Annotated in this window: 52 protein-coding genes and 1 tRNA gene (1 of these 53 only partly in view); 22 read left to right on the forward strand and 31 right to left on the reverse strand. The window is 67.8% G+C overall.

Annotation, left to right across the window (positions count from 1 at the left end):
- Positions 1-420: 420 nt before the first annotated feature.
- Entirely contained in the window at positions 421-705 is a 285-nt protein-coding gene (locus GI374_RS18865; protein ID WP_195759879.1) for a hypothetical protein, read from the reverse strand.
- 389 nt (positions 706-1,094) lie between these two features.
- Here GI374_RS18865 and GI374_RS08170 point away from each other — a divergent pair, with 389 nt between their 5' ends.
- Positions 1,095-2,156 (forward strand): alpha/beta fold hydrolase, encoded by a 1,062-nt coding sequence (locus GI374_RS08170; RefSeq protein ID WP_195759880.1) that lies wholly within the window; start codon positions 1,095-1,097, stop codon positions 2,154-2,156.
- An 89-nt stretch (positions 2,157-2,245) separates the two neighbouring features.
- On the opposite strand, the gene GI374_RS08175 is transcribed toward GI374_RS08170, so the two are convergent.
- Genes GI374_RS08175 through GI374_RS08200 form a run of 6 tightly spaced genes read right to left on the reverse strand, consistent with a single transcriptional unit; the run spans position 2,246 to position 9,574 of the window.
- The gene (locus tag GI374_RS08175; protein ID WP_154336540.1) at positions 2,246-3,850 is read right to left on the reverse strand and encodes an ABC transporter ATP-binding protein; all 1,605 of its coding nucleotides are present in this window, start codon (positions 3,848-3,850) and stop codon (positions 2,246-2,248) included.
- Positions 3,851-3,854: 4 nt separating this feature from the next.
- Positions 3,855-4,700, reverse strand: coding sequence for an ABC transporter permease (locus GI374_RS08180; RefSeq protein ID WP_229582954.1), 846 nt, complete (start codon positions 4,698-4,700; stop codon positions 3,855-3,857).
- 7 nt (positions 4,701-4,707) lie between these two features.
- Entirely contained in the window at positions 4,708-5,679 is a 972-nt protein-coding gene (locus GI374_RS08185) for an ABC transporter permease (protein ID WP_154336541.1), read from the reverse strand.
- A complete protein-coding gene (locus GI374_RS08190; protein WP_370515251.1) occupies positions 5,676-7,115 on the reverse strand; it encodes a carnitine 3-dehydrogenase in 1,440 nt (479 codons plus the stop codon). Before GI374_RS08190 ends, GI374_RS08185 begins: the two co-directional genes overlap by 4 nt.
- Positions 7,112-8,656 carry an ABC transporter substrate-binding protein gene (locus tag GI374_RS08195; protein WP_229582956.1) on the reverse strand — a complete coding sequence of 515 codons (1,545 nt, stop codon included), beginning with the start codon at positions 8,654-8,656 and terminating at the stop codon, positions 7,112-7,114. Before GI374_RS08195 ends, GI374_RS08190 begins: the two co-directional genes overlap by 4 nt.
- Before the next feature lie 30 nt (positions 8,657-8,686).
- On the reverse strand, positions 8,687-9,574 hold the full coding sequence (locus GI374_RS08200; RefSeq protein ID WP_154336542.1) for a 3-keto-5-aminohexanoate cleavage protein: 888 nt from the start codon (positions 9,572-9,574) through the stop codon (positions 8,687-8,689).
- Between the two features lie 89 nt (positions 9,575-9,663).
- Here GI374_RS08200 and GI374_RS08205 point away from each other — a divergent pair, with 89 nt between their 5' ends.
- Both GI374_RS08205 and tnpB read left to right on the forward strand, forming a co-directional pair.
- Positions 9,664-10,674 carry a GlxA family transcriptional regulator gene (locus GI374_RS08205; RefSeq protein ID WP_154336543.1) on the forward strand — a complete coding sequence of 337 codons (1,011 nt, stop codon included), beginning with the start codon at positions 9,664-9,666 and terminating at the stop codon, positions 10,672-10,674.
- Between the two features lie 16 nt (positions 10,675-10,690).
- Positions 10,691-10,969, forward strand: a complete 279-nt coding sequence (tnpB, locus tag GI374_RS08210; RefSeq protein WP_154336812.1) for an IS66 family insertion sequence element accessory protein TnpB — start codon at positions 10,691-10,693, stop codon at positions 10,967-10,969.
- A gap of 235 nt (positions 10,970-11,204) precedes the next feature.
- Here tnpB and GI374_RS19785 read toward each other — a convergent pair whose 3' ends face one another.
- Together GI374_RS19785 and GI374_RS19145 are read right to left on the reverse strand one after the other, a co-directional pair.
- Positions 11,205-11,468, reverse strand: a complete 264-nt coding sequence (locus GI374_RS19785) for a transposase (protein ID WP_370515231.1) — start codon at positions 11,466-11,468, stop codon at positions 11,205-11,207.
- 21 nt (positions 11,469-11,489) lie between these two features.
- Positions 11,490-11,810, reverse strand: a complete 321-nt coding sequence (locus tag GI374_RS19145) for a hypothetical protein (protein WP_229582959.1) — start codon at positions 11,808-11,810, stop codon at positions 11,490-11,492.
- Between the two features lie 23 nt (positions 11,811-11,833).
- Here GI374_RS19145 and GI374_RS08220 point away from each other — a divergent pair, with 23 nt between their 5' ends.
- A complete protein-coding gene (locus GI374_RS08220) occupies positions 11,834-12,112 on the forward strand; it encodes an amidohydrolase family protein (RefSeq protein ID WP_154336544.1) in 279 nt (92 codons plus the stop codon).
- 288 nt (positions 12,113-12,400) lie between these two features.
- Here the strand turns inward: GI374_RS08220 and GI374_RS08225 are convergent, their stop codons facing one another.
- Both GI374_RS08225 and GI374_RS08230 read right to left on the reverse strand, forming a co-directional pair.
- On the reverse strand, positions 12,401-12,946 hold the full coding sequence (locus tag GI374_RS08225) for a carboxymuconolactone decarboxylase family protein (RefSeq protein ID WP_154336545.1): 546 nt from the start codon (positions 12,944-12,946) through the stop codon (positions 12,401-12,403).
- Between the two features lie 130 nt (positions 12,947-13,076).
- A complete protein-coding gene (locus tag GI374_RS08230) occupies positions 13,077-13,967 on the reverse strand; it encodes a LysR substrate-binding domain-containing protein (protein WP_154336546.1) in 891 nt (296 codons plus the stop codon).
- A 335-nt stretch (positions 13,968-14,302) separates the two neighbouring features.
- Here GI374_RS08230 and GI374_RS08235 point away from each other — a divergent pair, with 335 nt between their 5' ends.
- From GI374_RS08235 to GI374_RS08255, 5 genes are all read left to right on the forward strand, one after another.
- Positions 14,303-15,052 carry an ABC transporter ATP-binding protein gene (locus GI374_RS08235; RefSeq protein ID WP_195759881.1) on the forward strand — a complete coding sequence of 250 codons (750 nt, stop codon included), beginning with the start codon at positions 14,303-14,305 and terminating at the stop codon, positions 15,050-15,052.
- Between the two features lie 41 nt (positions 15,053-15,093).
- Positions 15,094-16,089 carry an ABC transporter substrate-binding protein gene (locus tag GI374_RS08240; RefSeq protein ID WP_154336548.1) on the forward strand — a complete coding sequence of 332 codons (996 nt, stop codon included), beginning with the start codon at positions 15,094-15,096 and terminating at the stop codon, positions 16,087-16,089.
- Positions 16,086-16,898, forward strand: coding sequence for an ABC transporter permease subunit (locus tag GI374_RS08245; RefSeq protein ID WP_154336549.1), 813 nt, complete (start codon positions 16,086-16,088; stop codon positions 16,896-16,898). Before GI374_RS08240 ends, GI374_RS08245 begins: the two co-directional genes overlap by 4 nt.
- On the forward strand, positions 16,891-17,667 hold the full coding sequence (locus GI374_RS08250) for an ABC transporter permease subunit (protein ID WP_154336550.1): 777 nt from the start codon (positions 16,891-16,893) through the stop codon (positions 17,665-17,667). The genes GI374_RS08245 and GI374_RS08250 overlap by 8 nt, the downstream gene beginning before the upstream one ends.
- A gap of 82 nt (positions 17,668-17,749) precedes the next feature.
- The gene (locus GI374_RS08255) at positions 17,750-19,381 is read left to right on the forward strand and encodes an amidohydrolase (protein ID WP_154336551.1); all 1,632 of its coding nucleotides are present in this window, start codon (positions 17,750-17,752) and stop codon (positions 19,379-19,381) included.
- Between the two features lie 729 nt (positions 19,382-20,110).
- On the opposite strand, the gene GI374_RS08260 is transcribed toward GI374_RS08255, so the two are convergent.
- The 11 genes from GI374_RS08260 to GI374_RS08305 form a co-directional block, all read right to left on the reverse strand.
- On the reverse strand, positions 20,111-21,256 hold the full coding sequence (locus GI374_RS08260; protein ID WP_154336552.1) for a DUF3644 domain-containing protein: 1,146 nt from the start codon (positions 21,254-21,256) through the stop codon (positions 20,111-20,113).
- Between the two features lie 490 nt (positions 21,257-21,746).
- Positions 21,747-25,754 carry a type ISP restriction/modification enzyme gene (locus GI374_RS19640; RefSeq protein WP_255453681.1) on the reverse strand — a complete coding sequence of 1,336 codons (4,008 nt, stop codon included), beginning with the start codon at positions 25,752-25,754 and terminating at the stop codon, positions 21,747-21,749.
- On the reverse strand, positions 25,751-26,635 hold the full coding sequence (locus GI374_RS19645; RefSeq protein ID WP_255453682.1) for a DEAD/DEAH box helicase family protein: 885 nt from the start codon (positions 26,633-26,635) through the stop codon (positions 25,751-25,753). Before GI374_RS19645 ends, GI374_RS19640 begins: the two co-directional genes overlap by 4 nt.
- A gap of 213 nt (positions 26,636-26,848) precedes the next feature.
- Positions 26,849-27,751, reverse strand: a complete 903-nt coding sequence (locus GI374_RS08270) for a recombinase family protein (protein WP_154336553.1) — start codon at positions 27,749-27,751, stop codon at positions 26,849-26,851.
- Between the two features lie 155 nt (positions 27,752-27,906).
- The gene (locus GI374_RS08275) at positions 27,907-29,217 is read right to left on the reverse strand and encodes an aspartate aminotransferase family protein (RefSeq protein WP_370515232.1); all 1,311 of its coding nucleotides are present in this window, start codon (positions 29,215-29,217) and stop codon (positions 27,907-27,909) included.
- Positions 29,214-29,891 (reverse strand): cysteine hydrolase family protein, encoded by a 678-nt coding sequence (locus GI374_RS08280; RefSeq protein ID WP_154336554.1) that lies wholly within the window; start codon positions 29,889-29,891, stop codon positions 29,214-29,216. Before GI374_RS08280 ends, GI374_RS08275 begins: the two co-directional genes overlap by 4 nt.
- Entirely contained in the window at positions 29,888-30,940 is a 1,053-nt protein-coding gene (locus GI374_RS08285; protein WP_229582961.1) for a branched-chain amino acid ABC transporter permease, read from the reverse strand. Before GI374_RS08285 ends, GI374_RS08280 begins: the two co-directional genes overlap by 4 nt.
- The gene (locus GI374_RS08290; RefSeq protein ID WP_154336555.1) at positions 30,940-31,830 is read right to left on the reverse strand and encodes a branched-chain amino acid ABC transporter permease; all 891 of its coding nucleotides are present in this window, start codon (positions 31,828-31,830) and stop codon (positions 30,940-30,942) included. Before GI374_RS08290 ends, GI374_RS08285 begins: the two co-directional genes overlap by 1 nt.
- A gap of 3 nt (positions 31,831-31,833) precedes the next feature.
- On the reverse strand, positions 31,834-32,553 hold the full coding sequence (locus tag GI374_RS08295; protein ID WP_229582963.1) for an ABC transporter ATP-binding protein: 720 nt from the start codon (positions 32,551-32,553) through the stop codon (positions 31,834-31,836).
- A complete protein-coding gene (locus GI374_RS08300) occupies positions 32,546-33,274 on the reverse strand; it encodes an ABC transporter ATP-binding protein (RefSeq protein WP_154336556.1) in 729 nt (242 codons plus the stop codon). Before GI374_RS08300 ends, GI374_RS08295 begins: the two co-directional genes overlap by 8 nt.
- 53 nt (positions 33,275-33,327) lie before the next feature.
- Positions 33,328-34,473 (reverse strand): ABC transporter substrate-binding protein, encoded by a 1,146-nt coding sequence (locus tag GI374_RS08305; RefSeq protein WP_370515233.1) that lies wholly within the window; start codon positions 34,471-34,473, stop codon positions 33,328-33,330.
- Between the two features lie 490 nt (positions 34,474-34,963).
- On the opposite strand from GI374_RS08305, the gene GI374_RS08310 reads away from it, so the two are divergent.
- Together GI374_RS08310 and GI374_RS08315 are read left to right on the forward strand one after the other, a co-directional pair.
- Positions 34,964-35,368 carry a helix-turn-helix transcriptional regulator gene (locus GI374_RS08310; RefSeq protein ID WP_154336558.1) on the forward strand — a complete coding sequence of 135 codons (405 nt, stop codon included), beginning with the start codon at positions 34,964-34,966 and terminating at the stop codon, positions 35,366-35,368.
- A 312-nt stretch (positions 35,369-35,680) separates the two neighbouring features.
- On the forward strand, positions 35,681-37,018 hold the full coding sequence (locus GI374_RS08315) for a DUF3987 domain-containing protein (RefSeq protein WP_154336560.1): 1,338 nt from the start codon (positions 35,681-35,683) through the stop codon (positions 37,016-37,018).
- A gap of 123 nt (positions 37,019-37,141) precedes the next feature.
- On the opposite strand, the gene GI374_RS19160 is transcribed toward GI374_RS08315, so the two are convergent.
- From GI374_RS19160 to GI374_RS08325, 3 genes are all read right to left on the reverse strand, one after another.
- Positions 37,142-38,095 carry a hypothetical protein gene (locus GI374_RS19160; protein WP_229582967.1) on the reverse strand — a complete coding sequence of 318 codons (954 nt, stop codon included), beginning with the start codon at positions 38,093-38,095 and terminating at the stop codon, positions 37,142-37,144.
- Between the two features lie 56 nt (positions 38,096-38,151).
- Positions 38,152-38,739 carry a DUF6538 domain-containing protein gene (locus GI374_RS19165; RefSeq protein WP_229582969.1) on the reverse strand — a complete coding sequence of 196 codons (588 nt, stop codon included), beginning with the start codon at positions 38,737-38,739 and terminating at the stop codon, positions 38,152-38,154.
- A 90-nt stretch (positions 38,740-38,829) separates the two neighbouring features.
- Positions 38,830-38,904: transfer RNA gene (locus GI374_RS08325), tRNA-Thr, on the reverse strand.
- Positions 38,905-39,016: 112 nt separating this feature from the next.
- Between GI374_RS08325 and GI374_RS18870 the strand changes: the two genes are divergently transcribed.
- The 7 genes from GI374_RS18870 to GI374_RS08355 all read left to right on the forward strand — a co-directional run bounded on the left by GI374_RS18870 (position 39,017) and on the right by GI374_RS08355 (position 45,027).
- On the forward strand, positions 39,017-39,187 hold the full coding sequence (locus GI374_RS18870) for a hypothetical protein (RefSeq protein ID WP_195759883.1): 171 nt from the start codon (positions 39,017-39,019) through the stop codon (positions 39,185-39,187).
- The gene (gene murA / locus GI374_RS08330; RefSeq protein ID WP_154336561.1) at positions 39,187-40,473 is read left to right on the forward strand and encodes a UDP-N-acetylglucosamine 1-carboxyvinyltransferase; all 1,287 of its coding nucleotides are present in this window, start codon (positions 39,187-39,189) and stop codon (positions 40,471-40,473) included. Before GI374_RS18870 ends, murA begins: the two co-directional genes overlap by 1 nt.
- Positions 40,466-40,942, forward strand: coding sequence for a DUF2948 family protein (locus GI374_RS08335; protein ID WP_154336562.1), 477 nt, complete (start codon positions 40,466-40,468; stop codon positions 40,940-40,942). Before murA ends, GI374_RS08335 begins: the two co-directional genes overlap by 8 nt.
- A gap of 58 nt (positions 40,943-41,000) precedes the next feature.
- On the forward strand, positions 41,001-42,308 hold the full coding sequence (gene hisD / locus GI374_RS08340; protein WP_154336563.1) for a histidinol dehydrogenase: 1,308 nt from the start codon (positions 41,001-41,003) through the stop codon (positions 42,306-42,308).
- Complete coding sequence (locus tag GI374_RS08345) at positions 42,305-42,787, forward strand: UPF0262 family protein (RefSeq protein ID WP_154336564.1); 483 nt, start codon at positions 42,305-42,307, stop codon at positions 42,785-42,787. Before hisD ends, GI374_RS08345 begins: the two co-directional genes overlap by 4 nt.
- The gene (locus GI374_RS08350; protein WP_154336565.1) at positions 42,787-43,263 is read left to right on the forward strand and encodes a low molecular weight phosphatase family protein; all 477 of its coding nucleotides are present in this window, start codon (positions 42,787-42,789) and stop codon (positions 43,261-43,263) included. Before GI374_RS08345 ends, GI374_RS08350 begins: the two co-directional genes overlap by 1 nt.
- Positions 43,264-43,326: 63 nt before the next feature.
- Entirely contained in the window at positions 43,327-45,027 is a 1,701-nt protein-coding gene (locus GI374_RS08355; protein ID WP_154336566.1) for a methyl-accepting chemotaxis protein, read from the forward strand.
- 41 nt (positions 45,028-45,068) lie between these two features.
- Here the strand turns inward: GI374_RS08355 and GI374_RS08360 are convergent, their stop codons facing one another.
- From GI374_RS08360 to GI374_RS08370, 3 genes are read right to left on the reverse strand one after another with little or no spacing between them, the layout of a single operon-like run.
- Positions 45,069-46,550: a carboxypeptidase M32 gene (locus tag GI374_RS08360; protein ID WP_154336568.1), complete on the reverse strand. Its 1,482-nt coding sequence runs from the start codon at positions 46,548-46,550 to the stop codon at positions 45,069-45,071.
- On the reverse strand, positions 46,547-47,698 hold the full coding sequence (gene ctaA, locus GI374_RS08365) for a heme A synthase (protein WP_154336569.1): 1,152 nt from the start codon (positions 47,696-47,698) through the stop codon (positions 46,547-46,549). The genes GI374_RS08360 and ctaA overlap by 4 nt, the downstream gene beginning before the upstream one ends.
- Before the next feature lie 51 nt (positions 47,699-47,749).
- Positions 47,750-48,511, reverse strand: a complete 762-nt coding sequence (locus GI374_RS08370; RefSeq protein ID WP_154336570.1) for an RNA methyltransferase — start codon at positions 48,509-48,511, stop codon at positions 47,750-47,752.
- An 80-nt stretch (positions 48,512-48,591) separates the two neighbouring features.
- Between GI374_RS08370 and GI374_RS08375 the strand changes: the two genes are divergently transcribed.
- Genes GI374_RS08375 through recR form a run of 3 tightly spaced genes read left to right on the forward strand, consistent with a single transcriptional unit; the run spans position 48,592 to position 51,372 of the window.
- Positions 48,592-50,421 (forward strand): DNA polymerase III subunit gamma/tau, encoded by a 1,830-nt coding sequence (locus GI374_RS08375; protein WP_154336571.1) that lies wholly within the window; start codon positions 48,592-48,594, stop codon positions 50,419-50,421.
- Positions 50,422-50,425: 4 nt separating this feature from the next.
- Positions 50,426-50,767 (forward strand): YbaB/EbfC family nucleoid-associated protein, encoded by a 342-nt coding sequence (locus tag GI374_RS08380; protein WP_154336572.1) that lies wholly within the window; start codon positions 50,426-50,428, stop codon positions 50,765-50,767.
- Between the two features lie 2 nt (positions 50,768-50,769).
- Entirely contained in the window at positions 50,770-51,372 is a 603-nt protein-coding gene (gene recR, locus GI374_RS08385; protein WP_154336573.1) for a recombination mediator RecR, read from the forward strand.
- 12 nt (positions 51,373-51,384) lie between these two features.
- Here recR and GI374_RS08390 read toward each other — a convergent pair whose 3' ends face one another.
- Positions 51,385-52,668: a D-amino acid dehydrogenase gene (locus tag GI374_RS08390; protein WP_154336575.1), complete on the reverse strand. Its 1,284-nt coding sequence runs from the start codon at positions 52,666-52,668 to the stop codon at positions 51,385-51,387.
- Positions 52,669-52,797: 129 nt separating this feature from the next.
- Between GI374_RS08390 and GI374_RS08395 the strand changes: the two genes are divergently transcribed.
- A complete protein-coding gene (locus GI374_RS08395) occupies positions 52,798-53,238 on the forward strand; it encodes an Lrp/AsnC family transcriptional regulator (protein ID WP_154336577.1) in 441 nt (146 codons plus the stop codon).
- A 1-nt stretch (position 53,239) separates the two neighbouring features.
- On the opposite strand, the gene GI374_RS08400 is transcribed toward GI374_RS08395, so the two are convergent.
- Together GI374_RS08400 and GI374_RS08405 are read right to left on the reverse strand one after the other, a co-directional pair.
- Positions 53,240-54,550, reverse strand: a complete 1,311-nt coding sequence (locus GI374_RS08400; protein WP_154336578.1) for an FAD-binding oxidoreductase — start codon at positions 54,548-54,550, stop codon at positions 53,240-53,242.
- A protein-coding gene (locus GI374_RS08405) for an ABC transporter ATP-binding protein (RefSeq protein WP_154336580.1) crosses the window boundary here: on the reverse strand, positions 54,547-56,022 show its 3' portion. The gene runs 177 nt beyond the window's last position; 1,476 of the gene's 1,653 nt are visible here — the last part of the coding sequence; the start codon falls outside the window, past its right edge; it ends in the stop codon at positions 54,547-54,549. The genes GI374_RS08400 and GI374_RS08405 overlap by 4 nt, the downstream gene beginning before the upstream one ends.

Below are 56,022 nucleotides of genomic sequence, written 5' to 3' on the forward strand. Positions count from 1 at the left end.
ACGCGCTACGATCCGAACAAGGCTTCCCTCTCGGCGTCTGAGCTTGCTCCAATACGGACGTCCTGTTCGCGGGGAGGTTGCGGCGCCAGAAGGCACCTCCATCGGCGCCCGCGCGATCTTCTAGGACGTCGACGTAGCTGAATGAGTCCTCGCTCGTGGTCCCAGTTCGCTCGACCTAAGCGCCATGGCTGGGCGGGACCTGCGGAAGGTCAGCCATTCCTGATCGGAACTCGTCGCTCGCCAGAGTGACCGGTCCTTGGAAACGCCTTGTAGCGGCGGACTTGCGGGAAGTCAGCCATTCCTAAGAGAGAGGCAAGTTCGTCTGCCGCCCAGATAATCTCTTTCAAAGGCTGTCAGTCGCGGGCGATCCAGATCTGCGGCGTGATCTCGCATATATACTCGCTGGCAGTCTCTAGGATGCTAGGATGTGGGCGCACTCGCAGCCGAGACGGGCTCGTGTCGAGATCCGGACAGCGGCGAAACACGCAGCGCCTCGGCCACCTCGGCGTCGAGCGGCGTCTCGTAGGTCATCAGGATGAAGCCGAGGACCGAGTAAAAGCCTACAGTGGCGATCAGGTCGAAGACCGCATCGCGCCCAAGTTCCGCCGCAAGTGCCGTCTCTGTCTCGCGGCCCAGCCAGCGGACCGTGAAGAGCTCGCCCGCGGCCTGCGCGATCAGCGCGTCCTCGCCGAAAGCGGCTGGCACGGGCTCGAGACGGGGCCGGTGCGGCGGGGTCGACCATGCCCAGTTGCCGCGCGCGGTAGACGTGGTGCGACCAGTCGTAGGACGAGCTCATTCGATGCGCCGCGCGCAGGATCACTACCTCGGAGCGAACCGGACCGAGCGCGCTCTCCTTCACCACAAATTGGCGCAGCGGCGATTGAACCTGTGATCTGGGCCACCCTGACGCAGCTCCGGAAGGTCCCGGGTCGCGGCGGTCAACGTGCTCAGCCGGTCCCCGATCCCGGACGCTCTGGTCGCCGTCGTGCGGCTGGGTTGATCGTGCCCTCGATCTGCGCCAGCCTGCCACTCGTCCGGCGCCTGCCGAGATCGTTCGCGACATGCGTCCAAAGTCAGACAAGGAGGCACGATCTGTGTCGAATCCCCTTCTCCTCGCCGTCTCAGCGCTTGCCATCCTCGCCTCGGCCAATGCGCTGTCCGCACAGACCGAACCCGCCGCACCGACGCGCGACCATGTCGAAATTGCGCTGACCAGCGGCTTCGATCACATCGGCGCCGAGGTCCACAGCGTCGAGGTCGACGGCCGCACCTCTTACTACATCGACGACGGCGATCGGGAGGGGCGGCCCGTGGTGTTCCTCGGTGGGCAGGGCACCAGCCTCGCCGCCTTCCAGCTGACCGAGTTCAACCGCTCGACTCGGCTCGCCCTCGGCCTGCGCATGATCTCGGTCGAGCGCAACGGCTTCGGCGAGTCCCCTCTCGACCCTGAACGTGGCTATGCCGACTACGTGCAGGAGGTGCTGGGCGTCCTGAACCACCTCGGGGTGGACCGCTTCGCTATCGTCGCGATCTCAGGCGGTGGGGCCTATGCCGCTCATCTGGCAGCGGCCGAGCCCGAGCGGGTGCTGTCGCTGCATGCTGCCGCCGCGGTCTCCCGCACGCTGCCCAGCCGCGACACGCCCGATTGCAGCGTTACGCTGGAGCAGAAAGCCGAGGAACTGACCAAATACACGCACCACCCGAAGGACTGGTGGGGCGTCCCGGGCTCGCCGGTGCTGATCATCCCCGGCTGGCAGGCCGAGGCCTATGCGGACGCGACGCGGTCCTTCTACGTCAACGGCCAGATGGGCGATTCCGCGGCGCTCGCGGTCGAATACCTGCTGCCGTGCTCGGAGGATGCGGTGGTGGATGCCAGCCGCATCGCCGCGCCGACCTATCTCTACTGGGGCGAGGAGGACACGGCGGTGCCCCCCGCCCAGATGGAGGACTGGCAGGAGGCAATCCCGAACGTGGTCCGCGCGACCTCATATCCGGGACAGGGGCATACGGTGCAGTATCGCCACTGGGATCAGGTTCTGGCCGACATTGCCGGCTTCGGCGAGCACCGCGTGGTCTGCCGTGACGGCGAGACGCTGCTGGTGCCTGAGGGCGAGGTGTCGGAGGATGAACTGCTCGGCAACTGCGCCTGGCACTGACCCGACAGGCGGTGCGCGTGTGATCTGCACATGCGCGCCGACCGTCAGGCGCCAGTTGGCTGACGACCAAAGCCGCATCTCGCCGGGGACTATCCCGCGCCTTCGGCGATGCGCCGCGTCAGCCAATCGGGATCGGCCTCGGGAACCGAGGCCAGAAGCTCGGCGGTATAAGGATGCCGCGGCCTGTCTAGCACCTCCGACGTCGTTCCGCTATCCACCACCCGTCCGTGCTGCATCACCACCACGCGGTCCGCGATGGCGCGCACAGTGGCGAGATCGTGGGTGATGAACATGTAGGACACACCCGTCTCGTCCTGCAAACGGCTCAGGAGGCGCAGGATGCCTTCGGCGACGAGTTGGTCGAGCGCGCTCGTCACCTCGTCGCAGATGATGAAGTCGGGCTCGGCCGCGAGCGCGCGGGCGATGCCGATGCGCTGCTTCTGTCCGCCCGACAGCTCTCCCGGAAGGCGGCCGAGGAAGAGGTTCGGCTCGAGCTCGATCTGCTCCATCAACTGGCGCAGCCGCGCTTCGCGGGCCTTGCCGGAGAGGCGGCGGTAGAAGGAGAGCGGGCGCGACAGGATCTGGCGGATGGTCTGGCGTGGGTTCAGTGCCGTGTCGGCCATCTGGTAGATCATCTGCACCGAACGCAGCTGCTCCCGCGTGCGGTCGGCGAGGCGCGGCGGCAGGAGCTGGCCGTTCAGCGCCACCTGGCCGAGCCGCGGCGGCAGGAGGCCGGTGATGACCCTCGCCGTGGTGGACTTGCCGGAGCCGGACTCCCCCACGACCGCGACCGTCGAGCCGTGCGGCACCTCGAAGCTGACATCCCGCAGCACGTCACCTCCCCGGTCATAGCCCGCCGTGACGCCGGAAGCTCGCAACGCCGGCACCTCGTCCTCGGGCAGGACGCGGGGTGGCCGCCTGAAGCTGCGCACGGCCCAGAGGCTGCGGGTGTAATCCTCCTCCGGGGCCTCAAGCATCTGCCGGGTCGGCGCCTCCTCGACCTCGCGGCCGTGGCGCATGACCTTGATGCGGTCGGCCATCTGCGCCACCACGGCGAGGTCGTGGGTGATGTAGATCGCCGCGAGGTTGAAGTCGCGCACCGATTCGCGGATCGCAGCCAGCACGCTGACCTGCGTGGTCACGTCGAGCGCCGTCGTCGGCTCGTCGAAGACGATCAGCTCGGGACGGCAGGCCATCGCCATCGCCACCATCGCCCGCTGCAGCTGCCCGCCTGAGACTTGGTGCGGATAGCGCAGGCCGAAATTGTCGGGGTCGGGCAGGTTCATCCGCGCGTAGAGGTCGCGGGCGAAGGCCTCGGATTCGGCGCGGGTGGCGGTGCCGTGGATCAGCGGGCCTTCGGTGAACTGCGTCAGCAGCCGCCAGGCGGGGTTGAAGCTGGCCGCAGCCGACTGCGCGACATAGGCGATGCGATGGCCGCGGAAGGGGCGGCGGCGGGCGGGCGGCAGCTTCAGCAGGTCGGTGCCGTCGAGGAGCACCTCGCCGCCCGCGAAGCGCAGCCCCGGCGCGGCATAGCCCATCGAGGCTACGCCCAGCGTGGACTTGCCCGCCCCGGACTCGCCGATCAAGCCCACCACCTCGCCGCGGTCGAGCTGCAGGTCCACGCCGTGCAGGATCGGCGTCCAGCCGTCCTCGCCCCGGGCCTCCACCTTCAGGTTGCGGATGTCGAGCAGCATGGCGTCAGTCCTTCAGGCCCGAGGCGCGGTGCAGCATCCAGTCCACCACGAAGTTCACGGCGATCGTCAGCACCGCAATGGCCGCAGCCGGCAGCAGCGGGGTGATGTCGCCGAAGGTGATCAGCGCCGCGTTGTCGCGCACCATGCCGCCCCAGTCGGCCAGCGGCGGCGGCAGACCGAGGCCCAGGAACGACAGCGCCGAGATGGTCAGGAACACGAAGCAGAAACGGAGGCCGAACTCGGCGATCAGGGGGGCGGCGATGTTGGGCAGCACCTCGCGGCGGATCAGCCACCAGGTGCCCTCGCCGCGCAGCCGGGCGGCCTCGACATAATCCATCACCATGACGTCCATCGCCGCCGCGCGCGCGAGGCGGAAGACGCGGGTGCCGTCGAGGACCGCGATCACCATGACCAGGTTGCCGATGCCGGGGCCGAGGGCCGACAGCAGAAGCAGCGTGAAGATCAGCGCCGGGATCGCCATCAGGATGTCCACGACGCGCGACAGCACCATGTCCACCCAGCCGCCGAACACCGCGGCCAGCAGCCCCGTCACCGAGCCCAGCAGGAACGCCAGCACCGTGGTCAGCAGCGCCACCGTGACCGTGTTGCGCGCCCCCCAGATCAGCCGCGACAGCATGTCCCGCCCGAGCGCGTCGGTGCCGAGCGGGAAGGGGCCGCCCCAAGGCTCGAACTGGGCGCCCACGATCTCGGCCTGCCCGTAGGGGGCGAGGACCGGGGCGAAGAGGGTGACGACGGCGTAGGCGGCGATCAGGACGAAGCCGATGATCGCCGTGGCGGGCATGTGGCGCAGCGTGCGGCCGATGCTCATGCCTCTGGCGGTGGCGCTCATGCCGGCCTCACCGCGGATGCAGCAGGCGCGGGTTGGTGGCGATCGCCAGCACGTCCGCGAGGAGGTTGAGCAGGATGTAGACCGCCGCGAAGATCAGCGCGCAGGCCTGCACCACGGGGATGTCGCGGTTGGTCACGCTGTCCACCATCAGCTGCCCGAGGCCCGGATAGACGAACACCACCTCGACGATGACGACGCCCGCGATCAGCCAGGCCACGTTCAGGGCGATGACGTTGATGATCGGCGCGAGCGCGTTCGGCAGCGCGTGCCAGGTGATGACCCGCCAGGGCGAGGCGCCCTTCAGCCGCGCCATGGCGATGTAGGGTGCGCCGAGCACGTTCACCACCGCCGCCCGCGTCATCCGCATCATGTGCGCCGTGACCACGAGGACCAGCGTGAGCGCGGGCAGGAAGGCGCGGGTGATCATGTCGCCCAGGCTCGGCGAGGCGCCGGGATCGGCGATGGAGGGAAACAGGCCGAGCCGCACCGAGAGCCAATACATCAGGATATAGGCGATGAAGAACTCCGGGAACGAGATCGCCGTGAGGGTGAGGACGTTGGCGGTCCGGTCGAACCAGCCGCCGCGCCACAGCGCCGCCAGAAGCCCGATCAGCACCGCAAACGGGACCGCGATCACCGCCGCGTAGGTGGCGAGGAACATCGTGTTGCCCAACCGCCCCGCCAGAAGCTCCGCCACCGGGCGGCCATTGGCGAGCGAGCGGCCGAAGTCGCCCGTCAGCACGCCGCCGATCCACGAGATGTATCTTTGGATCAGCGGCTCATCGAGGCCGAGTTCGCGCCGGAACGCCGCGACGGTCTCGGGCGTGGCGGCCTGCCCAAGCACCTGCTGGGCGATGTCGCCCGGCAGCAGGCTGACGGCGAGGAACACGAGGACCGAGATCACGAAGAGCGTGAAGAGCCCGATCAGCAGCCGGCGCAGGATCATGCGCCGCAGCGGATGCCCCTGCGCCGCGCTCATCCGCCGACCGCGCGGATGCCCGCGCCGGCATGGTCGGGATGCGGCCCGCGCTCCTGCGCGGCCACGGCGTCGAGCCGCGCGATCATCTCGGGCGGCATCGGCGCGGCGCGACCCTGGTTGGTGTCCACATGGAGCAGCATGTGCTCGGCCGTGGCGACCTCGGTGCCCTCCGCGGTCTTCACGCTGTGGTGCAGCCGGAAGCGCTTGGCGTCGTGGCCGAGCAGCCGCGTCTCCACCCGCAGCACATCGCCGGCCCTGGTCTCGGCCAGGTGGCGGATATGCGTCTCGACCGTGTAGGCCGAGCTGCCGCCCTCGCGGTAGTCCGCATCGAGGCCGATGTGGATCAGGAAGGCGTCGGTGGCGTCGCCGAAGACCTGCAGGTAGCGGAACTCGGTCATGTGGCCGTTGTAGTCGGTCCACTCGCCGCTGACGCGCGCTTGGTGCAGGGCCAGCGGATAACCGGTCGCCTCGGGGATGGCGCGCGCGTAGAAGCGGTTTTCCATCTGCGCGACGGTCCGCCCCGCGCCCCAGTCATTCGCCTTCAGCGCGTGGAAGATGCCCACGAGGTTGTCGTCGCGGATGCGCTCGAGATCGCGGATGCCATGCGCGCCCGACTGCGCGTCGGACTGCGCGGCGATGGTGTCGATCAGCCGGTCGTCGAGGTCCGGCACGTCCATCAGCTTCGTCCAGGGCCATTTCAGCGCCGGCCCGAACTGGGCGAGAAAATGGCGCATCCCGGCCTCGCCCCCGGCGATGCGGTAGGTCTCGAAGAGGCCCATCTGCGCCCACCGCAGTCCGAAGCCGAAGCGGATGATGTCGTCGATGTCCTCGGTCGTGGCGATGCCGTCGTTGACGAGCCATAGCGCCTCGCGCCAGACCGCCTCGAGCAGCCGGTCGCCGATATGGGCGTCGATCTCGCGCGCGATCAGCACCGGCTTCATGCCGAGCTTTTCGAGCAGGTCGCGGGCGCGTCCGGCCGCCGCGCCGCCGCCGACCACCTCGACCACCGGCAGCAGATAGACCGGGTTGAAGGGGTGGGCCACGATGATGCGGTCGGGGTGAGCCGCGCCCTCGCGCAGCTCGCTGGGCTTGAAGCCCGAGGTGGAGGAGGCGACGACCGCGTCCTCCGGCGCCACGGCCTCTATCTCGCGCAGGATGGCATGTTTGAGGTCCAGGCGCTCGGGCACGCTCTCCTGGATGTAGTCCGCGCCCTCGACGGCCTCCGCGATGGAGGCCGCCCAGGTGATCGTGCCCGGCTCCGGCAGGGGCGCGTTGAAGAGCTTCACCCAGGCGCGGCTGGCATTGGCCAGCACCTCGCCCACGATCCGCTGCGCCTCGGGGTGGGGGTCGAAGACGGCCACGTCATGGCCGTTCAGCACGAAGCGGGCGATCCAGCCGCCGCCGATGACCCCCCCGCCGACTGCCGCCAGCCTCACGCGGCCCACCAGCGTTCCACGATCTTCCAGCCGTCGAGGAAGCGGTTCCCCGCGACGTCGCCATGCGCGACCTTGTCGTTCTGGGCGTCGACGTAGTTCGGGAACACCGGGATGATCGTGCCGCCGTCCTGCGAGACCAGTTCCTGCATCTCGCGATACATCTCGCGGCGCAGATCCTGGTTCAGCTCCGCACGGGCCCGGAGCAGCAGCTCGTTGAAGCGCTCGTTGTCCCAGTGGCTCTCGTTCCACTCGGCCCCTTGGGCGTAGACGAGCGAGAACATGTCGTCCTCGGTCGGGCGGCCGTTCCAATAGCCCATGCAGAAGGGTTTCTTCAGCCAGACGTTGGACCAGTAGCCGTCCTCCGGCTCGCGCCGCACGGCGATGTCGATGCCCGCGGCCTTGGCCGACTGCTGGAACAGCTGCGCCGCATCCACGGCGCCGGTGAACGCGGCCTCCGAGGTCGAGAGCTCAACCTGCAGCCCCTCCATGCCGGCCTGCTTGAGGTAGTGCCTCGCCTTGTCGGGGTCGTAGGTGTTCTGCGGCAGATCGGCCGCGTAATATGGGTTCGCGGGCGTGATCGGGCTGTCGTTCGCCACCTGCCCGAAGCCGCGCAGGACCTTCTCGAGGAACTCCTCGCGGTTGATCGCGTGCTTCAACGCGAGGCGCACGTTCACGTCGTTGAAGGGCGCCACGTCGCAGAACATCGGCAGGGTGTAATGCGCGGTGCCCGTCGTCTCGACGATGCTGAGGCCGGGGCGGCGCTGCAGCAGGTGGACGGTCGAGAGGTCGGGGCCGTTGATGACATCGACCTCGCCCGTCATCAGCGCGTTCTGCCGCGCGGTTGGGTCGTTGATGGTCAGGATCTGCACATCGTCGAACCAGGCGCGGTCCGGCTTCCAGTAGTCGTCCCGCCGCTTCAGCGAGATGCGCACCCCCGGCTCGAAGTTCTCGAGCACATAGCCGCCGGTGCCGAGGCCGGACTGCCAGTTCAGGCTGCCGTCCTCGTTCGCGGGCATGATGATGAAGTGATAGTCGGAGGTCATGTAGGGGAAGTCGGCATTGCCCGCGGCCAGTTCGAACACCACGGCGTTGTCGCCATCGGCGCGGATGTCCACGACCTGCTCCAGCGAGGCTTTGGCGGCGGAAATGGTGTCCTCGCCGCGGTGGTGGTTGAAGGAGGCGATCACGTCCTGCGGCGTCAGCCTGCGGCCGTCCGAGAATGTCGCGCCGTCGCGCAGCCGGAAGGTCCAGACCCGCGCCTCGGCGTCGGGCTCCCAGCTTTCGGCAAGCTCCGGCACCGCCTGGTTGGCGGCGTCGATCTCGACAAGGTTGTTGCAGACGGCCAGCATGCCGGTGATCGCCGGGCCGGCCGAGAAGGTCGCCGGGTCGATGGAGTCGGAGGTGGCGCCGAGGCCGTGGCCGATCCGCATCGTGCCGCCGCGCTTCGGCTCCTGCGCGCGGACGCCGTGGGGCAGGATCAGCGCGCCAGCGGCGGCTGCGGCCGACGTGGCGAGAAGCCCGCGGCGGGTCATGGAAAGCATGTCGTATCCCCCTGTGGTTGCAGCCGTCCCTCAGCGGGCGGTCAGTTTCAGCTTCTCGCGCACCTCGGCGGGGCCGAGAATGCGGCAGCCCATGGCCGTGAGGATCGTCGTCGCGCGCTCCACCAGATCACCGTTGCGCGCCTTCACCCCCCTGTCCAGCCAGATGTTGTCCTCGAGCCCGACGCGGACGTTGCCCCCCGCGAGCGCGGCCTGCGCCACATAGGGCATCTGCATCCGGCCGATGGAGAACATCGAATAGACCCAGCCCTGCGGGATGTTGTTCACCATCGCCATCAGGCTGTTGGGGTCGGCGGGCGCGCCGTAGGGGATGCCCATGCAGAGCTGGATCATCACCGGGTCGTCGATCAGCCCCTCCTCGACCAGCGTCCGGGCCATCCACAGATGCCCGGTGTCGAAGACCTCGATCTCGGGCCTGACGCCCGCGGCCTGGATGCGTTTCGCCATCGCCCGCAGCGTGCCGGGCGTGTTGGTCATGACGTAGTCGGCCTCGGCGAAGTTCATGGTGCCGCAGTCGAGGGTGCAGATCTCGGGCAGCAGTTCCTCGACATGGACCAGCCGCTCGGTCGCGCCGACGAGGTCGGACTGCCGCGAGAGCGGCAGCGGCGCCTCGGCCGAGCCGAGAACGATGTCGCCCCCCATTCCCGCGGTCAGGTTCAGCACCACGTCCGTGTCCGAGGCGCGCACCCGGTCCACCACCTCGCGGTAGAGCGCCGGATCGCGCGAAGGCGCCCCGGTTCGCGGATCGCGCACATGCACATGCGCGATCGCGGCACCGGCCTTAGCGGCCTCGATGCAGGCGTCCGCGATCTGCTCGGGCGTGATGGGAACAAGGTCGGACTTCGTATTGCTCTGACCCGAGCCGGTAACGGCACAGGTGATGAAGACGTCGCGGTTCATCAAGGGCTCGGACTCCCGTAGGTGGCTGAGCCGCATGGTCGGGCACATCCCGCTGGCATGATGTGCCGATCTCGCCGTATCCTTTGCCGATGGCGCCAGCTTCGCCCTTCAACCTGACCTTCGTCCTGTTCGACGGCTTCTCGAACATGGTGCTGGCCAGCGCGATCGAGCCGCTGCGAGCGGCATGCGATCTGTCCGGCCGCCGCCTCTTCTCATGGCAACTGGCCTCGCCAGAGGGCGCTGCCGCGACCAGTTCCTCCCGACTGTCGATCGGCGTCGACCTGCCGCTGGCCTCGGTGGGAGCAACGGATGCGCTGATACTTGTGGCGGGGTATGGCGTCCGCGACCACTTGCGCCGCGAGACGCTGCAGGCGATCCTGCAGAAGGTGCGGGGCATGCCGCTCATCGGCGGCTTCGACACCGGCGCCTGGCTGCTGGCCGCCGCGGGTGTCCTGACGGGCCGCCGTGCGTCCATTCACTGGATGGAGCGGGAGGCACTGGCCGAGGCCTTCCCGGAGATTCTGGTCGAGGACGCGCCCGTGGTCCGCGACGGGCCATTCCTTACCTGCGGGGGAGCGCAAGCCGTGCTGAATTGGTCACTGGATCTGATCGGCCACCGTGCGGACCCGGCGCTGCAGTTCGACGTCTCCAACATGTTCGGCCGCGATCCGTCGCACGGCAACAGGCCACCCCTGCCAAACCGCCCCGAGCCGATGCAGGCCGGCCTGCTGCCGCCCTCACTGCAGCGCGCCGTGGTGGCGATGCGCCAAACAGCGGACCAGCCGCAGCCTCTGGCGCGTATCGCGGAGCGGGCGGCCGTCTCGGAGCGCACGCTGGACCGCCTGATGCGCGCACACCTTGGGGTCGCGGCGGGACAGTATTATCGCACCATCCGCCTCGCGCATGCCCGCGCGCTGGCAACCGAGACGAAGCTTCCCCTGCCAGACATCGCCGCGCGCACCGGCTTCGCCTCCGCTTCCACCCTCGCCCGGGCTTACCGCAAACACTATTGCGAGACGCTCGGCGAAAGCCGCCGCCACGGCAATCAGAACCGAAGTCCCGCGAGATCGGGCGATTCTCGTTCATGCAGCGCCAGATGAGCTCGTCTTCCGCCTGATGCGAGCGGACAGGATCAAGATCCTGATCTGGGACAAGACCGGGCTGGTGCTGATCCACAGGCGCCTGGAAGGCGGCAAGTTCGTTTGGCCACAGGTGCGCAACAGGGGGCGCCGGCGCTGTTGGCTGCCTCTTCGAAGGGCTGCAGTGGCGGCGCGCATCATGGGGGTGGAGGACCGCCGTGGCGCCATCGAGCCGGGCAAGCTCGCCGATCTCGTGGTGCTGAACCAGAACCCGTTGCAGGTGCCCGGCGACGCGATCCGCGACACCAAAGCGTGATGACCGTGGTCGGCGGCATGATCGTTCATCAGGCGCCGGACACGGATGCTTGAGCCCAATTGCGCCCACCCGGACGTCCGGGTGGGCATCCGGCGGCGGCACTCCTTGCTCTCGGCGGAAGCTGCTGCATCCCTGCTGTGTAAGCAGGGAGTGTCTGAAACTCTGTCTATCTGGCCTCAGGCCCCATCACCCATTTTCAGCCATAGCTCGCGGTCCATGCGGTTAGCAGATACGTTCAAGCGGCGAAGCGCTCACCAAACATTATGGCGAGCTGATTGCGGGCGGCAACCCTCTCCCGAACAGCACTGCCGCCCTTCTCGAAAGCGCGGATCGCCAGGTAGATCAGCTTGGTTGCCGCCTCTTCGGTCGGGAACGAGCCCTTGGTTTTGAGGGTTTTCCGCAGCACCCGGTTCAGCGATTCCACGGCGTTCGTGGTGTAGCGGCTGTCGGCGTCGCGGATCTTCACCCGCAGCGCGTCGAAAATGACGATCGGATGCATCCGATCCAGCGCCCGGTGCTGTCAGTCCCGGACCTCCTCCAGCACGGCATCGGTGATGCGGCTGAACCCGCAGGCCATAGAGATCCTCGAGATGAGCCTGGATGTCCCGCACCGATAAGCCGGCCGCTCGCCATCCGAGCCCTTCACGCGCTTCGTCGCGGTCCCGTTCCGGCGGTTGGCCTGTTCGGGCGGCGGTTCGGCACCGGCCTCATAGCCCCGATGCGCGGTCAGTTCGGCGCCGAGCATGCGCACCATGAGCCGAACCTTCAGTTCCTTCATCAGCCCGGCATCGCCGAGCAAATCCTCAGGCCGCGTGCAGCCCTTCAGCAGTTCGTCCAGCAACTCGATGGAAATCCTCATCGTCCTTGCTCCTCTCAAGGAAGCATGGACCGGATCAGTCATACGCAGAAGATCGGACACCTCTCGGAGGCACCCGCGAGGAGGCATTGCGCCTGTGGACCATCGAGAGCGCCTATTTCCTCGGCGCCGAGGAAGATCGCGGCTCGATCGAGGTCGGGAAGCTTGCCGACCTGGCCGTTTTGTCGGGGGATCCGATGTCGGTCTCGGACGAGGAGCTGAAGTCGCTGACCGCAGAGTTGACGATGCTGGGCGGTGAGGTGGTTCACGGTTCGCTGGAGCAGTAGCGGCGCGGAACGGATACGCCCGCGGGAGCCTCCCCGCGGGTAACGATGCGCCGCGACAGGATGGCCAGCTTGGTCGAGGCACTGGCTGGGAAGAACCGGGCGAGCCGCGTGGTGCTTGACCGTAGCCCCCATCACCGTGCGCTCTCGGAGACTCTGGGCGGCCCCGTGCAGGTCGCGCGAGCGCGTTCCAGGTTGGGAGGCCGCCGGTGAGAGCGGGGTCTCCATCGCCCTCCCACTGGCTCTGCGGACTCAGCGCGCTAGTGGGGTGCCTTCCGCCGCATGTCGGGATCAGGACAGCGGTGAAACACGCAGCTCTTCGGCGACATCGTCATCGAGCGGCGTATCGTAGGTCATAAGGATGAAGCCGAGGATCGAGTAGAAGCCGACGGTCGCCATCAGGTCGAAGACCGCCTCGCGTCCGAGTTCCGTGGACAGTGCAGCTTCTGTCTCGCGGCTCAGCCGGCGGTCCGTGAAGAGTTCGTCCACGGCTCGCGCGATCAGCGCGTCCTCGCCTTCGACCTGCTCGCAACCGAGGGCGGCGATGCGGCGATCCTCCATGCCCAATTGTAGGGCGCGGTAGACGTGGTGCGACCATTCGTAGGACGAGCCCATGTGATACGCCGCGCGCAGGATCACCACCTCGGAGCGGAGCGCACCGAGGGCACTCTCCTTCACCACATGCTGGCGCAGCGGCGCCCAGGCGCGCAGCAGCGCCGGGTGATGCGCCATCGTGCGGTAGACATTGAGGGCGCCCGCGAAGCCTTCGCGCAGCTCGGCGATCTCAGTGGGCAATTCGGCGTCGCCGAGCGGCTTCAGCGACGTGGGGTCGGGCATAAGGGGGCTCCTGTATGGTCTGCAGCGAGGCGTTCGGCCGCTTGGCCGACCTTTGCAGGGTGGCATTCCGCATACGCCTTACAGATCACGCTGATCAGGTTTACTCCGGTTCAATACGCAGTTTTCTTCATCATATGCACCGCAGTTCTTCCAGCAATTCGTCAAGGAACACCCTGCCCGCAAGCTGAAGGGAGCGTCGCGTGCGGTAGATAGCATGGATGGAAACCGTTGGCGGCCGCCAGCCGAGCAAGACTAAGCGCAAGCGCCCTGCTGCTAGATCAGCCCGACACTGCGTGAGCGGGAGGCGCGTCATACCGAGACCTCCGAGTGCTGCCTTGTGCGCGATCTTGAGGTTGTTGGTCACCATCCGGGTCCGCACTCCGACCTCCGCCACCTCCCCTTGGTCGGAGACGATCCGCCACAGCGTCCGGCGCTCTTCTTCCAGCCAGCCGATCGCAGGCAGGTCGATCAGGTCGTTCGGTTCCGTCAAAGTCGGCGCGGCATGCAGCCAGTCGGGACTGGCGACGAGAGCATACTCGGTCTGCCGCAGCCGCCGCGCGATCATGTCTGTGTCTGGCAGTTCCTGCCGCGATGCGACGAGAGCGATGTCGTAGGCATCCATGTTCGCGGGTTTCGTGCCATCCGTGGTGTCCAGCGTGATGACCACCTGCGGGTGCCGGTGCGAGAAGGCGACGCAGAAATCCGCGATCACGGTCTCGGTGAGGTAGGCAGGGCTGGCGATTCGCAGCGCTCCGGTCGGCTTCGACAGGCTCTCCTGAACGATCCCGAGCGCGATCTCGCCCTCGGCGCGGATGACCTCGCCCCTGCGAGCGAGGTCGAGACCGATTGGGGTGGGTGTGAAATGGCGAGAGGAGCGGTCGATCACCCGCACACCGAGACGGCGCTCCAGATCGTCGATCCGGCGGCTGAGGCGCGACTTGGGAATGCCGGTCCGGACGCTGGCGCGGGTGAAGCCGCCAGCGTCGATGACCTGAGACAGCAGCACCAGATCGTCATGCATCGGGCGCAGACACCCCGCCTGTATCAGGACACAAGGTCTCGAAAACGGAACGGGCCGTCAAGCCTTGCAGGAACCAGCCGGTTCAGCTTGCCCACGCAGGACTCTAACTAAGCCAGATCAATAGCCTACTGCGCCCTTCGGTCACGCTGTCGGCCCCGGGGTCCCTTTCGAAAGCCCCCCGGATGGCAGCCCCTGCGGGGGCGGATTATCGAAAATGGGTTTACATGCACCTTGGTCACGATAGGGTCCCTTCAAGATCAAAGAAACCTCGACGGGAACCATCGGCTGCACCCAACTGGTCGGCCTGCCGGGTCGTCGCGAGAGGGAGTAAGATCGTGCAGCAGCCGATCATCAGCTTCTCCAATGTCGGCCTGAGTCTCGGCGGCATGACAATCTACGACGACATCACCTTCAATGTCGCGCCGGGTGAGTTCCTGTGCCTGCTTGGGCCGTCGGGCTGCGGCAAGTCGACCGCGCTGCGGCTGCTGGGGGATCTCCTGCCGCTGCAGACGGGGACCGTAACGGTTGCCGGGAAGACCCCGGCGGAAGCCTCCGAGCAACTCTCCTACGTCTTCCAGCAACCGCGGCTGCTACCCTGGCGCAACGCGCTCACCAATGCCGCATTCGGGATCGAGATGCGCCACCCCGAGGTGCCCAAGGCCGAACGCGAGAACCGGGCGCGGACTCAGCTGGAGCGGGTGGGCCTTGGGAAGGACATGGCGAAGATGCCGCTGATGCTGTCCGGCGGCGAGCGCCAGCGCGTCGCGATCGCCCGCGCGCTCGCGCTCGATCCCGAGATCATCCTGATGGATGAGCCGTTCTCGGCCCTTGACCCGAACACCCGCCACCTGCTGCGCGATCAGATCATCGAGCTGTGGCAGCAGTCGGGCAAGACGGTGATCTTCGTCACCCACGACATGGACGAGGCGCTGTATCTGGCCGACCGGATCGTGGTCTTTTCAGCCAAGCCTGCGCGCGTCGCTGCCGTGATCGAGGTGCCCGAGCCGCGCCCGCGCAACATCCTGCGCGACCCCGCGATGCTGCAGCGGCGCGACGAACTGCTGCAGCTGTTCTCCGACATCTGACCCGGACGACCAACGAAAATGACCAGCCAACAGGAGTGACCATGATCCGTTTTGCCGCAGCCGCCGCCTTTCTCCTGGCAGGCGCAGGGGCGGCCTTCGCCCAGGCCAAGACCATCACCTTCTCGCATCTCGCCAACCCGAGCCACGAGGCCGCGCTCTACGCCATCGAGCAGGGGATCGTGACCTCGGACAAGATCAAGGTGGAGGTCACCGCGCTCGACATCGCGGCGCTGCAGCAGGCGATCGCCGCGCGGACCTTCGACGTGGTCGAGGGAGCCGCGATGGCGGTTCCTCGCGCCAATGCGCGCGGTCTCGACCTGCAGATCATCGGCATCGCCCAGCGCGCGCATGAGGAGGGCCTCGGCTCGACTATCTGGGTGAAGCCGGACAGCCCGATCCAGACCGCCGAAGATCTGAAGGGCAAGCGGGTCGGCGGCTACACGCTGTCGAGCGCCGGCATGACGCTGGTCCGCATCGCGCTGAACCAGGCGCACGGGCTGGATGTGAGCCCCGAGGGCGGCGACCTGCAATTCGTCGAGCTGCCCGAATCGGCGCTCGCGGCGGCGCTGGCCGCGGGCAACGTCGACGCCTCGGTCCTGATCCATGCACAGGCCTACGAGGCGATGAAGTCGGGCGAGTTCCGCCCGGTCGTGCAACTCGGCAAGGACATGACCGAGAAGTTCGGCCTGCGGACCATCACCTCGGTGCTGGTCGCCTATGGCGACAAGCTGACCGAGGACCCGGAATCCTACCAGGAGTTCCTGCGGATGTTCCGCGAATCAGTGGACTATGCCCTCGCCAACCAGGAGGAGGTCTTCACCGCCGTCGGCGAGCAGGAGGACATCGACCCCGAGTTCTTCACCACCTGGTTCACGAAATTCACCTCGATCCCGGTCTATATCAGCCAGAACGATCTCGACGCGATCGACATGCTCTGGACCGAGGCGACCAAGCTCGGCGTGCTCGACGTGCCGCACACGACCGCGATCGAGGCCACTTGGGACGGTGCCGTCTTCGAAGGGGTCGAAGGGCGGTGACCGCTCTCGCCGACAACGTTCCCTATGCGGAACCGGACCGGGCGCGCAAGCGCGCCCGGAGCCGGCAGGTCTGGCTCGCCAACCTGCTGGTGCTGGCCTTCCTCGCGGCGTGGTGGGTCTATTCGCTGTTCGTGCCGGCCTATCAGATGCCGGGGCCGCAACTGGTCGCGGTGCGGATGGCCGAGTTCCTGATCGAGCCGCATCAGCGCGCGCAACTCGGCTGGTCGGTGTTCCACGTCCTGACCTCGATCGGCATCTCCTTCGTTATCGGCTTCGCGCTGGCGCTGGCGTCAAACACGCTTTGGCCGGTGCGCGGCTTCATCGACGACCGGCTGACGCCGTTCCTCAACGCCTTCTCCGGCATCGGCTGGCTGTTCATGGCGATGATGTGGTTCGGCGTGACCTCCTTCACGGTGATTTTCGCCGTGACGCTGATCCTCATCCCCTTCGCGATCATCAACATCCGCACCGGCCTGCAGGAGCTGGACCACGAGATCGGAGAACTCGGGCGCAGCCTGACCCGCAACCCCGTGCGGATATTCTTCAAGCTGACGGTGCCGATGCTGGTGCCCTACCTGTTCGCCACGCTCAGGACCTCGTTCGGAGTCGCCTGGAAGGTGGTGCTGACGGCCGAGCTGTTCGGCGGCAGCGCCGGCGTCGGCTACATGCTGAACGCCGCCCGGCAGGAGTTCGACACCGAGACGATCTTCGCGGTGATCTGCTTCATCATCGTCTTCGTCTACCTCTGCGAGGTGGTGCTGTTCGCGCCGATCCAGCGGCGGCTGAAACGGAGGTTCGCGCGTGAATAAGCTGCTCTCTCCCGGCCAGCTCGCGACGCAGCGCCTCATCACCGAGGGCGGCGTGGTGATAGCCCTCGTCGCCTGGTGGCTCTTCGCGCGCGACCTGCCGGCCTTCGTGATGCCGACGCCGCTCATGGTGTTCGAGAAGGTGCTGCAGTTCTTCTACGACCCGCGCCTCGCCGGGCACGCCGCGATCAGCTTCCTGCGCGTCGGCGCCGCGGTCAGCATCGCCACCGTGCTGGCCATGGCGATCGGCCTTGCCACCCGGCGCTTCCCGATCCTCGAGGAGTTCGTCGAGCGGCGGCTGCTGACCTTCCTCAACAGCTTCCCGTCGGTCGGCTGGGCGATCCTCGCGGTGATCTGGTTCCAGATATCCGACGCCACGGTGATCTTCATTCAGGTCGTGATCGTCCTGCCCTTCTGCCTCATCAACGTGCTTGAGGGCCTGCGCCAGCTGGACCCCGAGCTGATGGAGATGGGGCAGAGCTTCACCCGCGCGCGCCGGCGGCTGTTCCTGCGGCTGGTGCTGCCGCTGGTGATGCCGTTCCTGATGGCCGGGCTGCGGGTCGCCTACGGCATCGCCTGGAAGATCGCTCTCGTGTCGGAGCTGTTCGGGGCCCCCTCGGGGCTTGGCTACCTGCTGATGCAGGCGCAGGTGCGGGCGGATGCGACGCTGGTCTTCGCGTGTTGCCTCGTCATCGTGCTGATCTTCGGCACCGTGGACCGCTTCGTCCTGCGACCGCTCGCGCTGCGCTTCTCGGTCCGGCGCATGGCCTGACCGCCAATCCGATCATCTCGTCCGATCCGGCCGCACTCCACGCAGCCGGGCCGTAAAACTCAACCTCGCGAAAGGGCTGCCCATGACACCCCAACCCGACCTGATCCTGCACAACGGCCACATCGTGACCGTGGACGCCGACTTTTCGACCGCCGAGGCGGTGGCCATTGCCGACGGCAAGTTCCTGATGGTCGGCAGCGATGCCGAAGTGCTGGCAACGGCCGGAGCCGAGACCCGCAAGATTGACCTTGGCGGCAAGACCGTGATCCCGGGCCTCTTTGACTCCCACCTGCATCTGCACTACGTCGCGATGCAGGCAGATCGCGTGCCGCTGATCGACTGCCGCTCCATCGCCGACGTGCAGGCCGCCATTGCCGAGCGCACCAAGGCCACGCCCAAGGGCGAGTGGATCATCTGTCAGATGGGCTGGCACGAGAGCCTGCTGAATGAGAACCGCCTGCCCACCCGCGACGAATTGGACGAGGCCGCGCCTGACCACCCCGTGTTCGTGCCGCGTGGCGGGCATGTGGGCTCCGGCAACTCACTGGCGCTGAAGGCCGCCGGCATCTCCGAGGACACTGCCGATCCGCCCGGCGGGCTGATCGTGCGCGAGATCGGCTCGCAGCGCCCGACGGGCGTGGTGCTGGAATCGGCCGCCTACATGCTGCGGAACGCCCTGCCGCCGCCGCCGGCCTTCGAGACCGAGAAGGCCATGCTGCGCGACGCGATGCAGTTGCTCAATAGCTACGGCATCGTCGCAGCCATGGATCCGGGACTTAATCCGCACCAGATCGAGCTCTACGACAGCCTGCGGCAGGACGGCGAGGTCACGGTCCGCACTGATCTGATGTATCGCGCCTACAACCTCGAGGACACGAAGCGGGCGGTTGCCCTTACCGATTTCCACGACGACGACCTGCTGCGCTATGTGGGCGTCAAGTTCATGCTCGACGGCGGCGTCGAGGGCGCGCTCCACTACGAGCCCTACCAGATCGTCCCCGGCGAGCAGAACGACCCCGAATACCGCGGCCTCTCGCTTCTTCCGGCGGGCGGCGAGCCCGAGTTCATCGAGGCCCTTAAGCTCGTCGCCAGGGCCGGCATGCAGGCCCAGACCCACGGCGTGGGCGATGCGTGCATCGACACCATCGTGCGCTGCTACCTGGCGGCGGCCGAGGACACCCCGATTCGTGACCTCAACTGGGTTGTGATGCACCTGCACAATCCGACCGAGGAGGTCTTCGGCAAGATCCGGGACGGCGGAATCCTCGTCACCGCCCAGAACCAGAGCGCGCTGCTGGGCGCCAACAAGGTGAAGTGGTGGGGCCGCCCGCGGGCGGAATGGTCCACCCCGATCCGCCGAATGCTAGACGAGGGGCTGCTGGTCGGCGGCGGCACCGATGCCCCGATCCTGCCTATCGATCCCTTCATCTGCATGTGGTGGATGGTGACGCGCAAGACGCTGCAAGGCGACTGCCTCGGCCCCAATCAGGCTATCACCATTCGCGAGGCACTTGAGCTCTACACGGTCAACAATGCGCGCATCATGGGCGTGGAGGACCGTCGTGGCGCTATCGAGCCCGGCAAGCTCGCCGACCTCGTGGTGCTGAACCAGAACCTACTCGAGGTGACTGGCGATGCCATCCGCGACACTCAAGCGCTGATGACGGTGCTTGGCGGCAAGATCGTCCACCAGGCACCGGGTATGTCAGCCTGACGCCGCTCGCGCCCGCCCGGGTAACCGGGCGGGCATACGGCGGACGGCCTTGCCGTATAGTTGAGATCGATTAGATCCGTGCCTCGCGGTTGAACCCAGGATCAAGCCACATCACTGCTCCGGAGGTGTCGTTTGCTTCGGACGTCTTGTTCGCGGGGACCTTGCGGCGCAATAACGCACCCCGATCATGGCCTGCGTGTCGCCCTAGGACGTCGTCGTGATCAAGGACGCCCGATCCGTCGGTTGCTTTGGGCCCCATACTGCGCCATCGCTGGGCGAGACCTGCGGGAGATCAGCCATTCCTGCTACTTGCCGCGCCGGACGGGGCGTTGACTGCTGAATCGTGGGCTTCCGCAACTCCCGACCTGCCCGAATAGACGTGCGGACACTGGGCGCGCGCAAAGAGGCCCTGGGAGACACCGTGCAGACTCACGAGCGGCCTACTGGTAGGGATGGCCCGTCGGCGCAAGTTGAGTCTTCAGTGCGCTCCCAGTGCCTCTGCGCGCCTTGCTACGTGCGGTGGTCACCCGGGGGGATGCGCTGCTCTGGCCATCCTGCCTTGCTCTACCAGGCTCACTTTGACCATGGCTGCCTGCAATCTCACCCGACTGCCACTCCGGCTGGCCGGGTGAAGGAGATGCCCGTCTTCGCCACGGTGCCGGACCAAGCTCTCCTGCTGGGCCTGCTTGGATGGTTGCGCAGATTGTGGCCTGCTTCTAGTGACGAGCATCAAGCTGGTCCGAATTGTTCTGCGTTTGCTTGCACGTGAGTGCGAACCTGATCAACCCAAGCTGGATACCAATACCAGGCTCCATCAGCGAGCGTGATGCCGAAAGCCTTACCTGGGGCCTTCGCATCAGCCGTTTGCCACAGTCGCGTATGATGATGGACATTGAAGCGAGGATAACCTTCATTTTGGATTAAGGCAACTATTTGACCAGGCTTTAGCTTCGGCCTTTCCACCTCCTTTAACGCAAGGCGCACATGATCGCCTTTCTCGGTCCCGGGACGAAGAAACTCGATTACTTGGTCTGCTTTTCCACGAGAATTCACAACCTGCTCGACGTAGGCGACACGATATGAGTAGCGTAAATCAGTAACCATCTCGTCGGTAAGCCCATCCTCGAACTCTATATGAGCCGCTTGGATGTTCGCGGGCATGTCAGTCTCGGAAAGCAGCAAATCCCTGTGATCTCTCGAAATGCCGCTGAATTGCAATGCCAACGCAAGATCACGTTCGAGACCGTGCTGTGCGCCAGCAATATCCATAATTGCTCGATTGAAATTCATACAGCAAGCCTGAAGCTTTGCAGAAATCGCACCATCGATCCGGTTTGTTAACTGATGCTCAATCTCGTGCCGGATAGTGATTAAGAATCGGAGGTTGGCGACGGTCGGAGCATCCAAAGGGCAATCGGCGTAGTCTAAGCAGGCTTCAAGCTCCCAATGCTTGTCCGCACCGTGCCGTGTCCGCGATACGGTCTCAATGCCGTCTACCCTCCGCCTGTATCGTATGTCCACCCCGTTCCTGCGATAATGCCAGTGAAGTAGATAAGTGTAGGCAATCACGGCGATAACAATGAAAGTCTCACTTTTGAAGTATGCGCGAGGGTTGTTGAAGCCTTGAACGGCTTGGATCATTGCTTCTCGTGCCTTCACCAGCAACTCGTCTCCAATGAAGTGGGTCCCGGTGGCATGGTCGATCTGAGGCCAAGCAGCGAGAAAACTGTCGAGCTCCATTTGCGTCGCGGCGTTCACGCTCCTGTGTTTGGTATCATTTCGTATTTCAGCGATGCGTGCGTGGTTGATACTCCTTGTTGGCCTGGTGAAGAATGCCAGTATGTCTTGATCATTAAGCTCGGTGGACGTGACCATCCGCTTGATAACCGCAATCTCCCAGCGATCTAATTTGTTAGCGGCATTGCGTCTCGGCCTGTGCGCCACATTATTCCCCTTCTCTCAAAAGAAAGCTCCCAGAGTCCCGACCTTTATGTCATCAAGCCAAGCTTGCGGACTCGCTTCATCTCTTGCCCGATCCAGTTCCTGTATTGGCAAGATGCGCCTTCAAGTTCCTCGCTCATATTTATTTCTGCCACAGCGAAGTCGTCAGGGACGGCAAACTTTATCTCGGATCTCAGTAGCGCCCGACGAGATGGTCGTAGCCGGACCAGGGCTGCTGCCACTCCCGGTATCTCCGAATAGCGCTCGTAGAGGCCTTGGGGGCATCGCGCAGACTCGACGGGGGCCTCCTGGCAAGAATGGCCGGCAACCCTGTCTTGTTCTACCAGCGGCCAAGGTTGTCGGGATCCGAGGAGGGTCAGCCATCCTAGGTGCCGCCGCCTCGGACCCACACCGCACCGACACCTCAGATGTCCAAGGGTGGCAGTGCCGCGACGATCTTCATGGTCTCCAGGCTCATGGTGATCACCCGGCGCAGCAGGTCGAAGGGGTAGCGCGGGTCGCCGACCGTCTCGTTGGCGTAGTCGTTGGCGTCGTTCACGATGCCGCTGGTCTTGTCGACCCTCACCGCCTGCCGCTCCATCACCCAGTCGATCGCGGATTTGCCGTTCACGACGTAGTCGTAGGCCTCCAGCGGCACGTCGGTCAGGGTGATGTTGGGGTTGTAGTGGATGACCGAGCGGTCCTTGCCCTTGCCGAAGGTCATCTTCTCGACGCGGAAGAACTTCACCGGGTCGGTGATATGGGCCAGCGGCAGGTCGCCCTGCTTGATCGTCGCCGGGTAGGGCTCGACGCTCTCGTAGCCTACATGCAGATCGCCGAGGGCGCGGCCGGCCTGGACGAAGGCCCAGAAGTCAGCGGGCTTCTTCACGCAGGGGATGCGGGGCAGTTCCTTGGTCAAGTTGTCGGCGAAGCGGCGGCGGTAGTCGTCGGAGTGCAGCAGGCCGTAGGTGTAGTAGAAGATGTGGTCCTTGCTGATGGTCTCGCCCGGATAGGCCGCCTGGAAATGGGTCAGCCCGGCGTCGGTGATGCCGTGCCGGGTGCGGTGGCTGGGCCCGTCCTCCTCGCGAATTGAGAACAGGTCATCGTCAGTATCGGTGCCGGCACCGTCGTAAAGGGTGAGCGGAAAGCATTGATAGCCACCCATAGCAGGCGCGAGGTTCAGGTCGGGAATGGAGCCGACCATCAAGGCCGAAAACCCTTTGTCGCCGCCACGACCAGGAACGCAGATAATCTGGTTCTTCACGCTCGGATCCGGGAAGAGACGCGGCACCTGATAGATCATCTCGTTCAGACTACGGCTGAAGTAGAGCGACTGCCGGAAGAACGGTCGATAAGTCGCGGACACGATCTCGCCATCCTCATAGGACAGCGGCCTGAGGCGTGCAAAATCGTTGCTTAGCCCGCGCGACCATGAGATCGAGCGCGGGTTCTCCTTGGTGAACTCCTCGGCTGAAATGGTGGCGGTGGTCGCGCGTGCTCGCCGGAAGGCTTCAAGCTGCCCGTTGTAATAACCAACGGTGTGCCGGATCTGTTTTTCGAGCCGCTTGATCGAGGAGTTATAGCACCATGCGTCGCGCTGCGTTTTGAGCCCCGCGGAGTAGTTTCCGAACAACACCAGCGCGTTCTTGTCCTTCTTGTCGCCGATCCTGATGAACTCAGCCACGCTGTCGTCGCGCTGCTTGAGCCAGTCGCCATGATCGTCGGGAACGATCTTCTGCCACTCCTGCTTCGCGCCGATACCGCGGATGCTGCGGAAATCGACGATGATCTTCAGCTTGTCGTCGCGCGAGAGGTAGTCGCCGATGTCGTGGAAGAAGATCTGACCCTGCTTCTCAGCGGCCGGGTTCTTGATGAAGAGGGTGATGACGATGGGCGCTCGGCTCCCGGCGCCGAAGATCTTGCCACCCTCGCGCCGCGACGTCTCGCCGCTGGTGCGCTGGTTACCGCGCAGGTGGAAGACGTAGATCGACGAGAACTCGTCGACCATCGATATGCGCATGCCGTCAGCGGTGTTGGCATCGACCCAGCCGCCGTTGGTCACGTAAGCCATCACGCCGCTGTCGCCCAGCCGGTCGGCGCCCCAGCGGATCGCCCGAATGTAGCTGTCGTAAAGAGAGTTCTTGTTTGTCGCGGTGGAACGCGCCGCGTAGGTCTCGGCGATGCGCCCGTCGAGATGCGGGTAGTCGATGTGGTGCGAGACCGCATAGGGCGGGTTGCCCATGATGACGCGGATGTCGAGTTCCTGCTGGCGGCGCCGGCGCTCGGAGTTGTCGGGCAGGACAAGGGCCAGTTCGTCCTTGCCCTCGCCCATGGCGAAGGTGTCAGTCAGCAGGATGCCGTTGAAGGGCACGTAGTCGCCGCCCGCTAAGCCATGGTAGACCGACTCGATGTTGATCGCTGCGATGTAATAGGCCAGCAGCACGATTTCGTTGGCGTGGAGCTCGTAGCGGAACTTGTGCGCCAGCTCCTCGGGCTGGATCAGGCCGGACTGCAGCAGGCGGGTGATGAAGGTGCCCGTGCCGGTGAAGGGGTCGATGATGTGGACGCCCTTGGAGCCGAGGGTCTGGCCGAACTCGTCCTGAAGCACGTCGTTGACCGAATGGATGATGAAGTCGACGATCTCGATCGGGGTGTAGACGATCCCCAGCTTGTCGCGCGTCTCCTTGAAGGCGACGCCGAAGAAGTTGTCGTAGAGCTGGCGGATCAGCTCCTGCTTGGCGGCGGGGTTGGTGATGCCCTGCGCCTTCACTCGGACGCTGGCGTAGAACTCGTCCAAGTCGCGGCTTTCCTTCTCCAGGTGCGCGCTTTCCAGCGTGTCCAGCACGTTCTGGATAGCGCGCGAGACTGGATTCTCACTGGTGAAGGCGTGGCCCTCGAACAGGACGTCGAAGACCGGCCGGGTGATGATGTGCTGGGCCAGCATCTCGATCGCCTCGCCCTCCGTGATGCCGTCGTTCAGGTCGTCGCGGATCTCGGCCAGGAAGGCGTCGAAGGCCCCCCGTGCCGGGGTGCCGGGTTCCGAGAGAATGCCCTCGAGCCGGGTAATGTGCGCGAGCGCGATGTCGCGCAGGCTGGAAGCCCAACGGTCCCAGTATTCGCGGTCGCCGCACTTCCTGACGATCTTGGCGCGGATGGCGCGGCTGAAATCATCGAGAACCAGGCCAGGGAGCTCGGGCTCACGGTCGTCCTCGATGACGAAATCGTCGTCGCTTCGATCATGTCCTGACGCGGTGATGCTGGAGCGCTTGGCCGCCGTCATGGAGGGGAGGCTGTCCACGGTGGCCGTGACCGCCAGAAGCTCCTTGCTCTCCGGCACGATGATCTCGATCCGGTCCGAGACGTTTTGGCCGAGCGCAATCTGGTTGATCGTCGCCTCGAGGCGCTCGTCGTGGGCACGCAGCGCGTTCAGGATCTGCCAGACCACGCGATACTTCTCGTTGTCGTTGAGCGCTTCCTCCGCGGACTTGCCGGCCGGCACCCCGACCGGGAGGATGACGTAGCCCATCCGCTTGCCCGACGCGCGGCGCATGACCCGACCGACGGACTGCACCACGTCAATCTGCGATTTGCGCGGATGCAGGAACATGATCGCGTCGAGCGAGGGCACATCCACGCCCTCGGAAAGGCAGCGGGCGTTGGTGAGAATGCGGCAGGTCTGGTCCTCGGTCTCGGCCTTCAGCCAGTCCAGCAACTCGCCCCGCGTTTTAGCGTTGAAGGTGCCGTCGACGTGCTTGACCTCGCAGTTCAGCTGGTGGCTGGCCAGGTCGGTCTCACGCTCCTGCACCTCGGACGAGGCGAGGTATTCGTCAACGACGGCCGCGAACTCGTCGCGGACCAGCTTGGAGGAGGCGATATCCCGGCAAAACGCGAGCGCCCGGCGCATCGGCTGGGTGTCCGCGCCGAGGTCCGACTGGATGTCCATCTTCGTGAGGGCCTTGTAGCAGCCCAGAATGCGGGTGGCGTCGTCCAGAACGAGGCCGCTCTCCGGATCGGCCATGCGGCTCTGAATGGAGCGCGCGACGAGACCCTCGTCCATCGTGAGCACGATCACCTTGTAGTCGGTAAGCAGCCCCTGCTGCACGGCCCAGCCGAAACCACGGTAAAAGAGCGTGGGTCCGAAGATGCTCTCGTCATCCATCGTGGCGAGCGTGACGCCGAGGTCGACGGCCTTGGATCTCGCCGCGTCGCCGTAGATGCGCGGCGTAGCTGTCATGTAGAGCCGCTTGTCCCCGCCCACCACGTCGTCGCGGTGGACCCGGACGAAGTTGCTCTCGTCCTGGCCGTCCAGCGTGGCGCCGGTGGTGCGGTGGGCCTCGTCGCAGATGATGAGGTCGAAGCGCGGCATGCCGTCCCGGAGCTGGGCCTCGGCGACGGTCTGGATCGACTGATAGGTCGCGAAGACGACGGTCATCTTCCCCGGTGCGGGATCGGCCACGCCTGCGGCAAGGGCTGCGGCGTCCGTCGTTGCCGGGAAGGCCAGGCGATGGTGCTGATCTCGGCAACATCGTCCCTCGCGATGCGCCGCTTGCCCACCTGAGTGTCCGAGCAGACAGCGAACGACCGGAGCGGGGTTGTGGTGTCATTGGTCCACTCCCGGACAGTCTGGGCCATCAACGCGAGCGAGGGGACCAGGAAGAGCACCATCCGGTCCGGTCCGGCCAGTTCCTCAGCGATCTTGAGCGCGGTGAAGGTCTTGCCGGTGCCGCAGGCCATGATCAGCTTGCCGCGGTCGTGGATGGAGAGCCCTGCGCGCACGGCCTCCAGCGCCTCCCGCTGGTGTTGGCGCAGCTCCTTCTTCGGCTCGAGCATCACCTCCTGCGTTGCCGCAAAGCGGCTCCAGTCGATCGGCGACGCGCGCATGTCGACCAGCCCGATCCGCAGCACGGGGATCATCTGGCCGACGAGCATGGCTTCGGCGTTGTCCGACCACTCGACCTCAGTCGAGTCCATCACGATCCGCCGGACGAAGGGGGCTTTCGCTGACGCCGCCAGGAAGGAGTCGATGTCCACCTTGGCGATCTTGTGCCGCGGCGCGAAGAACTTGCACTGGACCGCGGCAAAGCCCTCGTGGTGCTTGAGCTTCGCGACGAGGTCGATGCCGACGTCCTTGCCGCTCCAGCCGTGGCGTGCAGCCCATTCGGACCAGGGCCAGACCTCCTCGTATTGCTCCGCCTGCACCGGGTCGTGGACCAGGTAAGCGGCGCAAAGCCGCTCGTAATAGGTTCCCTTGTCTCTCTCGCTCGCTGCGAGGTCACGATATTGAGCCAGGAGATGGTTGAGCGACGAGGACATGGAACTCACAAAGTTGCCTAGGGCACAACCTTAGGTTCTGTCGGGCCGCCGGACAATCACGATGCCCATAAGTCGCGCCGGAAGGGCCTCCCCAGACTTGTCACTGGAGCACACCGGTCGCGTGCGGGCCGGCTGCCGCTGCGGCACGACACCACACCACACCACACCGGCAGAGACGATTGAGGAAGGTCCCAGCACGTCGATCGAGGGTGCCTAGCTGAACATCCCGAAGAACGGGCTTTGCTTCATGGCGAACTCGTCGGGATCGACCTCCTCTTCAGCCGGAACCTCTTCCACCTGATCTTCGCGATCGAGTTCGGCTTCGAGGGCCCGACGCTCCGCCAGCAGCTCCTCGGCCATCCTGCGGTGTCGGCGGACGCTGTCCTTAGTCCAGGGGCGCTTCCAGTTCGTCAGGATTGCCCGTCGGTTCAACAAGTCAGCAAATGCCCCGTGAGGGAGGGCTGAGTAGGCCTCGTCCTCCTCGAGCACATCCGCGATCCGCTCGACCAACTCCTGGGACGCCAGGAATCGGGAGCGGGCCGACTCCTTGGTTGCCGAACTCAGGCCCTTCGGCGAGCCGAGCTTTGCGCCCTGCTTCTTCTTGTCGGCCAACGCGTCTTTCGTGCCTTGGCGGATCGTTTTGGCTGCTTGCTCGCCGGAGGCAATGATCGCCCGAAGCTCCTTGGGGGAGACGATCCCGCCATCCCGGAGCGAATAGACCTGCCCTTGAAAGTTCTTCGCGAACTCGTCGTAGTCCCGCAGGTTGCGGAAGAGCCGCGTGCCGTCGGTCACCACTAGGATGGCTCCCTCCTTCCAGGCGAGATCGATCGCCGCTTTGAGGCCCCGCCGGCGAATGAAGCTGAGGGGATCGGTGACAGACGCGACGTCTGCCTCGATAGTCAAGAGATCGAGACCGACACGCTTGCACTCGTCCTTGATGCGCGCGGCTTGCTTGTCCAGTCCGTCGTCGCGCGCGTCCTGCTTCTCTGTGGAGGTTCTGACATACCCGACTGCGCGCCTGTTGGGCTCTCGTGGCAGCCTGGTGGTGATCGTCTTGGGAGCTTGAGGAGAGTGCATTGGGGGCACTGTGGGTCCTTTGGGGGTGAACAGATGCATACGGTTTCAAGCCTGCGGGGGCAGGCACACCGTAAATGGTCAGCAACCTGAACATTTACAACCACGTCGGGAGGTCGGTTTTCCATCCCGGGTCATGGCGGTTCGCGCTGCGATGATCGGAGAGAGTTCGTCGAGATCCGCCTCAAGCGGCCATCTCACCACCCGGTAAAAGCCTCGACCGTTTCCGGCGCTACCCGGCCCGCGAGCACATCGGCGAGGGTCACCTCCAGGATGGCCACGCCCCGCTTGGCCTCGGCGTCCGTCAGCGTCAGCGGCGGGGTGAGTTCGAGCACGTCCGAGCCAGGTCCGACATAATAGAGGACGAGGCCCAGCTCCCAGGCGCGATAGACCGTCAGCGCGGCGATCTGGGCGCCCGACAGCCCCGAGGCGCCGTCTTCACCCACGCCGAAGCCGAGCGCGATGCCTCGCCCCCGGACGGACCGGATCGCGCCGATGCGTCGTTGCAACTCCTCGAGGCCGCTACGGAGCGTCGCACCGACCGCCTCGGCCCGCGCGCCGAGGCCCTCGGCCTCGATCGTGTCAAGAACTGCGAGCGCCGCGGCTGCGCAGACCGGGTTGCCGTGGACCGTCTGGATCGCGAAGCAGGATGCGTGGTCGAGGATCGCCGCGGGACCGATCACGGCGGAGACCGGCAGCCCGCCGCCGAGGCCCTTGCCCAAGATCACCACATCCGGGCGCAGCCCGTCGTGGCCATGCGCGTGGAAGCGCCCGGTGCGGCCGAGGCCGACCTTCACCTCGTCTGCCACGGTCAGCACACCGTGACGGCGGCAGAGCCCCTCGATTTCGGTCAGGAAGCCGGCAGGCGGGACAATCATGCCGCCGTCTGCCTGGATCGGTTCGTATAGGAGCGCGCCAACCTCGGCACCCACCCTGATAAGGAGGTCGCGCAGCATGCTCAGTGCCTCGGCCGCCGCTCCTGCCCCGCCATCGGGATCGGCGGCGGAGGGATAGGGCAACAGCGTCAGCCCCGGCGCGCGGGCGCTCTGCGGGAGGGCCGGGTGGCCCGAGACCGCCATCGAGCCTGCGGTGCCACCGTGATAGGCGTTGCGGAACGCCACCAGTCGGGGTCTTCCCGTTGCTGCCACGATGGCGCGCACCGCGGCCTCGTTCGCGTCCGAGCCGGAATGGCCGAGCCAAACCTTTCGCTCGCCCTCGCCGGGGGTGAGCGCCAGCAGACGCTCGGCCAGTTCCACCGCGGGCAGCGTCGCGGCAGAGATGTGACCGGCGCCGGCCTGCGACGACAAGGCGCGGTCCACAGCCGCGCGGACGGCCGGGTGGCTGTGGCCCAGGCTCGCTGCACCCCACGAGGCCGAGAAGTCCAGCAGCTCGCGGCCCTGATCGTCTATGAGCCAGCTGCCCCGCCCGCCCGTGATCGCCAGCGGAGAGAAGCGTAGATGCGCGATGCGGGCGATGCTGGCTGCATCTCGCTGATACAGACCGCTCACGCGCCGGCCGCAAAGAACCCGGCAAGGTCGGATGAAGATACCACATGGCAGTAGATCATGTTGATCGTCTCGAGCTCGTTCCGGTGCAGCTCCATCGTCGCGGCGGCGGTGCAGTCGTCTACCACCAGAACGCCGAAGCTCTCGTCGGCGAGGCTGCGGACGGTCGAGGACACGCACTGGTCGGTGAAGATGCCGACGCAGATCACGTCGGTGATGCCCATGTTGTGCAGGATCAGCCGCAGGTTGGTGCCGGTCAGGGCGCTGTCGGTGGTCTTCAGCACCGTGATCTCGTCGCCCACTGCCGCCAGCTCGGCCACGATCCGCCCGTCCGGGCGGTCCTTCGGCAGCAGCAGGTAGTTGAAGCCCGGCTTCTTCTGGCTCAGCGAGCGGTCGCGGCCGTCATCCTTGAGGCAGGCGATGCGGGCGTAGATCACCTCGACCCCCCGCGCGCGCATGTCGGCGATGACGCGGGCGGTGTTGGGGATCACCACCTCGCGCATGCGGTCGTAGAAGGGCTGCCAGCGGGCGGTCTCGGCCTCCGTGTCCTTCGGCTCGAGGTAGGTGTCCTGAATGTCGATAACGAGCAGCGCAGTCTTTTCCGGCTGCAGGCGGATGTCGTCCGGCTCCTCGGCCTTGGCGTAGTAGAAGGAACGGTAGGCGGTCTTCCAGCTCATCGTCTCGTCTCCAGCAATTCGGGGTCGGGCCGCGGCTTGCGGCGGAACAGCGCCCCGATCTCGCGGTTCGCCATGATGCCGCCGGGGCGAAGGATCATCACCCCGATCATCGCCAAGGCCAGCACGATTTCGGTCAGGCCGACGACCGGGTTCGCCGTGATCTTGGCCGTGTTCAGCGCCCCTTCCAAGGCCCTCAAGCCCTCGTAGGCCAGCGCCACGACGAAGGTGCCAATGACGGCGCCGCTGACGGTGTTCGCGCCGCCGATGACCAGCATCGAGATCACGAGGAAGGTTTCCTTCAGGTAGAACGCCTTGGGGGAGAAGGAGGTAATGAAATGCCCCCAGAGGGCGCCGCCAAGGCCGGCGATGAAGGCGGCGAGGATGAAGGCCCGCCAGCGCAGGACGGGGATGTTCGCGCCGAGCGCCGCCGCTGCTAGCTCGTCGTCGCGGCTGGCGCGGAGCAGGCGGCCGGTGCGGCTCTCCTTGAATAGAAGCGCCACGCCCATCGCCGCCCAGGCCACCGCCGCCGCGGACTTCAGCCCGGTCGCCTGCGGCAGGCCGAAGAGGGTGCGAGGACCGTTCGTCACCGCGCTCCAGTTCGTGAGGATCGTGTAGAGGACGATCAGCAGCGCGAAGGAGGTGATGACCGCCGCCGCGTCCGAGAGGCGCATCAGCGGGAATGACACTACCGCCGCCACGACCGCCGCGACCAGCCCGCCGACGAGAACCGCGACCGCCACCGGCAGCTCCACCCCGGCCAAGACGGGGTAGAGGTCGGGCAGCGCCATGCCCCGCGCCTGCAGCGGGATCGTCAGCACCGCGGAGGCGTAGGCCCCGACCCCCATGAAGCCGATATGCGCGAAGGACAGGATGCCCGAGTTGCCCATGAACACCTGCAATCCCAGCACGAGGATCAGCGACAGGCAGAGCGAGGTGGCGATGCGGTCGTAGAGGCGCACGCCGCTGAGCGTGCTGCCGATGACCAGGGCCAGGATCAGCCCGCTGAGGATCACGAAAGTGAGCAGATGACGGGGCATCAGGTGGCGCATCAAGTCCTCTGTCCAGTCGCGGGACCCTTGATGAGCCCTTCCGGCCGCCACAGCAGGATGAGGATCACGAGGGTGAAGGTGAAGGCGTCGCGGAACTTCAGCAGATCCTGGCTGAGGGTATAGTTCAGCGTCGTGTCGATCAGCGCGAACAGGAACCCGCCCAGCACCGCTCCGCTCATCGAGCGCATGCCGCCGATCACGGTGGCGATGAAGGCGATCAGCAGTGGCTCAAGGCCGATGCCCGGCGTCACGGTGCCGATGCGGCCGATCCACAGAAGGCCCACGACCCCGGCGAGGAAGCCCGAGATGGCGAAGGCCGAGGTGATGATGAGGTTCGCGGGGACGCCCAGCATCCGCGCCATGATGAAATGCGTCGCCGCAGCGCGCATCGCGATGCCCAGAACCGTCTTCCGCATCAGCAGCGCAAAGAGGCCCAGCAGCAGCACCGAGGCGGCGAGCGTGATCAGGTTGCGGACCGGCGTCACGACGCCCGCGATGGTCACGGTCTCCGAGAAGATCTCGGGCAACGCCACCGGCCGCGGCCGGGGCGAGATGAAGAGCAGCGCGAGGTTTTGCAGCAGCGTCGAGAAGGCGAAGGAGGTGATCAAGACCGCGGTGACGGACTTCGCGCGCACCGGGCGGAAGGCGACGTAATCGGTCAGCACCCCGGCCAGCATGGACATCGCCACCGCGACCGCCGCCATCACCAGCCAGGGCAGCGCCGATCCGCCCAGCAGGAACATGGTGTAGCCGGCGACCATGATCAGCTCGCCATAAGCGAAGTTCACCAGCTTCAGGATGCCGTAGACGATTACCAGTCCCAGCGCCATCAGCGCATAGGCGCCGCCGAGGCTGAGGACGTCGATCACGAACTGCAGGCCGAAACCCATCCGCTACCCTCCCAGATACAGCGCGCCGAGGTCGGTGGCCGAGCGGATCTCCGCGGCATCCCCCTCGGTCGCGATCTGGCCGAGGCGCATGACATAGGCGCGGTCGGCGACGGCGAGCGCCTTGGCCGCGTTCTGCTCCACCAGCAGTATCGTCAGGCCGGACTGCTTCAGCTCGGCGACCATGGCGAAGATCTGGTCCACGATGACCGGCGCGAGGCCGAGCGACGGCTCGTCCAGCAGCAGGACGCGCGGGCGCGACATCAGCGCGCGGGCGATCACCAGCATCTGCTGCTCGCCGCCCGAGAGGGTGCCGGCAGGCTGATGCGCGCGCTCCGACAGGCGTGGGAAGAGGGCGAACATGCGCGCCTCGTCCTCGGCCACGCCCGCGCGGTCGCTGCGGCGGATGAAACTGCCCAGCGTCAGGTTCTCGCGCACGGTCAGGTCGGGGAACACGTCACGGGTCTCGGGCACGGTGGCGAGGCCGATGCGGACGATGCGCTCGGGCCGCGCGCCGGCGATGTCGCGGCCATTGAGGCGGATACGGCCGGATGCGGGGCGCAGCGCGCCCGCGATCGCCATGAGGGTCGAGCTTTTGCCCGCCCCGTTCGCGCCGAGTATAACCACCAGCTCGCCGGGCGCGGCGTGCAGGCTGACGCCGCGGACGGCGCGGATGGCGCCGTGGCGGACCTCGAGATCCTCGACCGCCAGCATCGGCTCAGCCATGCTGTGCCTCCGATCCCAGATAGGCCTCGATCACCTGCGGGTTGCGTCGCACCTCGGCGGGCGGGCCCTCGGCGATGGTCCGCCCGGTCGCAAGCACCTGCAGCCGGTCGCAGAGGCGCAGGATCAGGGCCATGTCGTGGTCGATGATGAGCAGCCCCAGCCCGCGCGCCTTCGGCAGCGTCGAGAGGATGTGCAGCAAGGCCTCGGATTCCGCTTCGTTCATGCCCGCGGCAGGTTCGTCCAGCAGCAGGAAGGATGGCCCGGCGGCGAGCGCCCGCGCGATCTCGACCCGGCGCTTGTCGCCATAGCTCAACTCGCCCGCGAGCGCCTCAGCGCGGGGGGCGAGGCCGAACTCCGCGATCAGCGGCGCGGCGGCCTCGCGCGCGGCGGCGAGGCTGGCCCCGGTCGCCAGCGCCGCCGCCTCGACGTTTTCGCGCACGGTCATGGAGTTGAAGAGCCGCACGATCTGGAAGGAGCGGCTGATGCCGCGCCGTGCGATCTCGCGCGGGGGCAGCCGCGAGATGCGGTCGCCGCCCATGCGGACCTCGCCGCCCGCCAGCGGCACCTGCCCGGTGATGGCGTTCACCAGCGTCGTCTTGCCGGACCCGTTCGGCCCGATCAGCCCCACGATCTCGCCCGTTGCAAGCGTCAGCGAGACGCCGTCGAGCGCCCTGAGGCCGGAGAACTCGACAACCAGATTCGTCGCCTCAAGGCTCGTCATGTCGTTCCTCGATGGCGCGGCGGCCCGGTCCGAGCCGCCGCGCGCATTCCGCATCAGGGGGCCGGGACGTTTTCCGGCGTCCGCCAGCCGACGAAGGACGGCTGCCCGCCCTCGAGCTTGATCAGCGCCGCGGCCTTCATCGGCATGTGCCCGCCCGCGGCATCGGCATAGTCGAGCTTGCCGGTCAGCAGGTCGAACTCGCCCTCCTCCAGAGCCGTCGCCACCGCCGCGCCGTCGGTCGAGCCCGCGGCCTCGATCGCCTGCGCCATCATCATCACCGTGTCCCAGCCGGTCGAGACGAACGAGGTGTCGGGCGGGGCGCCGTGCATCTGCGTGTAGAGGTCGATGAACTCCGGCATCTTGGGATGCGCCTCCGGGCCCATCCAGGTGTGGGTGACGAAGTAGATGTCATTGCCGAACCGCTCGCCCAGCGCCTCGTGCATGGCCGGGTCGTCATAGGCGTCGCCGCCGAGGACCGGCGCGTCGTAGCCGACCTCGCGCAGCGCCCGGATGATCGAGCCGATGTCCTGGCCGTAGGAGGACAGGAAGATCACGTCGGGCTTCGTGCCCAGCGCCTGCAACCGCGCCAGCTGGGCTGTGAAGTTGTTGTCGCCGTTGGTGTAGGTGTCCTCCAGCAGGATCTCGCCGCCGCCCGCGGTGAAGGCCTCGTTGAAATACTTCGATAGCGACTTGGTGTAGGCGATGAACTGGTCGGTGACGACATAGGCCGTCTTCCAGTCGTTCTCCTTCAGCGCAAACTCGGCCGCGGTCGCACCCATGGTGGTGTTCCACATGGACAGCGTGAACTGCTTGTCGCCAAGCGACCACGAGGAATAGAGCGGGTCCGATGCACAGGTCGATATGCCGACCAGGCCCGCGCTTTGCGCCTCGCGGCTGGCGGGGCCGCCGAAATCGAAGTCGCAGGGCGCCATGATGATGTCGGCGCCGCCGTCGATCAGCTCGACCGCGGCGTTTCCGACCGTCACCGGGTCGGACTTGCCGTCGATGTTGCGAAGCTCGACCTGCCGGCCCAGCACGCCGCCGTTGTCGTTGAGATACTTGACCGCCACCTCGGCCCCGCGCAGCGCCGGCGTGTCGAGCGGCGCCTGCACGCCGGTCAGCGACATGGCCCCGCCGATGATGATCGGCTCCTTGTCCTGCGCCGCCGCCGGCCCCGCCGCGAGGACGAGCGTGGCCACGCCCCCGAGTAACATTTTGCGCGTGTTCCGCATCCTTCCGTCTCTCCCTGTGTGTGGGCCCAGACCCGTGTTGTCATGCTGCTGCATTTGGCTCGCGCCTCTTTCGGGCCCTTCAGCCAGTCGCAGCTCCATCGAGGTGCCGACGCTCCCTTGCATGTCCGGGATCACGGTCTAACGCAAGCATATATCGGTATTTGTTTCCGCCTATCTGCCCTTCAATCAGCGGCGGACTCGTAGTTGATAAGGCGAGATCCTCGCAGACCAGGCCGGCCGCCGGCAGGAATTCGGGTATCTGCTGCTGTAACCGGAGAATCACGAGTTCCCACCTGCGGCCGGCCCAACGCCTTATCTCGTCCTTTGGCGCATTGCGCGATGCATCACTGATGAATATCGACCTGATAATTGAGATTCTGCTAAAAACTCCCCACCCGACAAGGTGCTCTGATGCGCTTACAGTGAGAACATCGATAGCAAGCAACAGGAGCATGTCATGACCAAACCATTTCACAACACACCAGCTGCCAACCTGCTTCGCGAGCGCATCCGCGATCTCCAAGGAAGAAAGACACAATCGGAAATAGCGCGCGAAGCCGGATTCAACAACGCCAACTTCGTCTCGCTCCTGAAGAACGGTAGCTCCAAGATCCCGCTGGATCGGGTTCCTGATCTCGCCCGAGCTATCGAAGTCGATCCTGCGTTGTTGATGAGACTTTCTCTGGATCAGTCGATCGGTCCGGCGGGTGCTGCAGCCGTGATCTCGATCTTTGGGACGCCCATTTCAAAAAATGAACTGGCGTGGCTGTCCGAGATCCGTGACGCGTCTGACAATTCTGACCCGTCGCTGACGACCAAGGCTCGGGCGGTGATCAGGGCGTTCTTCAAGAAGATGTCGTGAGCGTTGCCGGACGAGCGCGCGGGCCACCATCGGTCAACCTCGTCGGTCGAGGCATGGAGCTCGGCCGCCGGTCGGTGGTTCCCAGCAATCCGAATCGCTACCACCATCATCCTGAAACCTCCCGAACCCAAGGTCCCGGTGGAGGCCTTCGACGAAGGCCGCAGCGATGCTAGCCTCCACCAGGTGCAGCCCGATTTCGGACTTCTCGTTCAGTTGTGTGGCCTCAAGCGGTTGAGCATCAATGGTTTAGGTGGGTGCAAAATCCTTGACTTAGCCGCGCGACAGCTCTGAAGATGGTGGAGTATATGGTTGATGGCCCGAGCCGATCCCGCTCCCATCGACGAAAGCACCCCCATGTCCAATGTTCACGCGCTTCACCCGGAGCCGACCCCTCGTCCTGTTGTCCCCGTGCAGGGCTTTGCTGCCGACTACCCCGTTGCCAGCCTCGGACCACTCCGCGAGGTAGTCGAGGCAGTTCAGGGCATCAGTCAGGCGCCGGCTGCACTCGCCGCGCACAGCGCTTTGGCGATCGCATCGCTCGCCGTCCAGGGACACGCGAATGTCGAGACCCTCGGCGGTCCGCGGCCGCTGTCGCTCTACTTTCTGACCATTGCCGCGTCTGGTGAGCGGAAGTCTACCTGTGACGCGCTCCTCTCCTCGAGCCTACCCTACGGGCTGACGGTCACGGAAGCCACCGTTGACGGATTGTTCAGATCTCTGCGCGAGACTCCCAGCTTGGGTCTGCTGAGTGACGAGGGCGGGCAGTTCCTCGGCGGCTACGCGATGGCGGGGCAGAATCAGCAGCGCACCCTCGCGGTCTTCAACGACCTCTGGCAAGGCAAGACGATCCGCACCGCACGCAAGGCAACACGGGACAGCGTCGAGCTCGCTGGACGGCGCCTGGCCGTCCATCTGATGGTTCAACCCACAATGGTCCGGAAGCTGTTCGCGGCTCCCCTTGCCGTCGGTTCCGGGTTCCTGCCGCGGTTCCTGATCTGTGAACCCAGGAGCATGATCGGCACTCGGCTGCACGCCAACACCGTCAGCAATGAGGCGCCGATCGCGGCATTCAACGACCGGTTGAAGGCGGTGCTCTCGGCGACGTTGCCGATCCCCGATCTGGAGACGGGCATTCTGGCGCCGAGGACTTTGAGGCTTTCCGACGACGCCCGAAGGTTGCTCATTGAGTGGTCGGACATGATTGAGCAGCTCCAGGCACCAGGCCGAATCTACTCCGTCCATGCAGGCTATGCCTCGAAGACGGCCGAGCAGGCGGCTCGCCTTGCGGGGGTATTGGCACTGTGGCGCGATTTGGGGGCTACCGAAGTGAGCGGGAAAGACATGACGCACGGGTTTAGTCTCGCAAACTACTACATCTCGGAGGTCGCTCGGGCAGCCGGGCACGCGAGTCTCGATGCCGACCTGGTCCTCGCCGAAAGTCTAAGGTGCTGGCTGCTCGGGCGGCCGGGAGCCCACTTCTTGACCGGCGAGGTCATTCAGGGCGCGCTGAGCAGAGAGATCCGCGACAAGCGCACCGCGGAACGCCTTCTCGGCATCCTGGCCGACCATGGCTGGGTGCAGAAGCTGCCCGCTGGGACTGTAGTGGACGGAGCGGCCCGGACATCAGCGTGGCGGCTAACCGTGCGCTAAACGTGCTAAACGGCTAATCGACGTGTATCGACCGTCCTGGCACTTGGACCAGGGCGGTCGAAGCTACACCCTCGCCCCGGTTGTTGGCCAGGTCCTTCGAGGGAGACATCAGTGTAGACGTCCTCAAGGGGGATTCCTCGCGGATGTGAGGTCATAGGCAGGCAGCTTCCTGACCGCTGCAATGCGGGTGGCAAGCGTAACATCGCCATAATCGTCGCCCGCCGTCTTGCCCGCATGCCCTTGGATCGCGTCAATCACGCGGTCGCTGATCTCCAGCTCGCGCCCCTGCGTCTTGAAGCGGTGCCGCCAGCCGTGCGAGGGCTGAACGCCAACCGGAACCAGATTTTCTCCTTGAAGCCATTGCGACAACCGACCGGCGGTCGCGCGGGCGCTTGAAAGGCTCCGCTCCTTCGTGGTCGCATTGTGGAACAACGGGCCTTCCTTCACGGCCGCGAGGAAGTCGAGAAAGCCCAAGTCGATGATCTGCCGATGCAACGGCACGTCTCGATAGTCGCCGGCCTTTACGGTGCCTGCATCCGGCCGGATGCGCAGGACGTAATGCCCGCCCTCCTTGCGAATGTCCTCCTTGCGAAGCTGCGTCATTTCCGTGACCCGCGCCCCGCTGAAGGCGCACAGGATCGGCACCCATCGTTTGGCGGCTGTGATGTGAGCGCTTTCGCGGTTGGCCGGATTATCCCGCACCGCGGGTTCATAGGCGACAGAAGCCTTCAGCACCTTGACCGCCTCGGCCGTCGTGTATCCCTTTTCCCGCGACCGCGCGACTCTCGGGGCCTCCTGCCTGACCGCAGCGGCCTCGTTGGTCGGGAGGCGGTCATTCTCGAATGCCCAGCGGAATAAGGCGCGCACCGCCGCAAGGTGGCCGTTCGCAACCGATTTCGGCGATCGGCCACTCTGAAGCAGATGGTCACGCCAGTCCAGCAGGTTGCGCTTCGTCACCTGCCGAGCATCGTCGTGGCCCAAGAAGCCACTTAGGTCTTGGACCATTGTCTCCCATGCGCGCGCACCGTCGCGGTGCTTGCCGACCGCCTGCCGCGACGCGACATATTCGCGGAACAACGCCTTCAGCGGGACAGGCGGCGGTCCCTCCTCTGGTAGCGGAATCGCGTTGACTATCAGCGGGTTCTCAGGCTTACCGGCAAAGTGCCTTCGTTACGCTCAACCATGCGGCCCATGAACTCGAGCTCGGCGATGCAGAGGGCACGAGCGATCTCGCGCCACGCTGCCGTGCCGGGCTGGGCATCGTGATTGCCGGCGGCACGGAACCACTCGACCTCGCGACCGATCAGCCCAGCCAGCTCTTCGTTGCTCGCACGGCCGGCGACGGCTGCGCGCAGCTCCGCCACGTAAGTATCGTTGATGCCCGCGACGGCATAAGCCGGGTTGTCGCGGAAGTGCTCATCGAGGGCGAGCCGCTGTGCGTAATGCGATGCCGCGATCTGCGCGACGGTCATCGGATAGCGGCCGGGCACCGGCACCGCGTCTAGAGGGTGCGAGCGGGCCAGCTTGCGCTCGGCGTCGATGATCTGTCGCTGAAGCTCGGCAACCGCACCCGGGAGCTGACGCACAGCCGCGCGACGATCAGCGCCGAGGGCCATCACCAGCTCGGACTTCCCAACCTGCCCTTGAAGCGACTTCGGCACGGCCATGCGCGCGTAGAAGCGACTGCCCTTGACCTTCAGGCTACGGATCTGCCCAGCCATGCTTAAACCCCATCCTGGCACCAGCTCTGGCACCAAAAGCGGCACGGGGGCCAGCAAAGCAAGGACTTCCAACGTGTGCTGGGAAAATAATGGTGCTGCGAGTGAGGATTGAACTCACGACCTCTCCCTTACCAAGGGAGTGCTCTACCACTGAGCTACCGCAGCGCCGTGCCGGGCGGATTAGCCAAGGTTGGCGGGGTCTGCAAGGGGTTTTCGCCCCGGCACGGGCAGGCGGCCGCTGGACGGGCCGGACCGGCGCGTCTAGACGGTGGCGGCAATGAATGACGAGGCTCTCCCTCCCTCGCCCCCCCGCGCCTCCCCGCCGCGCAGCGCCGCGGAGCGGCGGGCGGCGGCGTTGCGCGAGAACCTGCACCGGCGCAAGGCGCAGGCGCGGGCGCGCGCGGCGGCGGAGGATGGGCGGCAGGAAGACGGCGAAGGCGGGGAATGATGGACCAGATCATCGTGCAAGGCGGGGCTGAGCTTCGCGGCGAGATCCCGATCGCCGGGGCGAAGAACGCCTGCCTGACGCTGATGCCGGCCACGCTGCTGACCGACGAGCCGCTGACGCTGACGAATGCGCCGCGGCTCAGCGACATCCGCACCATGACGGCACTGCTGGGCTCGCTCGGGGCCGAGGTCGCGGCGCTGCAGGACGGGCGGGTGCTGGCGCTGTCGAGCCATGACCTGACGTCGCACCGGGCCGACTATGACATCGTGCGGCGGATGCGGGCCTCGATCCTGGTGCTCGGCCCGCTGCTGGCGCGCGACGGGGTGGCGGAGGTGTCGCTGCCGGGCGGCTGCGCGATCGGGGCGCGGCCGGTGGACCTGCATCTGATGGCGCTCGAGAGGATGGGCGCCGAACTCGACCTGCGCGACGGCTATGTCCATGCGCGCGCGCCGTCGGGCGGGCTGCGGGGTGCGGTGGTGGAGTTTCCGCTGGTCTCCGTGGGGGCGACCGAGAACGCGCTGATGGCGGCGACGCTGGCCCGCGGCACGACCGAACTGCGGAACGCCGCGCGCGAGCCGGAGATCGTGGACCTCGCCCGCTGTCTCAGGCGCATGGGGGCGCGGATCGAGGGCGAGGGCGGCGGGACGATCACCATCGAGGGCGTCGATCGCCTGCGGGGCGCCACGCATCCGGTCGTGACCGATCGCATCGAGCTCGGCACCTACATGCTCGCGCCCGCCATCTGCGGCGGCGAGGTCACCTGCCTCGGCGGTCGGATCGAACTGCTGGAGGCCTTCTGCGAGCGGCTCGACGCGGCCGGCATCCACGTCGAGGAAAGCCCGCGCGGTCTCACCGTCGCCCGTCGCAACGGCCGGGTCAGCGCCATCGACGTCACCACTGCCCCCTTCCCCGGCTTCCCCACCGACCTTCAGGCGCAGATCATGGCGCTGCTCTGCACCGCCGAGGGCGTGAGCCACCTCGAGGAGACGATCTTCGAGAACCGCTTCATGCACGCACCCGAACTCGCCCGTATGGGCGCGCGGATCGAGGTGCATGGCGGCCGCGCCACCGTCACCGGGGTTGAGCGGCTGCGCGGCGCGCCGGTGATGGCGACCGACCTGCGCGCCTCGGTCAGCCTGATTCTCGCCGGCCTCGCGGCCGAGGGCGAGACCATCGTGCGCCGGGTCTATCATCTCGACCGCGGATATGAGCATGTCGAGGAGAAGCTGGCTGCGGTCGGCGCCAGGATCGAGCGCACGCGCGAGGGGGAGGCGGCACATGGCTGACGCGCGGTTCATGGACGCGGAACCGGCTCCGCTGCGGCTCAGGGCCGAGGATGCCGATGACTTGGCGGTGATCTCGGCGCTGACGCAGGACGCCGTGGTGTCGGTGGGCGACATTTCCTGGGACGCGAAGGCGCGGCGGCTCGCCTTGCTGCTCAACCGCTTCCGCTGGGAGGACGCCGAGGCCGCGCACCGCGACGGCCGCCCGTTCGAGCGGGTGCGGGCGCTGCTGGTCCTCTCGGATGTGCTGCGCGTCGCGGGCGACGGGATCGACCGCGAGGATCGCGACCTGATCCTGTCGCTGCTGGCGCTCGACTGGCAGGCGGGGGAAGATGGGACCGGGACCCTCACGCTGACCTTCGCCGGCGACGGCGCGATCGCCGCCAGCGTCGAGTGCCTCTCGGCCGAACTCCGCGACGTGACCCGGCCCTATGCCGCGCCCTCGGGGCGGGCACCCTCGCATCCAGAGTGATCGGCCGGCGGCGGGAGGCAATCTTGTGACCCGGCATCCCAGTCGCTAACACGCCTCCATGCCCGCCACGCTCTCCACCGCCGAATCCGACTTCGAGCCGCGCTTCGCCGCGCTGCTCGCGGCCAAGCGCGAGGATGCGGCCGATGTGGGCGCCGCGGTGGATGCCATCATCGCCGATGTCCGGGCGCTCGGCGATCTGGCGCTGATCGATCTGACCGCCCGTTTCGACCGGCTCGACCTCACGCCCGCGACCCTCCGCATTCCGACGGAGGAGATCGCCGCGGCCGCCGCGAGCGTCGCCTCCGAGGACCGCGCCGCCCTCTCGCTCGCCGCCAACCGCATCCGCGCCTATCACGCGCGCCAGATGCCCAGGGACGAGCGGCTGACCGATCCCGAGGGCGCAGTCCTCGGCTGGCGCTGGACGCCGGTGGATGCGGCCGGGCTCTATGTGCCGGGCGGGCAGGCCTCCTATCCCTCGTCGGTGCTGATGAATGCCGTCCCCGCGCGCGTGGCGGGGGTGGAGCGGCTGGTCGTCTGCGTCCCGGCGCCCGAGGGGCAGCTGAACCCGCTGGTCCTCGCCGCCTGCCAGATCGCCGGGGTGGACGAGGTCTACCGCGTCGGCGGCGCGCAGGCGATCGCGGCGATGGCTTACGGCACCGCGACCATCGCGCCCGTGGACAAGATCACCGGCCCCGGCAACGCCTATGTCGCCGCCGCCAAGGCCCGCGTCTTCGGCCGCGTCGGCATCGACATGATCGCCGGCCCGTCCGAGGTCGTCATCATCGCCGACGCCACCGCCGACCCCGAATGGCTCGCCCTGGACCTGCTGGCGCAGGCCGAGCATGACGCCGACGCGCAGTCCATCCTGCTGACGCCCGACCCGGCCCTCGCTCGCGCCACGGCCGAGGCGGTGGCGCGGCTGCTGCCCACCCTGCCCCGCGCCGCCATCGCGGGCGCGAGTTGGCGCGACCACGGCGCGGTGATCGTGACCCGCGACCTCGACGAGGCCACGGCCCTCGCCAACCGCCTCGCGCCCGAGCATCTCGAGATCTGCACCGACGACCCCGAGGCCGTTGCCGCCGGGGTCCGTCATGCCGGCGCCATCTTCCTCGGCGCCTTCACGCCCGAGGCCGCAGGCGACTATGTCTCCGGCCCGAACCACGTCCTGCCGACCGCGCGCTCGGCCCGCTTCTCCTCCGGCCTCTCCGTCCTCGACTTCCTCAAGCGCACCACCATCTCGCGCCTGACGCCCGAGGCCCTCGCCGCCATCGGCCCGGCGGCGGTGCGCCTGGCGGAGGCCGAGGGGCTGCAGGCCCATGCCCGCTCCGTGGCCGCCCGCCTCGCCCGCGGCGGAGGCCCCGCATGAGCACCGACCGGATCGCCCGCATCGAGATCGACGACAGCACCCAGGCCCCGGCCACGCCCGAGATCGAGCAGGAGCGCCGGGTCGCCGTCTTCGACCTGCTCGAGGACAACAGCTTCCGCCTGCCCGGCCGCGAGGGCACCCCCGTGCCGCCCGGCCCCTACGCGCTCCTGCTGGCGATCCGCGACGGGCGCCTCGTCTTCGACATCAGCCGCGACGACGACGCGCCGGTGGGCGAGTTCCACCTCTCGCTCGGGCCGTTCAAGCAGGTGGTGAAGGACTATTTCCAGATCTGCACCAGCTACTACGACGCCGTGAAACGCCTGCCGCCGGCCCAGATAGAAGCGATCGACATGGCCCGCCGCGGCATCCACAACGAGGGTGCGCGCACCCTGCAGGAGCGACTGAACGGCAAGGCCGATGTGGACATCGACACGGCGCGGCGGCTCTTCACGCTGATCTGCGCGCTCAACCCGCGCTGATGCCGGTGGCGCCGTTTCCGCGCTCGGTGCTTTTTTGCTGTGATCACAACGCCATTCGCTCGCCCATGGCCGAGGCGATGATGAAGAAGTTCTATGGCCGCGATGTCTATGTGCAGTCGGCCGGCGTCCGCAGCGAGCTGGAGGTCGACGGCTTCGCCGTCGCGGTCTGCGCCGAGCTGGGGATCGAGCTCCACCGCCACCGCGTCCGCAGCTTCGAGCAGATGCGCGACTGGGGCGACGACCTTGCCGCCTACGACCTGATCGTGGCGCTCTCGCCCGCCAGCCAGCGGCACGCGCTCGAGCAGACGCGCGTGAACCATCTGGAGGTCGAATACTGGCCGGTCCTGGACCCCGCCGGCCTCGGCGAGACCCGCGAGGCGAAACTCGACGCCTACCGCCAGACGCGCGACCAGATCCGCGTGCGGATGCTGGATCGGTTCGGGCCGCCACGGGAGGCGGAACCGGCCCGCCATTAACCGCGGCTTCATCCCCTGCTGCTAGGGTGCGTCCAAGCCCTCCGCAGAAGGAAGACGCGGCCCATGGAAGACAAGCTGACCGAATCGGCGCGGACTCGCGCCCTGGCGGCCGCGGCGGCGGCGAACGCCGTGCTGGAACTGGCGCCGGACGGCACGGTGCTCGACTGCAACGCGGGTTTCGGCGCCATCACCGGCCTGCCGCCCGACTGGATGATCGGCCGCAGCCTCGACCAGATCTTCCCCGGCCGCAACCCGGCCGAGACCGCGGCGGGTTTCGCCCGCGTGATGCAGGGCGAGGTCGTGCATTACGAGAGCCGGCGCCGCACCCGCGACGACCGCAGCGTCATCCTGTCGAACACCTGCGTGCCGATCCTCGACGAGGCCGGGCGCCCGGTGCGGATTCTGTCGCTGGTAGTGGACCTCGGCGCCGCCGACCGGCAGGCCGAGGGCATGGGCGAGGTGCTCTCGGCGCTGTCGCGCTCGCAGGCGATGATCGAGTTCGCGCCCGACGGCGTGATCCTGGACGCCAACCGCAACTTCCTCGAGGTGCTCGGCTACCAGCTCGAGGAGGTGAAGGGCCGCCATCACCGGATGTTCCTGGCCCCGGCTGACAGCGCGCAGCCGGGTTACGCCGCCGCCTGGGCCGATCTCACCCGCGGGCACCCGCAGCAGGGCGAGTTCCGGCGCATCCGCAAGGATGGCCAGCCGATGTGGATCGCCGCCACCTACACCCCGATCCTCGACGCCTCCGGCAAGGTCACGCGGGTGGTCAAGTTCGCCACCGACGTGACCGGCCGCCGGCGCGGCGTCAACGCGCTGATCCGCGGCATCGAGCAGCTGGCGCAGGGCGACCTCACCGCGCGGCTCGACACCGCCATCGCCATCCCGCCCGAATTCACCCAGGTGCGCGAGGCCTTCAACGCCTCTATCGCGCAGCTCGCGCAGCTGGTGGACGAGCTCCGCGGCCGCTCGGGCGCGATGCGGGCCGAGGCCATGGCGATCGCGGGCGGCGCCGACGACCTCGCGCGACGGGGCGAGACGCAGGCTGCCTCGCTCGAGCAGACGGCGGCGGCGGTCGAGCAGATCTCGGGCAATATCGGCATGACGAGCGAGTCCGCGCGCGATGCCGACGCCTCGGCCCGCGCGGCCGAATCGATCGTCCGCGACGGCGCCGGCATCGTCACCCGCGCCATCGAGGCAATGGAGCGGATCGAGACCCACACCCGCCACATGGCCGAGTTCACCCGCGTGATCGAGAACTTTGCCTTCCAGACCAACCTTCTGTCGATCAACGCCGCGGTCGAGGCCGCGCGCGCGGGCGATGTCGGGCGCGGCTTCGCGGTGGTCGCCAACGAGGTCCGCAACCTCGCGCAGCAATCGGCCAAGGCCAGCCAGTCGATCGCCGAGCTGATCGGCAAGAGCGAGGCCGAGGTCACGACCGGCGTGCGCCTCGTGCGGGATGCGGGCGGCGCGCTCGGCCAGATCAGCGGCGCGGTGGCGGCGATGGCCTCGCATGTGGCCGGCATCGCCCATGCCACGACCGAGCAGGCGGTCGGCGTGCGCGAGGTCTCGGAGGCGCTTGCGCAGCTCGACACGGTGAACCAGTCGAACCTCGCGCTGAGCGACAGCAACGCGGCGGCGGCGGCCTCGCTCTCGACCCAGGTGCAGGAGATGAACCAGCTCCTCGAACGCTTCCGCACCGCCGCCGCGGCGGCGGTGGCGCAGACCTCCGGCGGCATCCGGCCCCTGCGGCTGAGCGCCTGAGGGGGTGGGCGGGGCGTGCTCCGGCCCCGCCCGTCCCGGACTCAGAGGTCGTAGATCTCGCCGAACTTGCCCTCGAGATAGTCGAGCAGCGGCTCGGGACTGACCGCGCGCCCGGCGGCGGCCTCGATCAGCGGCACGGGCCGGTGCAGGCCGCCGTGCCGCTGAACCGCCTCGCGCAGCCACTCGGCCGCGCCGCGCGCGTCGCCCGCGGCAAGCTGCGTGTCGAGGTCCGGCAGCGCGGCGCGCATCGCCTCGTCCAGGCAGGCGGCGTAGATGTTGCCGAGCGCGTAGGTCGGGAAATAGCCGAAGAGGCCGACCGACCAGTGCACGTCCTGCAGCATCCCGTTCGACGGCCGGTCCACCGCCACGCCGAAATCCTTGAGAAACCGCGCGTTCCAGGCGTCCGGCAGATCCTCGACGTCCAGCCGTCCGGCGATCAGGTCGCGCTCAAGGTCGAAGCGCATCATGATGTGCAGGTTGTAATGCACCTCGTCGGCGTCGGTGCGGATGTAGCCCGGCGTCACGCGGTTGACGGTGGCGTGGAAGGCGTCCGGGTCCGCGACCGACAGCGTCCCGAAGGCATCCGTCATCCGCCGGTGCAGCCAGCCGGTGAAGGCGCGCGAGCGGCCGAGCTGGTTCTCGAAGATGCGGCTCTGGCTCTCATGCACGCCCATCGAGACACCGTGGCCCAAGGGCGTGAAGGCGTAGTCGGGGTCGATGCCCAGCTCGTAGCTCGCGTGGCCGACCTCGTGGATGGTCGAGTAGATGCAGTTGAACGGATCGCTCTCGACCACGCGGGTGGTGACGCGCACGTCCTGCCATTCGCCCATGCTGAAGGGGTGCACGGCGAGGTCGAGACGGCCGTGGTTCCAGTCGTAGCCGAAGGCGGTGGCGCAAGCGCGCGCGATCCGCATCTGCCCCTCCTGCGGAAACCGGCCCTCGAGGCGCGGCGGCGTTGCGTCCGAGCCCAGCACCGCCTCGCGCAAGGCGACCAGCCGCGGCCGCAGCGCGTCGAAGATGCGCGCGATCTCACCCGCGGAGGTGTCGGGCTCGTAGTCCTCCAGCAGCGCGTCATAGACATCGCCGCCATCGGCGAGCGCCGCCCCCTGCTCGCGCTTGAGCGTGACGACTTCGGAGAGCGTCGGCAGGAAGTCCTGCGGCCGCTCGGCGCCGCGGGCGTCGGCCCAGATGCCCTGCGCGAGCGAGGTCACGCGCGCGATCTCGGTCGCGAGGCGCAGCGGCACGCGGCAGGCGCGGCTGTGCTGGCGCGCGATCAGCTCCAGCATCCGGTCGTCCTCGTCGTCCTCGGCGAAGTCCGGGGCACGCTCGAGCCACTCGCCGATGCGGGGATCGGTGCGGCGCTCGTGCAGCACCGCCTCGAGCGCCGCGATCTCCTCGCTGCGCTGCTCGGCCGCGCCCGTGGGCATCACCGTCTCGCGGTCCCAGTCGAGGCGTCCGGCGACCGAGGCGAGCGCCTCGGTGGTCCGCTGGAAGGCCATCAGATCGTCGAAGGCGTCGCTCATCGGATGGTTCCCCGGATGGATGTCTCGATCGGATAGCGGGCGTGGTGGCGACCACGCAGGATCAGCACGAAGAGGGCCACGGCGCCGACCTGATGGGCGAGCGCGAGGCCAAGCGGCGCGGCATGGATCACGGTGAAGATGCCGAGCAGGATCTGCACCGCAACCGCCACCAGCATCGCCGTGACGGCCCCGCGCGTCACCGGATGCGGCGAGCGGCGGGCCCGGGTCCAGACGACGACCGCGAAGATCGCTACGAGGTAGCCGACCATGCGGTGGATGAACTGCACGAGGCCAGGGTTCTCGACGAAGTTGCGCCAGAGGGGCTCCAACTCGAAGGCACGGGCCGGAAACCACTCGCCGCCCATGCGCGGCCAGCCGGTATATTGCCGCCCGGCGTCGATCCCCGCGACGAGGGCCCCGAGGAGGATCTGGACGAAGGTCAGGTGCATCAGGCCGGTGGTCATGGAAAACAGCTTCGGCTCACCGGCGCGGCGGGCGCGCATGAGGTCGGCCTCGGAGCGCCCGAGCAGCATCGCATACCACGCGAGCACGCCGAGGATGGCGAAGGCGAGGCCGAGATGGACCGCGAGCCGGGTCGAGGCCACGCGGGTCAGCGTGTCGGTGGCGACGCCGGAATGGACCATCCACCAGCCGATCGCGCCCTGAAGCCCGCCTAGCACGCCGGGCAGGATCAGCCGCCCGGTCCAGCCGGCGGGAATCTGTTTGCGCAGCCAGAACCACAGGAATCCAACCGCCCAGACGAGGCCGATGATCCGGCCGAGTTGCCGGTGCGACCACTCCCACCAGTAGATGCGCTTGAACCCGGCGAGGTCCATCTCCGCGTTCACTTCTCGGAACTGCGGGATTTGCTGGTATTTCGCGAACTCGGCTTCCCAGGCGGCGGCGCTCGTGGGCGGCAGCGTGCCGGTGACCGGCCGCCATTCGGTGATCGAGAGGCCGGAGCCGGTCAGCCGCGTGGCCCCGCCGAGGGCGATCATCGCGGCGACCAGCAGGAACAGGACCACCATCCAGGTCCGGATCGCGCGGCGCGCGCCCCTGGGGGCGGCGTCGATCATGCCGCCGCGCGGCGTGGCGGCGGCCGGGCGGGTGGTCTCGCCCACCTCCTCGAACACGGGTCGTCTGGCCATGCGCTCCCTCCGGGGTTGCCGCGAGAGCGCTACCCCGCAGGCGCCATGCGGTCAATCGCGGGGCGGCCGGACGAGCTGGCGCAGCGCGCCGTGGAGGATCTGCACATCCGCACGCGTGAGATCGAGCCGCGACCAGAGGTTGCGCAGCGTCAGCCGCATCCCCGGCGCCTTCGCGGGCGGGAAGAAGAAGCCCGCGGCATCGAGGCGCTCCTCCCAATGATCGGCCAGCCGCTCGATCTCGACCCGATCGGCGGGCACCTCGGCCGGGGGGCGGCGGCCCGTCGGCAGCGGGTGCGCGGGCAGCGCCTCGCGGGCCCATTCGTAACCGAGGAGCAGCACTGCCTGCGCGAGGTTCAGCGAGGGGAAGTCCGGGTTCACCGGCACCGTGACGATGGCGGAGGCCCGCGCCACGTCCTCGTTCTCCAGCCCCGCCCGCTCGGGGCCGAAGATCAGCGCCACGCGCGCCCCCTGAGCCGCCACTCCACGCGCCTCGGCCATCGCGGCGGCGGGGGTCAGCACCGGCTTCGTCATCTCCCTCCCGCGCGCGGTCGTGGCATAGGCGCGCTGCACGCCCTCCATCGCCTCGGCCAAGGTCGGAAAGACCCGCGCCCGGTCGAGCACCCGTCCCGCCGCGCCCGAGGCCATCGCCACGGCCTTCGGGTTCGGCCAGCCGTCCCGCGGGGCGACCAGCCGCAGCTCGTCGAGCCCGAAGTTCAGCATCGCTCTCGCCGCCGCGCCGATGTTCTCGCCCATCTGCGGGCGCACGAGGATGACCACAGGCGGAGGGAGGGCGGGATCGGGCGAGGGCTGCATCGCCGCGCCCTATCGCGAGGCCCGCTTCCCGGCAAGTCCGGGCATGGACGCGGGGCCGCCTCGCCCCTACATTCGCGCCGATGACCGACCTCGCCCCGCCCATTGCCGACGCCGCGCCCGCGGACACCGCCCCGGCCTATCAGGTCCTCGCCCGGAAATACCGGCCCGAGACCTTCGCCGACCTCGTCGGCCAGGACGCGATGGTCCGCACGCTGAAGAACGCCTTCGCCGCCGACCGGATCGCGCAGGCCTTCATCATGACCGGCATCCGCGGCACCGGGAAGACCACGACCGCGCGGATCATCGCCAAGGGGCTGAACTGCACCGGCCCGGACGGTCAGGGCGGCCCGACGACCGAGCCCTGCGGGCGCTGCGAGCACTGCACCGCGATCGCGGAAGGCCGGCACGTGGACGTGCTGGAGATGGACGCCGCGTCTCGAACCGGCGTGAACGACATCCGCGAGATCATTGAATCGGTTCACTATCGCGCGGCCTCGGCGCGCTACAAGATCTACATCATCGACGAGGTGCACATGCTCAGCACCTCGGCCTTCAACGCGCTCCTCAAGACGCTGGAGGAGCCGCCGCCACATGTGAAATTCATCTTCGCCACAACGGAAATCCGCAAGGTCCCGGTCACGGTCCTCAGCCGCTGCCAGCGGTTCGACCTGCGCCGGATCGAGCCGGAGGTGATGATCGCGCTCCTGCGCCGGATCGCGGCGGCCGAGGGGGCGGCGATCACCGGCGACGCGCTCGCGCTCATCACCCGTGCGGCCGAGGGCTCGGCGCGGGATGCGACCTCGCTGCTCGATCAGGCGATCAGCCACGGCGCGGGCGAGACCACGGCCGGGCAGGTGCGCGCCATGCTGGGCCTCGCCGACCGGGGGCGGGTGCTCGACCTCTTCGGCATGATCCTGCGCGGCGATGCGGCGGGGGCGCTGGCCGAGTTGCAGGCGCAATATGCCGATGGCGCCGACCCGGTGGCGGTGTTGCGCGATCTGGCCGAGGCGACGCACTGGATCTCGGTGCTGAAGATCACGCCGGACGCGATCGACGACCCGACGCTGGCCCCGGACGAGCGCGACCGCGGCGCGCGGCTGGCGCGGGACGTGCCGATGCGGGTGCTGACGCGGCTCTGGCAGATGCTGCTCAAGGCGCTTGAGGAGGTGTCGGTGGCACCGAACGCGATGATGGCGGCCGAGATGGCGGTGATCCGGCTCACGCATGTGGCCGACCTGCCCGACCCCGAGGCGCTGATCCGCAAGGTGCAGCAGGCGCAGGCGGCGGGGGAGTTCGCGGCGCGGGGTGCGCCAAATGGCGGCAGCGCCCCGGCACCGAGGGCGGCCGCGCCTGCCGATGCTGTGTCCCAGGCGAGTTACGGCGCAGGAGGCGGCGGCGCCGCCACCGCCCGCGCGCTCGATCCCGCGCCGCAGCTTGCCGACTATCCCGACTGGCAGTCGGTGCTCACCTTGATCTCGCGCATGCGCGACGTGCGGCTGCTGCTGGATGTCGAGGCCCATGTCCGCCTCGCCCGCTACGCCCCCGGCCGGATCGAGTTCGAGCCCGCCCCGGACGCCCCCCGCGACCTCGCGCAACGCCTCTCCGAGCGGCTGCGCGGCTGGACCGGCGGCGCCCGCTGGTCGGTCACGCTGGTCAACACCGGCGGCGCGCCGACCATCGCCGAGGCCCGCGCCGCGGCGGAGGCGGAGGCGCTTGCCGCGGCGACGGCCAGCCCGCGCGTTCGGGCGGTCCTCGAAGCCTTTCCCGGCGCGCGCATCGCCGCCGTGCGGGCCGCACCCGTGCCGGAGATCGCGGCCGAGGCCCCGGGCGAGGACGGCGTGCAGGTGGATGCGGGCGAAGGCCCGGTGGCGGCGGTCGAGGAATGGGACCCGTTCGAGGACGAGGATTGATGCGATGAAGGGACTGGGCGGTTTCGGCGACATGTCGAAGATGATGGCCGCGGCCCGCGACATGCAGGCCAAGGTCGAGGAGATGCAGTCCGGGCTGGAGAAGCTGGAGGTCGAGGGCAATGCCGGCGCGGGCATGGTCAAGGCGACCGCGAACGCCAAGGGCGAGCTTCTGCGCCTCGCCATCGACCCCTCGCTCTTCCGGGCCGAGGACCGCGAGGTGGTCGAGGACCTGATCGTCGCCGCCGTGCGCGACGCGCAGACCCGCGCGACCGACGCCGCGAAGGCCGAGGCCGAGAAGATGGCGGCGAGCTTCGGCCTGCCGCCGGGCATGAAGCTGCCCTTCTGAGCATGGCCGCCGAGGGCAGCGACGACATCCAGGCGCTGATCGCGCTGATGGCGCGGCTGCCGGGCCTAGGGCCGCGCTCGGCCCGGCGCGTGGTGCTGCACCTCATCCGCCGCCGCGCCGGGCAGATGGGCGAACTCGCGCGGCTGCTGGCCTCGGTGGCCGAGCATTCGCGCGAATGCGCGATCTGCGGCAACGTGACCGATGCCGAGCTCTGCCCGATCTGCGCCGATCCCGGTCGCGCCAATGGCGAGCTTTGCGTGGTCGAGGACGTGGCCGATCTCTGGGCGCTCGAGCGGGGCCGGGCCTTCAAAGGCCGCTATCATGTTCTAGGCGGGACGCTCTCGGCCTTGGACGAGGTTGGACCGGAGGACCTCCGCATCCCCGAACTCGTGGCACGGATCGGCGACGAGGGTGTGCGCGAGGTGATCCTGGCGCTGAACGCCACGGTCGAGGGGCAGACTACCGCGCATTACATCGCCGATGCGCTCAGGGGCAACGGCGTCGCGGTCAGCGGTCTGGCGCAAGGGGTGCCGATCGGCGGCGAGCTCGACTATCTCGACGACGGCACCATTCAGGCGGCGCTCAGGGCGCGGCGGGCGTTCTGACCTCCCGGCGGCTCAGGCGGCCGCCGGAAGCTCCACCGCCGGCACGTTGCCGTAGCGGTCCACGCCCAGTCCCTCGGTGTCGATCTCGGGCTTGCGGCCGCTGATCTGGTCCGCGAGCAGCCGGGCCGAGCCGCAGCTCATGGTCCAGCCGAGCGTCCCGTGCCCGGTGTTGAGCCAGAGGCCCCGCACCCCGGTCGCGCCGATCACCGGCGTCCCGTCCGGCGTCATCGGCCGCAGCCCGGTCCAGAAGCTCGCCGCCTTCAGGTCGCCGCCGGGGAAGAGGTCCGTCACCGACAGCTCCAGCGTCCTGCGGCGGCGGGCGTCGAGGCGGTCGTCGAAGCCCGCGATCTCGGCCATGCCGCCGACCCGGATGCGGTCGCCAAGGCGGGTGAGCGCGATCTTGAAGCTCTCGTCCATGACGGTCGAGACCGGCGCCCGCGCGGGGTCGAGGATCGGGATCGTCAGCGAGTAGCCCTTGACCGGGTAGACCGGCAGGCGGATGCCGAACTCGCGCACGAGGCCGGGGCTCTGGCTGCCCAGTGCCACGACCAACGCGTCGGCGTCGAAGCGGCCGGCGTCAGTCTCCACGCCGGTCACGCGGTCAAACTCGCCGATCAGATGGCGGATCGTGACGCCGTGGCGGAAGGTGACGCCGCGCGCCGCCGCGAGCGCGGCGAGGCGGGTGGTGAACTTGTAGCAGTCGCCGGTCTCGTCGTTCGGCGTCCGCAGGCCGCCCTTGATGAGGTGGCGGGCATGGGCGAGGCCCGGCTCGACCGCGATGCAGCCATCGGCATCGAGCAGCTCGAACGGCACGCCATCAGCGGCAAGCGCCTTCATGTCCTTGTCCGCCGCCTCGACCTGCGCCTCGGTGCGGAAGAGTTGAAGCGTGCCCTTGCGGGCGCCGTCATACTCGATCCCGGTGCTGTCGCGCAGTTCGGCCAGCGAGCGGCGGCTGTAGTCGGCAATCCGCAGCATCCGCCCCTTGTTGCGGGCATAGGCCGAGGAGGTGCAGTTGCCCAGCATCTGCGTCAGCCAGGACACCATCTCGACCTCGGCTTTGGGCCGCAGGATGAAGGGCGAATGCTCGGACAGCATCCATTTCGCGGCCTTGACCGGGATGCCGGGCGCGGCCCAGGGCGAGCAGTAGCCGAAGGAGATCTGGCCGGCATTGGCGTAGCTGGTGGCGCGCGCGGGCTCGGCCTCGCGGTCGATCACGGTGACCTCGTGGCCCGCCTGGGACAGATACCACGCCGAGGTGACGCCGATCACGCCACCGCCCAGAACAACGATTTTCATGGCCAACCCCCGCACGCCCCTTGCGCAACGGGATTATCGCGCACGATCCTTCGCACTGGCGTGCTCTTTGTCGCTGGATCCATTATATTGTCGGTCGGCACGCAACGATCATGCGGCAATTGATAGATCATGCAGACCCTCGACCGCATCGACCAGGCCCTGATCCGCGCACTGCGCCGCGACGCGCGAATCACCAACGCCGCCTTGGCCGAGGAGGTCGGCCTCTCGCCCTCCGCCTGCCTGCGCCGGGTCCGGCTGCTGGAGGAGCGCGGCATCATCCGCGGCTATACCGCGATCGTCGCAGGCCCGGCGCAGGAGCGGCGCGACACGGTGATCGTCCGCATCACCCTCGACCGGCAGACCGAGGACGTGCTGACCCGGTTCGAGAACGAGTTGCGCCGCCACCCGGAAATCCGCGAGGGCTGGCTGATGACCGGACAGGAGGACTACCTGCTGCGGCTCGAGATTGACGGCACCGGCGATTACGAGCGGGTCCATAAGGACGTTCTCTCGCGCCTCCCGGGGGTTGCGCGGATAAACTCGAGCTTCGCGATCCGCAGCCTGCTGTGAGTCAGCGCGGCTCGACCCGGTCCTTGCGGCGCATCCAGGCGAGGTAATAGGGCGCGATCCGCCGAGCGATGGCATGAGCGGGCAACGGTGTGGGCTCGGTGAAAGGGAGCGCCAGTTGGTCCACCGGCGTCCCAGCCGCCGCCCGCGCCAGGTCGCGGCCGAGCGCCACGCCGAGCGCGACCCCACGGCCGTTGTCTCCGGTCCAGGCGTAGCCGTCCCGGCCGAGGCGGTGGACGCGCGGGAAACGGTCCGCGGTCATGCCGATATAGCCCGACCAGACATGCGTCATCTCGGGCGTGCCGAGCTGCGGGAAGGCTTCGGCGAGGTTCTTCGCCGCCTTCGCCCGCACCCGGTTCGCCACGTCGCGCGAGCCCATCACCACGCCGCCGGTGATGAGGCGGTTCCGCGCATCGTAGCGGAAGAAGCGCAGGTCGCCGCGCGTGTCCGACACCGCCTGCCGCCCCGGCAGAAGCGTCGCGCGGATGGTGTCGGAGACCGGCGCGGTGGACATCTGCCAGGAGAGCACCGGCACGATCTCGCGCGCGATGCGGGGGGCGAGGCTGGAGGCAAGCTCGCCCGTGTAGGCGTTGGTGGCGAGGATCAGGCTGCGGGCGCGGACGGTCCCGGCCTCAGTCTCGACCCGCCAGCCGGTGCCCTCGCGGGCGTAGCTGAGCGCCGGGCTGCGCTCATGGATGGTGACGCCATGCCGCTCGGCCGCCGCCGCCATGCCGCGGGCGAGGCCCAGCGGATTGACGTGCCCGCCGGTGGGATTGAGCATCCCGCCGTGCCAGAAGCCGGTGCCCAGCAGCGCGCGGGTCTCCTCGGCGTCGAGGAACTGCGCCGGGAAGCCCCACCGCTCCCATGCCTCGACGCGGGACCGGGACAGCTTCACCCGCCCCGGCGAATGCGCCGGCTGGAACCAGCCGGTCTGCTCGGCCTCGGCGATCTTCTCGAGACGCTCTTCGCGGACTAGGGAGAACAGGATGTCCGCGCTCTCCCCCACAAGCCGCGCGAAACGCTGGCCCGCGGCGCCCCACTTCGCGGCGATGGCGTCCGGTTCGGCGGCGGTCATGGTCGGGATCACCTGCCCGTTGTTGCGCCCCGAGGCACCCCAGCCGACGGCCATCCCCTCGAGCACGATCACCGACAGACCCTGCCGCGCTGCCTCGATCGCGGCCGACAGCCCGGTGAAACCGGCGCCGATCACCACGAGATCGGCCCGCGCCTCGCCGGCGAGCGGCAGCGAGAGTTGGCGGCGTTGCGCGGTGTCCGCCCAGATCGAGCGCGGGAAGGCGACGGTGTCGGTGGTCATGGGGCTCCCTCCGTCTCGAGCGCGACCCGCGGCGGGGTCCAGTCGCGGCCGGGGATCGAGGCGATCAGGCTCTGCGTATAGGGGTGCTGCGGGTCCGAGAACACCTCCGCCGTGGGGCCGGTCTCGACCACCTCGCCCTTCGACATGACCATGACGCGGTCGCAAAGCTGCGCCGCAACGCGCAGGTCGTGCGTCACGAACAGCAGCGACAGCTGCAGCCGCGCGCGCAGGTCCGCGAGCAGCCGCAGCACCTGCGCCTGCACCGAGACGTCGAGCGCCGACACCGGCTCGTCGGCGACGATCACCCGCGGCTCGAGCGCGAGGGCGCGGGCGATGCCGATGCGCTGCCGCTGGCCGCCCGAGAACTCGTGCGGGTAGCGCTCGCCCGCGGCGGGCGAGAGCTCGACCAACTCCAGCAGGCTGCGGGCGCGGGCATGCGCCTCGGCCTTCTTCATGCCGTGGATCATGGGGCCTTGGGCGATCAGGTCGATGACGCGCTTCCTCGGGTTCAAGGACGCCATCGGGTCCTGGAACACCATCTGGATATGCCGGCGCAGCGCCCGCACCTCGGCCGGCTTCGCATGGGCGAAGTCCTCCCCGCCGATCAGCACCCGCCCGCTGTCAGGCTGGATCAGCCGCGTGACGATCCGCGCCACCGTGGTCTTGCCCGACCCGCTCTCGCCCACGACGCCGAGCGTCTCGCCCCGGCGCAGCTCGAAGGAGAGGTCGCGGACCGCCTGCACGGGCTTGCGGCGCGGGCCAAAGAGGGTGCCGCGGGCGGAGAAGGTCTTGTCGAGGCCCTCGGCCTTGAGCACCACGGGCGCGTCGGGCGGAATGGCAGCGGGCGGCGGCGGGATCAGGGCAGGCACCGCGGCGATCAGGGCCCGGGTGTAGGGGTGCTGCGGGCGGTTCAGCACCTCGGCGGCCGGCCCCTGCTCGACCAGCTCGCCCCGGCGCAGGACCGCCACGCGGTCGGCGATCTCGGCCACCACGCCGAAGTCGTGGGTGATGAAGAGGATGCCCGCCCCCTCGCCCCGCTGGATGTCGCGGATCAGCGCCAGCACCTGCTTCTGCGTCGTCACGTCGAGCGCGGTCGTTGGCTCGTCGGCGATGATGAGGCGCGGGCGCAGCACGAGCGCCATCGCGATCATCACCCGCTGCCGCTGCCCGCCCGAGAGCTGGTGCGGATAGGCCTGCGCCGCGCCGGCTGGATCGGGGATGCGAACTTCCTCGAGGATCTCGCGGATGCGCGCGCGCCGCGCCCTGCGGTCGAGGTCGGTGTGGAGGCGCAGCACCTCGTCGATCTGCCAGCCGACCCGCTTCTGCGGGTTCAGGGCGGTCATCGGCTCCTGGAAGATCATCGCCATGTCGTCGCCGCGAAGGCCCCGCATCTCGGCCTCGGAAAGCGGCGCGAGATCGCGCCCGTCGAGGCGGATCGTCCCGCCCGCGACCTGCACCCCCGGCGCCAGCAG

This window comes from Paracoccus sp. S-4012, from assembly GCF_009674885.1.
Classification (GTDB): domain Bacteria; phylum Pseudomonadota; class Alphaproteobacteria; order Rhodobacterales; family Rhodobacteraceae; genus Paracoccus.

Excerpts from the sequence above, each read along its gene's own strand:
- GI374_RS08175 (WP_154336540.1), bottom strand. The coding sequence starts at position 3,850 with ATGCTGCTCGACATCCGCAACCTGAAGGTGGAGGCCCGGGGCGAGGAC.
- GI374_RS08180 (WP_229582954.1), bottom strand. The coding sequence starts at position 4,700 with ATGAGCGCCACCGCCAGAGGCATGAGCATCGGCCGCACGCTGCGCCAC.
- GI374_RS08185 (WP_154336541.1), bottom strand. The coding sequence starts at position 5,679 with ATGAGCGCGGCGCAGGGGCATCCGCTGCGGCGCATGATCCTGCGCCGG.
- GI374_RS08195 (WP_229582956.1), bottom strand. The coding sequence starts at position 8,656 with ATGCTTTCCATGACCCGCCGCGGGCTTCTCGCCACGTCGGCCGCAGCC.
- GI374_RS08200 (WP_154336542.1), bottom strand. The coding sequence starts at position 9,574 with ATGAACCGCGACGTCTTCATCACCTGTGCCGTTACCGGCTCGGGTCAG.
- GI374_RS08205 (WP_154336543.1), top strand. The coding sequence starts at position 9,664 with ATGGCGCCAGCTTCGCCCTTCAACCTGACCTTCGTCCTGTTCGACGGC.
- tnpB (WP_154336812.1), top strand. The coding sequence starts at position 10,691 with ATGCGAGCGGACAGGATCAAGATCCTGATCTGGGACAAGACCGGGCTG.
- GI374_RS19785 (WP_370515231.1), bottom strand. The coding sequence starts at position 11,468 with ATGCATCCGATCGTCATTTTCGACGCGCTGCGGGTGAAGATCCGCGAC.
- GI374_RS08225 (WP_154336545.1), bottom strand. The coding sequence starts at position 12,946 with ATGCCCGACCCCACGTCGCTGAAGCCGCTCGGCGACGCCGAATTGCCC.
- GI374_RS08230 (WP_154336546.1), bottom strand. The coding sequence starts at position 13,967 with ATGCATGACGATCTGGTGCTGCTGTCTCAGGTCATCGACGCTGGCGGC.
- GI374_RS08240 (WP_154336548.1), top strand. The coding sequence starts at position 15,094 with ATGATCCGTTTTGCCGCAGCCGCCGCCTTTCTCCTGGCAGGCGCAGGG.
- GI374_RS08255 (WP_154336551.1), top strand. The coding sequence starts at position 17,750 with ATGACACCCCAACCCGACCTGATCCTGCACAACGGCCACATCGTGACC.
- GI374_RS08260 (WP_154336552.1), bottom strand. The coding sequence starts at position 21,256 with ATGGTCACGTCCACCGAGCTTAATGATCAAGACATACTGGCATTCTTC.
- GI374_RS19640 (WP_255453681.1), bottom strand. The coding sequence starts at position 25,754 with ATGACCGTCGTCTTCGCGACCTATCAGTCGATCCAGACCGTCGCCGAG.
- GI374_RS19645 (WP_255453682.1), bottom strand. The coding sequence starts at position 26,635 with ATGTCCTCGTCGCTCAACCATCTCCTGGCTCAATATCGTGACCTCGCA.
- GI374_RS08270 (WP_154336553.1), bottom strand. The coding sequence starts at position 27,751 with ATGCATCTGTTCACCCCCAAAGGACCCACAGTGCCCCCAATGCACTCT.
- GI374_RS08280 (WP_154336554.1), bottom strand. The coding sequence starts at position 29,891 with ATGAGCTGGAAGACCGCCTACCGTTCCTTCTACTACGCCAAGGCCGAG.
- GI374_RS08285 (WP_229582961.1), bottom strand. The coding sequence starts at position 30,940 with ATGCGCCACCTGATGCCCCGTCATCTGCTCACTTTCGTGATCCTCAGC.
- GI374_RS08290 (WP_154336555.1), bottom strand. The coding sequence starts at position 31,830 with ATGGGTTTCGGCCTGCAGTTCGTGATCGACGTCCTCAGCCTCGGCGGC.
- GI374_RS08295 (WP_229582963.1), bottom strand. The coding sequence starts at position 32,553 with ATGGCTGAGCCGATGCTGGCGGTCGAGGATCTCGAGGTCCGCCACGGC.
- GI374_RS08300 (WP_154336556.1), bottom strand. The coding sequence starts at position 33,274 with ATGACGAGCCTTGAGGCGACGAATCTGGTTGTCGAGTTCTCCGGCCTC.
- GI374_RS08310 (WP_154336558.1), top strand. The coding sequence starts at position 34,964 with ATGACCAAACCATTTCACAACACACCAGCTGCCAACCTGCTTCGCGAG.
- GI374_RS08315 (WP_154336560.1), top strand. The coding sequence starts at position 35,681 with ATGGCCCGAGCCGATCCCGCTCCCATCGACGAAAGCACCCCCATGTCC.
- GI374_RS19165 (WP_229582969.1), bottom strand. The coding sequence starts at position 38,739 with ATGGCTGGGCAGATCCGTAGCCTGAAGGTCAAGGGCAGTCGCTTCTAC.
- GI374_RS18870 (WP_195759883.1), top strand. The coding sequence starts at position 39,017 with ATGAATGACGAGGCTCTCCCTCCCTCGCCCCCCCGCGCCTCCCCGCCG.
- murA (WP_154336561.1), top strand. The coding sequence starts at position 39,187 with ATGGACCAGATCATCGTGCAAGGCGGGGCTGAGCTTCGCGGCGAGATC.
- GI374_RS08335 (WP_154336562.1), top strand. The coding sequence starts at position 40,466 with ATGGCTGACGCGCGGTTCATGGACGCGGAACCGGCTCCGCTGCGGCTC.
- hisD (WP_154336563.1), top strand. The coding sequence starts at position 41,001 with ATGCCCGCCACGCTCTCCACCGCCGAATCCGACTTCGAGCCGCGCTTC.
- GI374_RS08345 (WP_154336564.1), top strand. The coding sequence starts at position 42,305 with ATGAGCACCGACCGGATCGCCCGCATCGAGATCGACGACAGCACCCAG.
- GI374_RS08350 (WP_154336565.1), top strand. The coding sequence starts at position 42,787 with ATGCCGGTGGCGCCGTTTCCGCGCTCGGTGCTTTTTTGCTGTGATCAC.
- GI374_RS08355 (WP_154336566.1), top strand. The coding sequence starts at position 43,327 with ATGGAAGACAAGCTGACCGAATCGGCGCGGACTCGCGCCCTGGCGGCC.
- GI374_RS08360 (WP_154336568.1), bottom strand. The coding sequence starts at position 46,550 with ATGAGCGACGCCTTCGACGATCTGATGGCCTTCCAGCGGACCACCGAG.
- ctaA (WP_154336569.1), bottom strand. The coding sequence starts at position 47,698 with ATGGCCAGACGACCCGTGTTCGAGGAGGTGGGCGAGACCACCCGCCCG.
- GI374_RS08370 (WP_154336570.1), bottom strand. The coding sequence starts at position 48,511 with ATGCAGCCCTCGCCCGATCCCGCCCTCCCTCCGCCTGTGGTCATCCTC.
- GI374_RS08375 (WP_154336571.1), top strand. The coding sequence starts at position 48,592 with ATGACCGACCTCGCCCCGCCCATTGCCGACGCCGCGCCCGCGGACACC.
- GI374_RS08380 (WP_154336572.1), top strand. The coding sequence starts at position 50,426 with ATGAAGGGACTGGGCGGTTTCGGCGACATGTCGAAGATGATGGCCGCG.
- recR (WP_154336573.1), top strand. The coding sequence starts at position 50,770 with ATGGCCGCCGAGGGCAGCGACGACATCCAGGCGCTGATCGCGCTGATG.
- GI374_RS08390 (WP_154336575.1), bottom strand. The coding sequence starts at position 52,668 with ATGAAAATCGTTGTTCTGGGCGGTGGCGTGATCGGCGTCACCTCGGCG.
- GI374_RS08395 (WP_154336577.1), top strand. The coding sequence starts at position 52,798 with ATGCAGACCCTCGACCGCATCGACCAGGCCCTGATCCGCGCACTGCGC.
- GI374_RS08400 (WP_154336578.1), bottom strand. The coding sequence starts at position 54,550 with ATGACCACCGACACCGTCGCCTTCCCGCGCTCGATCTGGGCGGACACC.